This is a genomic window from Herbaspirillum rubrisubalbicans (genome assembly GCF_003719195.1).
In the GTDB taxonomy this organism is placed as follows: domain Bacteria; phylum Pseudomonadota; class Gammaproteobacteria; order Burkholderiales; family Burkholderiaceae_D; genus Herbaspirillum; species Herbaspirillum rubrisubalbicans.
In genome coordinates this window covers 2,129,813-2,186,565 of record NZ_CP024996.1, presented here as the reverse complement: position 1 = coordinate 2,186,565, position 56,753 = coordinate 2,129,813, and the positions used below count along the sequence as shown (strand labels likewise).

General features: G+C 59.5%; 54 protein-coding genes, 8 tRNA genes, 2 pseudogenes and 1 riboswitch (2 of these 65 running past the window's edge). Of the genes and pseudogenes, 11 read left to right on the top strand and 53 right to left on the bottom strand.

All coding sequences use genetic code 11. The annotated features are described in order from the left end of the window. On the top strand, positions 1-1,123 hold the 3' portion of the coding sequence (locus tag RC54_RS09805; protein WP_061788797.1) for a hypothetical protein. It extends 233 nt beyond the left edge of the window; only the last 1,123 of its 1,356 coding nucleotides appear in the window; the start codon falls outside the window, past its left edge; its stop codon occupies positions 1,121-1,123. Positions 1,124-1,171: 48 nt separating this feature from the next. Here RC54_RS09805 and RC54_RS09800 read toward each other — a convergent pair whose 3' ends face one another. From RC54_RS09800 to epsL, 11 genes are all read right to left on the bottom strand, one after another. After that, positions 1,172-3,214: an acyltransferase family protein gene (locus RC54_RS09800; protein ID WP_058895184.1), complete on the bottom strand. Its 2,043-nt coding sequence runs from the start codon at positions 3,212-3,214 to the stop codon at positions 1,172-1,174. Between the two features lie 27 nt (positions 3,215-3,241). After that, the gene (locus RC54_RS09795) at positions 3,242-4,300 is read right to left on the bottom strand and encodes an acyltransferase family protein (RefSeq protein WP_061788796.1); all 1,059 of its coding nucleotides are present in this window, start codon (positions 4,298-4,300) and stop codon (positions 3,242-3,244) included. Continuing rightward, the gene (locus tag RC54_RS09790; protein ID WP_058895182.1) at positions 4,297-5,538 is read right to left on the bottom strand and encodes a glycosyltransferase; all 1,242 of its coding nucleotides are present in this window, start codon (positions 5,536-5,538) and stop codon (positions 4,297-4,299) included. The genes RC54_RS09795 and RC54_RS09790 overlap by 4 nt, the downstream gene beginning before the upstream one ends. A gap of 77 nt (positions 5,539-5,615) precedes the next feature. Continuing rightward, positions 5,616-7,055: an O-antigen ligase family protein gene (locus RC54_RS09785; protein ID WP_237741805.1), complete on the bottom strand. Its 1,440-nt coding sequence runs from the start codon at positions 7,053-7,055 to the stop codon at positions 5,616-5,618. Positions 7,056-7,133: 78 nt separating this feature from the next. Then, positions 7,134-8,777, bottom strand: a complete 1,644-nt coding sequence (gene xrtB, locus RC54_RS09780) for an exosortase B (RefSeq protein ID WP_058895181.1) — start codon at positions 8,775-8,777, stop codon at positions 7,134-7,136. Positions 8,778-8,815: 38 nt separating this feature from the next. After that, a complete protein-coding gene (epsG, locus tag RC54_RS09775) occupies positions 8,816-9,694 on the bottom strand; it encodes a chain length determinant protein tyrosine kinase EpsG (protein WP_058895180.1) in 879 nt (292 codons plus the stop codon). Positions 9,695-9,748: 54 nt separating this feature from the next. Further along, a complete protein-coding gene (epsF, locus tag RC54_RS09770; RefSeq protein ID WP_058895179.1) occupies positions 9,749-11,143 on the bottom strand; it encodes a chain length determinant protein EpsF in 1,395 nt (464 codons plus the stop codon). Between the two features lie 75 nt (positions 11,144-11,218). Continuing rightward, positions 11,219-12,013 carry a polysaccharide export protein EpsE gene (epsE, locus tag RC54_RS09765; protein ID WP_017450885.1) on the bottom strand — a complete coding sequence of 265 codons (795 nt, stop codon included), beginning with the start codon at positions 12,011-12,013 and terminating at the stop codon, positions 11,219-11,221. 70 nt (positions 12,014-12,083) lie between these two features. After that, positions 12,084-13,052, bottom strand: coding sequence for an EpsD family peptidyl-prolyl cis-trans isomerase (locus tag RC54_RS09760; protein ID WP_058895178.1), 969 nt, complete (start codon positions 13,050-13,052; stop codon positions 12,084-12,086). Positions 13,053-13,151: 99 nt separating this feature from the next. Beyond that, complete coding sequence (locus tag RC54_RS09755; RefSeq protein ID WP_061788795.1) at positions 13,152-14,561, bottom strand: undecaprenyl-phosphate glucose phosphotransferase; 1,410 nt, start codon at positions 14,559-14,561, stop codon at positions 13,152-13,154. Between the two features lie 10 nt (positions 14,562-14,571). Continuing rightward, positions 14,572-15,813: an XrtB/PEP-CTERM-associated polysaccharide biosynthesis outer membrane protein EpsL gene (gene epsL / locus RC54_RS09750; protein ID WP_244216465.1), complete on the bottom strand. Its 1,242-nt coding sequence runs from the start codon at positions 15,811-15,813 to the stop codon at positions 14,572-14,574. A 393-nt stretch (positions 15,814-16,206) separates the two neighbouring features. On the opposite strand from epsL, the gene RC54_RS09745 reads away from it, so the two are divergent. Further along, positions 16,207-16,809: a phosphatase PAP2 family protein gene (locus RC54_RS09745; RefSeq protein ID WP_061788793.1), complete on the top strand. Its 603-nt coding sequence runs from the start codon at positions 16,207-16,209 to the stop codon at positions 16,807-16,809. A gap of 90 nt (positions 16,810-16,899) precedes the next feature. On the opposite strand, the gene RC54_RS09740 is transcribed toward RC54_RS09745, so the two are convergent. The 10 genes from RC54_RS09740 to thrS form a co-directional block, all read right to left on the bottom strand. Further along, the gene (locus tag RC54_RS09740; protein WP_174526056.1) at positions 16,900-17,982 is read right to left on the bottom strand and encodes a choice-of-anchor A family protein; all 1,083 of its coding nucleotides are present in this window, start codon (positions 17,980-17,982) and stop codon (positions 16,900-16,902) included. A gap of 226 nt (positions 17,983-18,208) precedes the next feature. Continuing rightward, positions 18,209-18,724, bottom strand: a complete 516-nt coding sequence (locus RC54_RS09735) for a GNAT family N-acetyltransferase (RefSeq protein ID WP_061788792.1) — start codon at positions 18,722-18,724, stop codon at positions 18,209-18,211. Positions 18,725-18,896: 172 nt separating this feature from the next. Further along, entirely contained in the window at positions 18,897-19,298 is a 402-nt protein-coding gene (locus tag RC54_RS09730; RefSeq protein ID WP_058895174.1) for a MerR family transcriptional regulator, read from the bottom strand. 3 nt (positions 19,299-19,301) lie between these two features. After that, positions 19,302-19,715, bottom strand: coding sequence for an integration host factor subunit alpha (locus RC54_RS09725; RefSeq protein ID WP_026051953.1), 414 nt, complete (start codon positions 19,713-19,715; stop codon positions 19,302-19,304). Positions 19,716-19,779: 64 nt separating this feature from the next. After that, positions 19,780-22,206 (bottom strand): phenylalanine--tRNA ligase subunit beta, encoded by a 2,427-nt coding sequence (gene pheT / locus RC54_RS09720; protein ID WP_058895173.1) that lies wholly within the window; start codon positions 22,204-22,206, stop codon positions 19,780-19,782. A 71-nt stretch (positions 22,207-22,277) separates the two neighbouring features. Further along, entirely contained in the window at positions 22,278-23,306 is a 1,029-nt protein-coding gene (pheS, locus tag RC54_RS09715) for a phenylalanine--tRNA ligase subunit alpha (RefSeq protein ID WP_034331543.1), read from the bottom strand. 209 nt (positions 23,307-23,515) lie between these two features. Next, the gene (gene rplT / locus RC54_RS09710) at positions 23,516-23,878 is read right to left on the bottom strand and encodes a 50S ribosomal protein L20 (protein ID WP_006712690.1); all 363 of its coding nucleotides are present in this window, start codon (positions 23,876-23,878) and stop codon (positions 23,516-23,518) included. Positions 23,879-23,903: 25 nt separating this feature from the next. Then, a complete protein-coding gene (rpmI, locus tag RC54_RS09705; protein ID WP_006712688.1) occupies positions 23,904-24,101 on the bottom strand; it encodes a 50S ribosomal protein L35 in 198 nt (65 codons plus the stop codon). 290 nt (positions 24,102-24,391) lie between these two features. Continuing rightward, entirely contained in the window at positions 24,392-24,913 is a 522-nt protein-coding gene (gene infC, locus RC54_RS09700) for a translation initiation factor IF-3 (protein WP_081584533.1), read from the bottom strand. Between the two features lie 73 nt (positions 24,914-24,986). Beyond that, the gene (thrS, locus tag RC54_RS09695) at positions 24,987-26,894 is read right to left on the bottom strand and encodes a threonine--tRNA ligase (protein ID WP_058895172.1); all 1,908 of its coding nucleotides are present in this window, start codon (positions 26,892-26,894) and stop codon (positions 24,987-24,989) included. Positions 26,895-27,358: 464 nt separating this feature from the next. On the opposite strand from thrS, the gene RC54_RS09690 reads away from it, so the two are divergent. Beyond that, positions 27,359-27,544, top strand: a complete 186-nt coding sequence (locus RC54_RS09690; RefSeq protein WP_058895171.1) for a hypothetical protein — start codon at positions 27,359-27,361, stop codon at positions 27,542-27,544. Between the two features lie 85 nt (positions 27,545-27,629). Here RC54_RS09690 and RC54_RS09685 read toward each other — a convergent pair whose 3' ends face one another. From RC54_RS09685 to RC54_RS09660, 6 genes are all read right to left on the bottom strand, one after another. After that, the gene (locus RC54_RS09685) at positions 27,630-28,037 is read right to left on the bottom strand and encodes a response regulator (RefSeq protein WP_058895170.1); all 408 of its coding nucleotides are present in this window, start codon (positions 28,035-28,037) and stop codon (positions 27,630-27,632) included. Between the two features lie 322 nt (positions 28,038-28,359). Further along, positions 28,360-28,436: transfer RNA gene (locus tag RC54_RS09680), tRNA-Val, on the bottom strand. A gap of 104 nt (positions 28,437-28,540) precedes the next feature. Next, a tRNA-Val gene (locus RC54_RS09675) sits at positions 28,541-28,617 on the bottom strand. A 141-nt stretch (positions 28,618-28,758) separates the two neighbouring features. Then, positions 28,759-31,011 carry a RelA/SpoT family protein gene (locus RC54_RS09670; protein ID WP_017450871.1) on the bottom strand — a complete coding sequence of 751 codons (2,253 nt, stop codon included), beginning with the start codon at positions 31,009-31,011 and terminating at the stop codon, positions 28,759-28,761. A gap of 6 nt (positions 31,012-31,017) precedes the next feature. Continuing rightward, positions 31,018-31,368 carry a RidA family protein gene (locus RC54_RS09665; protein ID WP_008328017.1) on the bottom strand — a complete coding sequence of 117 codons (351 nt, stop codon included), beginning with the start codon at positions 31,366-31,368 and terminating at the stop codon, positions 31,018-31,020. An 81-nt stretch (positions 31,369-31,449) separates the two neighbouring features. Beyond that, a complete protein-coding gene (locus RC54_RS09660; RefSeq protein WP_058897533.1) occupies positions 31,450-32,316 on the bottom strand; it encodes an alpha/beta fold hydrolase in 867 nt (288 codons plus the stop codon). A gap of 16 nt (positions 32,317-32,332) precedes the next feature. On the opposite strand from RC54_RS09660, the gene RC54_RS25095 reads away from it, so the two are divergent. The 4 genes from RC54_RS25095 to RC54_RS09645 all read left to right on the top strand — a co-directional run bounded on the left by RC54_RS25095 (position 32,333) and on the right by RC54_RS09645 (position 34,542). Further along, positions 32,333-32,497: a hypothetical protein gene (locus tag RC54_RS25095; protein ID WP_156425821.1), complete on the top strand. Its 165-nt coding sequence runs from the start codon at positions 32,333-32,335 to the stop codon at positions 32,495-32,497. A 39-nt stretch (positions 32,498-32,536) separates the two neighbouring features. Beyond that, positions 32,537-32,629: transfer RNA gene (locus RC54_RS09655), tRNA-Leu, on the top strand. A 472-nt stretch (positions 32,630-33,101) separates the two neighbouring features. Continuing rightward, positions 33,102-33,329 carry a helix-turn-helix domain-containing protein gene (locus tag RC54_RS09650; protein WP_082803064.1) on the top strand — a complete coding sequence of 76 codons (228 nt, stop codon included), beginning with the start codon at positions 33,102-33,104 and terminating at the stop codon, positions 33,327-33,329. Between the two features lie 22 nt (positions 33,330-33,351). After that, positions 33,352-34,542, top strand: a complete 1,191-nt coding sequence (locus tag RC54_RS09645) for a DNA cytosine methyltransferase (protein WP_208652673.1) — start codon at positions 33,352-33,354, stop codon at positions 34,540-34,542. Here the strand turns inward: RC54_RS09645 and RC54_RS25090 are convergent. Further along, entirely contained in the window at positions 34,511-35,536 is a 1,026-nt protein-coding gene (locus RC54_RS25090; RefSeq protein WP_156481262.1) for a hypothetical protein, read from the bottom strand. The two genes, RC54_RS09645 and RC54_RS25090, sit on opposite strands and share 32 nt — an antisense overlap. Before the next feature lie 136 nt (positions 35,537-35,672). Here RC54_RS25090 and RC54_RS09640 point away from each other — a divergent pair, with 136 nt between their 5' ends. Next, positions 35,673-36,071, top strand: a complete 399-nt coding sequence (locus RC54_RS09640) for a type II toxin-antitoxin system HicB family antitoxin (protein WP_061788791.1) — start codon at positions 35,673-35,675, stop codon at positions 36,069-36,071. A gap of 84 nt (positions 36,072-36,155) precedes the next feature. Here RC54_RS09640 and RC54_RS09635 read toward each other — a convergent pair whose 3' ends face one another. Then, a complete protein-coding gene (locus RC54_RS09635) occupies positions 36,156-36,353 on the bottom strand; it encodes a hypothetical protein (RefSeq protein WP_231739056.1) in 198 nt (65 codons plus the stop codon). A 303-nt stretch (positions 36,354-36,656) separates the two neighbouring features. Between RC54_RS09635 and RC54_RS09630 the strand changes: the two genes are divergently transcribed. After that, positions 36,657-37,217 carry a DUF2242 domain-containing protein gene (locus tag RC54_RS09630; RefSeq protein ID WP_017450866.1) on the top strand — a complete coding sequence of 187 codons (561 nt, stop codon included), beginning with the start codon at positions 36,657-36,659 and terminating at the stop codon, positions 37,215-37,217. Between the two features lie 123 nt (positions 37,218-37,340). Here RC54_RS09630 and RC54_RS09625 read toward each other — a convergent pair whose 3' ends face one another. From RC54_RS09625 to RC54_RS09580, 10 genes are all read right to left on the bottom strand, one after another. Beyond that, positions 37,341-37,667 (bottom strand): hypothetical protein, encoded by a 327-nt coding sequence (locus tag RC54_RS09625; protein WP_058895167.1) that lies wholly within the window; start codon positions 37,665-37,667, stop codon positions 37,341-37,343. 181 nt (positions 37,668-37,848) lie between these two features. Then, positions 37,849-38,352, bottom strand: a complete 504-nt coding sequence (locus tag RC54_RS09620; protein ID WP_061788790.1) for a 6,7-dimethyl-8-ribityllumazine synthase — start codon at positions 38,350-38,352, stop codon at positions 37,849-37,851. Between the two features lie 94 nt (positions 38,353-38,446). After that, a riboswitch (FMN riboswitch) is annotated at positions 38,447-38,614 on the bottom strand. Between the two features lie 80 nt (positions 38,615-38,694). Beyond that, a complete protein-coding gene (gene ybaL, locus RC54_RS09615; RefSeq protein WP_061788789.1) occupies positions 38,695-40,335 on the bottom strand; it encodes a YbaL family putative K(+) efflux transporter in 1,641 nt (546 codons plus the stop codon). A gap of 176 nt (positions 40,336-40,511) precedes the next feature. Next, positions 40,512-41,390, bottom strand: coding sequence for a protease HtpX (gene htpX / locus RC54_RS09610; protein ID WP_058895165.1), 879 nt, complete (start codon positions 41,388-41,390; stop codon positions 40,512-40,514). Positions 41,391-41,577: 187 nt separating this feature from the next. After that, a complete protein-coding gene (locus RC54_RS09605) occupies positions 41,578-41,985 on the bottom strand; it encodes a hypothetical protein (protein ID WP_058895164.1) in 408 nt (135 codons plus the stop codon). A gap of 324 nt (positions 41,986-42,309) precedes the next feature. Further along, positions 42,310-43,281: a GGDEF domain-containing protein gene (locus RC54_RS09600; protein WP_058895163.1), complete on the bottom strand. Its 972-nt coding sequence runs from the start codon at positions 43,279-43,281 to the stop codon at positions 42,310-42,312. Further along, the gene (locus RC54_RS09595; protein WP_058895162.1) at positions 43,278-43,901 is read right to left on the bottom strand and encodes a chemotaxis protein CheC; all 624 of its coding nucleotides are present in this window, start codon (positions 43,899-43,901) and stop codon (positions 43,278-43,280) included. Before RC54_RS09595 ends, RC54_RS09600 begins: the two co-directional genes overlap by 4 nt. Continuing rightward, positions 43,898-44,281 (bottom strand): response regulator, encoded by a 384-nt coding sequence (locus RC54_RS09590; protein ID WP_017450858.1) that lies wholly within the window; start codon positions 44,279-44,281, stop codon positions 43,898-43,900. Before RC54_RS09590 ends, RC54_RS09595 begins: the two co-directional genes overlap by 4 nt. A 226-nt stretch (positions 44,282-44,507) precedes the next feature. Beyond that, positions 44,508-44,663: a YbdD/YjiX family protein gene (locus tag RC54_RS09585; protein ID WP_244216487.1), complete on the bottom strand. Its 156-nt coding sequence runs from the start codon at positions 44,661-44,663 to the stop codon at positions 44,508-44,510. Beyond that, positions 44,596-46,554 carry a carbon starvation CstA family protein gene (locus RC54_RS09580; protein ID WP_279635705.1) on the bottom strand — a complete coding sequence of 653 codons (1,959 nt, stop codon included), beginning with the start codon at positions 46,552-46,554 and terminating at the stop codon, positions 44,596-44,598. Before RC54_RS09580 ends, RC54_RS09585 begins: the two co-directional genes overlap by 68 nt. Here RC54_RS09580 and RC54_RS09575 point away from each other — a divergent pair. Then, positions 46,517-47,443, top strand: a pseudogene (locus tag RC54_RS09575) (sensor histidine kinase); the annotation flags it as partial. The gene RC54_RS09580 and the pseudogene RC54_RS09575 sit on opposite strands and share 38 nt — an antisense overlap. Before the next feature lie 113 nt (positions 47,444-47,556). Beyond that, positions 47,557-47,679, top strand: a pseudogene (locus tag RC54_RS25705) (LuxR C-terminal-related transcriptional regulator); the annotation flags it as partial. Positions 47,680-47,682: 3 nt separating this feature from the next. Here RC54_RS25705 and RC54_RS09565 read toward each other — a convergent pair. The 14 genes from RC54_RS09565 to pdxJ all read right to left on the bottom strand — a co-directional run. Next, positions 47,683-48,300, bottom strand: a complete 618-nt coding sequence (locus RC54_RS09565; protein WP_061788788.1) for a histidine phosphatase family protein — start codon at positions 48,298-48,300, stop codon at positions 47,683-47,685. Between the two features lie 4 nt (positions 48,301-48,304). After that, entirely contained in the window at positions 48,305-49,132 is an 828-nt protein-coding gene (locus tag RC54_RS09560; protein WP_061788787.1) for an adenosylcobinamide-GDP ribazoletransferase, read from the bottom strand. After that, positions 49,125-50,159, bottom strand: a complete 1,035-nt coding sequence (gene cobT / locus RC54_RS09555; RefSeq protein ID WP_058895157.1) for a nicotinate-nucleotide--dimethylbenzimidazole phosphoribosyltransferase — start codon at positions 50,157-50,159, stop codon at positions 49,125-49,127. Before cobT ends, RC54_RS09560 begins: the two co-directional genes overlap by 8 nt. Positions 50,160-50,310: 151 nt before the next feature. After that, positions 50,311-51,285 (bottom strand): chemotaxis protein, encoded by a 975-nt coding sequence (locus RC54_RS09550; protein WP_017450850.1) that lies wholly within the window; start codon positions 51,283-51,285, stop codon positions 50,311-50,313. Between the two features lie 261 nt (positions 51,286-51,546). Then, positions 51,547-51,622: transfer RNA gene (locus tag RC54_RS09545), tRNA-Gly, on the bottom strand. A gap of 52 nt (positions 51,623-51,674) precedes the next feature. Then, positions 51,675-51,750, bottom strand: a tRNA-Gly gene (locus RC54_RS09540). 52 nt (positions 51,751-51,802) lie between these two features. Next, positions 51,803-51,878, bottom strand: a tRNA-Gly gene (locus RC54_RS09535). 11 nt (positions 51,879-51,889) lie between these two features. Beyond that, a tRNA-Cys gene (locus RC54_RS09530) sits at positions 51,890-51,963 on the bottom strand. Positions 51,964-52,115: 152 nt separating this feature from the next. Then, positions 52,116-52,191 (bottom strand) — tRNA-Gly (locus RC54_RS09525). A gap of 58 nt (positions 52,192-52,249) precedes the next feature. Beyond that, positions 52,250-52,849, bottom strand: coding sequence for a CDP-diacylglycerol--glycerol-3-phosphate 3-phosphatidyltransferase (pgsA, locus tag RC54_RS09520; protein WP_017450849.1), 600 nt, complete (start codon positions 52,847-52,849; stop codon positions 52,250-52,252). 124 nt (positions 52,850-52,973) lie between these two features. Further along, complete coding sequence (uvrC, locus tag RC54_RS09515; RefSeq protein WP_061788786.1) at positions 52,974-54,839, bottom strand: excinuclease ABC subunit UvrC; 1,866 nt, start codon at positions 54,837-54,839, stop codon at positions 52,974-52,976. Positions 54,840-54,857: 18 nt separating this feature from the next. After that, positions 54,858-55,886, bottom strand: coding sequence for a beta-N-acetylhexosaminidase (gene nagZ, locus RC54_RS09510; protein WP_061788785.1), 1,029 nt, complete (start codon positions 55,884-55,886; stop codon positions 54,858-54,860). Then, entirely contained in the window at positions 55,883-56,275 is a 393-nt protein-coding gene (acpS, locus tag RC54_RS09505) for a holo-ACP synthase (protein ID WP_017450846.1), read from the bottom strand. Before acpS ends, nagZ begins: the two co-directional genes overlap by 4 nt. A gap of 10 nt (positions 56,276-56,285) precedes the next feature. Further along, positions 56,286-56,753 carry the 3' portion of a pyridoxine 5'-phosphate synthase gene (pdxJ, locus tag RC54_RS09500; RefSeq protein ID WP_061788784.1) on the bottom strand. Its footprint extends 306 nt past the window's final position, so the window shows 468 of its 774 coding nt (coding positions 307-774); the start codon falls outside the window, past its right edge; it ends in the stop codon at positions 56,286-56,288.

Here is a 56,753-nt window from a genome sequence, read left to right as displayed (position 1 = left end):
CAAGGGACTGTTCCACACCGACGATGAAAACTACCACGACATCACCATTCCGCACTGGCCCGCAGCAGCACGCGCGGCGCCCGGCACCGATGGACATGCCGATATCGTCGACCCGACCACCGGGATCGTCCACTCGTTCTTCAAGCTCAAGCAAGAAGGCACTCAGTGGACTGCCGCCATGTACGCCTGGACCAAAATCGACGGCCGCGGCTGGCCCGATCCTGGCCATTACTACCAAGGTGCCAGAGCCACCGGCGTGCCCGCAGCAGCAGGCATCATCCGCATCCACGAGGCTGCGCAAAAGCCGCAGTACTACCCACACGCTCTGGCCATGTCCTTGACCTATTCCGGTCTGAGTCCCAAGCCAGCCTACGTCTTCCCTGCCACCTCGGCCGACACCGAAGCGGCCACCCGCAACAAGGGGGGCATACCCGAAGGCAGTCTGGTGATGCTGCCACCCGACTTCGACACCAGCAAGCTCACCAATGCCGAAGTGCGCCGCATCGCCGAGACCTTGAAGCGCTACGGGGCCTATATTGTCGATGCCAACATCGGCACGCCCTTCGTCATCTACGCCGAAATCGGCTCGGACGCCAATCCTTCCCCCAGCGGCTGGAACAACACCGTGGCCAGCGAAATGCAATCGATCCGGGCCGCACTGCGGCGCGTGGTCAGCGCCCAGTCCTGGATCGACGGCAATGGCAAGACCTTCACGCCTAACCAGAACCTGAACCTGCTTTCCATGCGCGGCAACTGGACCCAACAATCCGGTAGCACCCTGGGCAAGTACAGCTCCTGGGACCAGGCCGTGGTCTTCCCGGCCACCAGTTCCATGTCGGAAGTGGTCAATTACAGCAATCGCGGCATGAATGCCGTGACCTGGGCCAAACCGGTCATGGGTGCTTCCTACAAACTGACCGCACGCACCACCAATGGCGGCAAACTGCGCATGAGCGTCTATGACCAACTGGTCGGCAAAGTTGTCTTCGACAGCGGCTACCTGGCCGATGGCGAAAGCAAGACCTTCACCTGGAACGCCAATTCGCCGCGCCTCGTGCTGTACGCTCAAAGCGGCGTAGGCAACAGCTCTGCCGTGGGTGGCCAACTACTCAAGGCTGACTGACGCACCCTGCCGCAACCCTGCAGCCGCCGTCATTGACGGCGGCTTTTTTCATGGCGACGAGCTCGCCGGCAGCAAGCCATCACGCTGCATCGACTGCAGCAGATATTTCGAGGCGGCCAAGCTGATGTGCTGATCATCGTTGTACAGATAAGCGCCATCGATCTTGGCCTGGCACTTGCCTTGTGCGCAGAACAGCGACACCGGATCAAATACGGTGGCCTTGGGATGCAACTGGCGCAACTCATCAACGGCTGCGTCGTAAGCCTTGCGGATACGCTCGTGCTCGGCCTGGGTAAAGGCACATTCACGGGTCGGCGCATCGCCGAAACGACTGACACAGGAATGCGGATCCAGCTTCAGGTAAGGCACGTCGGCCATGAACACCACGCGCTTGCCTTGCGCGATGAAGCTTTCGATCAGGGCGCCATATCCCGACATGAAGGCCTCGCGCTCGCTCAAGGAGGAGCCGTTGACCTTGTATTGGGAAGGCGTATCCAGATTGCCGCGCGGATAAGCCCCGCTGATCACCACCGTCTGGATTGAGGGGAATTTCTGCCCCACGGCGATAGCTTGCTGGGCAATCTCGGTGCAGTTGTTGGACCAGCGTCGCACATTGGCCGGTTCGTAAGGCAGATTGGGATAGACCCGACAGGCGTGGCCAGCCACCATGATGGACGGCAACGCCAGTTGACGACTGAAGATGGCCGAATGCAAGGCCATCACGTGACTGTCGCCCACGAACAGCACCTGAGGCTGCGCCGAATTGGAGAGACAGACTTCCTCGCTGACTTCCGTCAAATGATTTAAGCGCGCACAACTGCCATCGGAATTACGCGAGCCTTCGAAGACGTCGCTACGCGCCAGGTAATCGAGTTTCTGGTTGATGGCCCGTTGCGGGAAGCCGCCGTTACGATAGATCACCATGCCGGCCGCACCGACCACGATATTGAGCGCTACCAGCACCAGGACGATCTTGACGCTACCAGCATGGCGCAACGGGCGCTCGATGAAAAGGAAGGTGCCCCAGGCCAGCAGCACGGCAGCGACCACTGCCAGCAAACGCCACTCCTGCGGTGCAGTCTGCCCGGCGATGATGGTGGCGAAGGCCAGTAACGGCCAGTGCCAGAGATAGAGGGGATAGCTGATCAGGCCGATCCACACCATGGGTTTACTGGCCAGCACCTTGCTGTTGAACCATGCTGCCGGACCGGCAGAGAGCAGCAGGAAAGCGCCAATGCAAGGCAACAGTGCCCACCAGCCAGGGAAACTGCGTGTGCCATTCAATAGTACGAAACCGATAGCCAGCAACAGTACCCCGAGCCATGACTGCAGGTTCTTGAAACGCGCGTTCAGGTCGGCCCGATGCAGGCTGATGTAGCCCAGTGTGCCACCGACCATCAATTCCCAGAAACGCGCGAAGGGCGAGTAGAAGGCCGCCGTCTGATCATTTCCGACCAGGTAGAGGTTGACTGCAAAGGATGCCAGCGCGATCACCGCGATAATGCGCAGAAAACCCCACTTGCGCTTCCAGACCAAGGCCAGCAGCAATGGCCAGAACAGATAGAACTGCTCCTCGATGGCCAGGCTCCACAGATGCAGCAAGGGCTTGGTTTCGGCGGAGTTGTCGAAGTAACCGCTCTCACGCCAGAACAAGATGTTGGAAATGAAGGTAGAACCGCCCAGCAGGTGCTTGCCCAACTGCCGATATTCATCGGCGAAGAGGATGGCGGCGCCAGCTACCGCGCACACTATCATCACCGTCATCAGCGCCGGGAAGATGCGCTTGACGCGACGCACGTAGAAATCGAGGATGCTGAACCTGTCATGCTCCAGGTTGTTGAAGATGATCAGCGAGATCAGGAAACCGGAGATGACGAAGAAGATATCGACACCAATGAAGCCTCCCTTGAACCATTCAGGAAAGGCGTGGAAGATCACCACCGAGGCGACGGCGATGGCGCGTAGTCCATCGATGTCCGGGCGATATTTCGGATGCAGTTGCGGCACGGCGTGCCCAGTAGTGTCCAGGGCAGCCGGCGGCGCCGCTTGCGCGCTGCTATCGAGGGCAGGATTTTTGTGCAGTGTGACCATGTGTGGGCTTTTCGAAGCGGCGACGGGTTAACGGAGTCGTGCTCTGACTACGCGCAGCGGCGTGTCGACGAAGCGATCCACCAGTACGGCAAACAACCATGCAATAGCCAGTGCCACCAGGACATTGAGCGGCACATAGGGCGAGACCCAGTCGACGTTATTGAGCATGACGTAGTGCGCCAGGTAGATCGAATAGGAATAAATGCCGATGCGCCGTACCCAGCCCTGGTTGAGCCAGCGAAACGGCCAGATCTCGGGATTGCAGACCGAGTAGTAGAACAAGGGAATAAGCGCGATCCCCTGCAAGGAATAACGCACGGTCTCACGGAAGACCTCGCTGCGCACCACCAGGGTGGCTAGCAACAGGATCACCCCCGCCAGGATGGCCAACGTGCGCAGCAGCGGTCTTTGCAAGCTGCGCTGCCAGTCGGGCGACAAGGCAGTGGTGGCCAGAATGCAGCCATAGAGCATGGAGTCGATGCGGGTATCGGTAGCGTAGTAAGTGCGCTCGGTGACCACGCCTACGCCCATGACCAGATAGCAGCGCCACGCCAGCAACAGCACGCACGCCAGACCCAGGTACAGAGGAAGACGGCGCAATTGCGCACCACGCAGCATGAGCAAGAGCAAGGCCGGGAAGAAGAAATAGAAATGCTCTTCCACCGCCAGCGACCAAAACACACCCGTGCCCTGCGGCACCGTATGGGCAGCATCAAAGAAGAGCCCATAGTAATTGGCGAAATAAAACAGTTGCGCAAAGAAACCCGTCCAGGTGGCGTAGCCTTTGAATATCCCCAAATGGGTCAGCACATAGGTCAGCACCAGCACCAGCAACAAGGGAGGCGTCAGGCGCAGCAGCCGGCGCAGATAGAAATGCTTGATATTGAGGGTGCCAGTGGCGGCGAACTCGCGCAGCAGCAAGGTGGTGATGAGGTAGCCACTCAGGAAGAAGAAGATCGTCACTCCCAGCCCACCCGGCACCCACTTGCCCAGGCCCGCGTGACTGGTGGCCACGATCAGGATGGCGACAGCGCGCCAGCCATCGAGCGAGGCAATGTCCTGGTGCTTGGTGTGGACCATGCTCATGCCGCAGCTCCCGGCTGGGCCATATCGGCTTGTGCTGGATTGGTGAAGAGCTGGGCCAGCTTGGCTGCCTCTGTATCGATGGAGTGGCGTACCACGGCGCGCGCATGAGCCGCTTCACCCATACGCTGCAGTTGCTCGGGAGAAGCCTGCAGACAAGACTCCATGGCATCGACCAGACGTCTGACATCTCCCGCAGGAAACAGCCAACCATTCTCGCCATCGAGCACCAGCTCGGGGATGCCGGCGATGTAAGTGGTCAAGACAGGACGGCGCAAGGCCATGGCTTCCATGATCACCACTGGCAAGCCTTCTGCAAAACTGGGCAGGACCATGGCGCGCGCCGCCAACAATTCTTCACGCACCTGGACGCTGCTGATCCAGCCGGTGATGCGAATCTGATTCTGCAGCCCGTAATGATGGATGCGCTGCTCGATCTGCAGACGCATTTCACCATCACCGGCCAGCACCAGCTCGAAACGAATGCCTTTCTTGGCCAATGCTGCGGCCGCCTCCACCAGCAGCAACTGCCCTTTCTGTTCGCACAGGCGGCCCACGCACACCAGTCGCGCAGCGGCCTGCGGCTGCACCGGGGCATCCGAATAGAACGCCCGATCCAGGCCGCAGTGGACAATGGCTACCTTGGGCCAAACGCTCTGCTCTACCCAGCGATAAAGCTGACTCTGGCAAAACGACGTGATGGCCACCGTGAATGCGGAGCGGCGAATTTTCTCATCCAGCCCCAATGCCAGCGGCTTGTCGAACTCTTCGGGGCCATGCACCGTGAAACTGTAGGTCGGCCCACCCAGACAATGCGCCAGCATGACGATCTCGGTGGAGTTGGTGCCGAAATGCGCATGAATATGCGTGGCCCCAAAAGCCTTGGTCCACTCCACGACTTGCGCCGCTTCCAACAGGTACACCAGGTGATAGATCAGACCACGCTCGCCACGGCGCGCCATCTTCAGTGCCAGTCCCAGTGCCGAGAAAAAACCCTTGGGATGGGCCATCATCTGGCGCAGCATGGGTGCCAGCAAGCCCCCGATACCGCCCTTGAGGATGTAGCGCGTGCGGTCGCGCTCGGCCCTATCGTCTGCATCGACGACCTCGGCATCCCAACCGCGCAAGGCAATGCGGTCGATGGCAAAACCCTGGGCTTCCACGGCGGCGATTTCACGCCGAATGAAGCTGTGGCTGACCTTGGGATACTGATTGATGAAATAGGCGATCTTTTTTGTCATGGCTGCGTTGATGGCGAATGCACTCCCCAGCCTGGCTGGCCGGAAGAACGAGATGGAGCGATCCCGAAACCGCTGCGTCAGGCCGGCTTCGAGTGAGGGACAGACGCCTGTTCCAGACGCCGATTCTTTTTTCCGGCAGCTTCCAGCCTGCCTTGTTCACTGTTGGCATAGACCGACCAGCCCATGCCCATCACCAGCCAGAAGTACCAGTTGAACGCCAGATAGGCCAGCATGTTGTCCGAGGCCGAGACGACCAGATATTCGATGAGCGTGCAGATGAGAATGATGCCGCCCAGGCGGTCCTGTTTCTGATACCGGATCAAGACACGCATGACCTGGTAGAAGATGGCCAGATAAGCCACCACACCGATGAGGCCGGTGTCGAAGAACCACTGAACGAACACACTATGCGCACCCCAATTCACCCCACCGGCCAGCGGGAAGAAGATGGGCGAATAGAAGGGAAAGGCTTCCACGCCATATCCATACAGATAATGCGAAGGACTCATCCAGTTCAGGCCGGAATGCCACAGATAGGTCCGCCAGGCAAAGGAGTTCAGCTTGGCATAGGTGGTCACGGTGTTACCGCTATCGAGCTGCAGGATACGCTCCTGCACACTGGGTACCAGCAGTGCCAGCGTCCCCAGGATCAGCATGTAGGCCAGGTAGCGCCGCTCGAACTTCACCCCGTACAGCAGGAAGATCAGGAAACACGCGACCCAGGCACTGCGGGTCTGGGTCAGTAACAAGAGCAGGAACAACAGGCCCAGATATCCCCCCAGCGCGAAGCGCTTGAACTGATCCAGCTTGAATTGCGTGCTCTTGATGACATACAGCCCCAGAACGATGACCAGCGTCAGATAGAAGGCAAAAATATTCGGATGCCCAAAGGTCCCTTGCAGACGGAAGCCACTGAGGCCGCCGCGTGCATTGAGGGCAGTGCTGACGAAACCATAGACGGTCGGGATCAGGGAGGAAGCCAGGATCAGCAGGATCATGGAACGGAATTCCTCCGGCGTGCGCACCACGTAAAAGGCGCAGACGAAGACCGCAAAATAAGAACACAGGCCCAGGACGATCTTGAGCGCCGCGCCCTTGTCGGGCGAGACGACCATACCGATCACGGCGATGGCCAGCAGGATGAACCAGGGCACCCAAGCCTTGCGCGGCAAGAGCTGGGGCTTCTCGACGATGAAGAGAAAGGCGATCAGAATGATCAGGGCATTGATGGCACCGCCCAGACCCAACGAAAAGCCACCGCCCGAACCCACCCGGGTGGACTCCAGGACGATATCCCCGGAAGCGCGCAAGAGCAGCACGCACAGCAGCAGCAGGCGTTTATTGAACAGGAACAGGCCACCCAGGATCAGCAACACGGGCACCGCAGCCAGCTTGGCAAGACTGCCATCGAGCATACCGGCCAACACCGGCAGCACCAAGCCGGCCATCGCCGCGATGACGCAGGCGATGAGCACAAACACGATCTGTGAAGATGGCAGGTTGGTTCTTCTCATCATTTTTCCTCGGTCCGTGGGGACCGCAACTTTCAGCGTTCAAACAGTCGCATGAGCGAACGGGAGGTCGCCATCGCCACCTCAGGCCGGCACCAGCAACCCGGGGTGACCAGTCCGCATGGCGTCAGCCAGATCCTTCAGGAATCCTTGCTGCAGGGCGAAGGCATCTGCCTCATTGCTCAGGTCAGGCATGAGACTGGAGGCACGCACCAGGATGCCATCGGAAATCCGGCCGCCCATGCCATCCTTGAATATCTTCCAGCGCGCGGCCAGACCGCCGTTGGGGAAGCCATCACCGATACGCACCCAATAACTTACCGCTTCAAGCCGATTGGAGTGGCTGGCGATAAAACGCGAACCCATGACCGGCGTGTCGCTCGGTCCAACAGACAGGGCCACCCGCTGCTCATCACTGAGCTTGAATCCCTGTGCCACATAGCACACCTCGGGCAAATGAATCTTCACATCCTGGGTCTGCTCCTTGGCATACGCCAGCGCCAGCATCACCATCTGACCACGGCTGTTCACATAGGTCCGTCCCAGCACATCGTCATAAGGCTGTTCGGCATTACGCCCCGTGCCATCGTCCAGACCCACATCCACTTGCAGGAAGGGCGAAGGCACTTCGCGCCAGTCGCCGAATTGGGTCGGCACGATGGAGGAGAACTTGCCATCCTTCAGTACCTGGGGGTCGTGCGGCACCAACATGCCTGCCACTGCTACCGATAAGGCCATGGCCACTGCCATCGGCACTGCCAGCCGGATATTCATGACGAACTTCTCGCGCGCACTCTCGGTGCTGGCCACACGTTTGCGCTGCACGGGCAGCGGCACCGCACGTCCCTGCCAGCCAGCATGGCGCACCGCAATCCAGCGCAGCAGGCCATCCAATGCAATGATCAATCCAAGTGCCACCAGGAACAGCAGCATCCCGGCGAAACCATGCAAGAAGCCCTGCCCTGCCGCATCGCCCATGTAGAAGGTGATCAGCGCCAGTACCATCACACGCACTGTATTGGCAGTGAAGGAAATCGGCACGATCAGGATCGCCAGCAATACATTGCGCAACAAGGACTGATGGCGCACCAGATTCATGTACAGCAAGCCCAGTGCTTCCAGAGTAAAGAGCGAATTGAGACCGGCACAGGCATCGGCCACCAGCAACTGATATGGCCCGATGTAGAGGATCACACCACTGCGCGCAATCGGATAGCCAAGCAGATGCAGCACCTGTTCGGAGGCATAGGACACGCCGATCTTCAGCGGTTGAGTCAGCAGGTCCACCACCGATGCCGGCAAGGGCACCATGAACAGCATGAAGAAGAAGGCAAACCACAGACGACGGCAAGTGCGCACACCGAACTGGAACAGCACGATGGCCATGAGCATCGGAATGAGTGAGCCCGCTTCCAGAAACAGCACCGTCTGCGAACGTCCCAACACGAAGCACAGCAAACCCAGCAACAGGACCACCAAAGCTGCGATTGGTGCCGGCTGACGTTCGACCAGACCTTCTTCGAGCAACTGCCGCACGCGTACGAACAGGTAGCAGCAGGCCACCGCCAGCACGATGGGGCCATGGGCATTACGTTCGGTCCCCCATACCCCGTGGAACAGGTCGATGAAACTGGGGATATACATCACGCCCAGTCCTGCCGCGACGATCAGCCAAGGCACTCCAGAGAAGCGTGGTTGGGGTATCGGGCGGATGGTGTCGGCAGTCATCGGTATGTTTCGTAGGGGCCAGGATGGACCAGTAGTCCTCAGAATTCGTTGACCACACTGCCCACCACAGCCACATGAGCACTAGTGAGTTTGTCGGTCAAGGCGCGCACTGCCGAGATATGCGTGACATGGGTGCGCACCACCACCAGGCTGGCGCCGGTACGGGCCGAGACCATGTTGCCGTCGGCGTACTGTGCACCGGAGGGCGTGTCGACCAGGATCACGTCGAAGTCCTGGACCAGGTCGGCCAGCATCTGGGTGAAGTTGGGACGTCCCAGCAGTTCCTGCGGGTTGGGCGGGGTCGGGCCAGCTGGCAGCACCGACAGGTCAAGCAAAGCGGGCACCCGTTGCAAAGCATCGGCCACGGAGCAACGACCGGCGATCACGCCCGACAGGCCATTGCGATTGTCCAGGCCGAACAGCTCGTGCTGGCATGGATGGCGCATGTCGGCGTCGATCAGCAAGGTACGTTCACCCAACTGCGAGAACACCACCGCCAGGTTGGAAGCGATGAAGCTACGCCCTTCCCCGCTCTCGGGGCTGACGATGGACAGCGACTTGTGCTTGCCGTCCACGTCGAACCAGCGCACCATCAATTGGCTACGCAATGCCCGCAGCGCCTCGACCTGCTTGCTGAAGGGGTTGTAGGCAGCCACCACTTTTTCGCTGACCTTGCTTTCCCCCTTGAGCAGGTAAGGATAGTCGAACTGGCGCGAGAGTGCCTGATCGATGTCCGATTGGGTCAGCAATCCCAACTGGATCGCCGCGTCGCCAAAACGCAGACCGCGCTCGCGCTGCAGACGCAGGATGCGTTCCGCGTTCTCGGGGGAAAGCTTGCCGCTATCAACCAGGATCGCACCGATGGAACGGTTCGGCAGAGATGCGCCTTCAGTAAAGGTCAACGTTGCAGTAGTCATGTTATTCCCGGAGATTGATGTTTTTATTGACGAAGGAGATGGCTCGCCATCCCATCACGCCGGCTTGGAACGGCCGAAACCGAAGCGACGGCGAGCTGCGGCAGGTGGACGGGTAATAGCACCCAGCACCGGCAAGCCCAGTTCTTCGACCAGATCGTGCTCGGAACGCACACGGCGGTTGGTCAACTCCAGACCCAGGGCGGCCATCACCCCCAGGATCGAGCCGACGAACACGGCCAGGATCAGGTTGAGCACAATGCGCGGGCTGGAAGGACCTGGCGGCGGCACGGCTGCCGAGAGCAGCGAGATATCGGACTGATTGGACTGGCCTTCCAGGCTGGTCTGGGCAAAGCGCTGCGAGGTCAGCTCATAGGCGCGCTGGGCGCTTTCGAGTTCACGGCTCAACACAGCCAGTTCATCGCGAGTACGGTTCATTTCCAGAACCTTGCGCTTTTGCGCTTCGAACTCGGCGCGAATCTCTGATTCACGCTTGGCCAGGATGGTGGCATTGCTGCCCACCGAGGCCGAAATCGCGTTGGTCGCCGCCGCCAACTGGGCCTGCAGGCCATCGCGCTCGGCCTTGGCAGCCTGGTAGTCCGGGTGGTTTACACCCAGGCGCTTGGAAGCCTGTTCGAAGCGCGCTTCAGAAGCTGCCAAGTTGGATTTGAGGGTCTGGATCAGCGCATTGGCATTGACGTCGGGCGAGTCGACGGCACCACCACCGGCAGCCTGGCGACGACGCGACTGGGCTTCCGACAAGGCAGCCTGGGCCATCACCAACTGGGTGGACAGATCGTTGAGGCGATTGGTCTCGACATCTGTGCGATTGTCGATGTTGGTGATGCCATGCTCTTCCTGGTACTTGGACAGCTTGACCTGAGCCTGCTCATAAGCATCACGCAGCACCTTGATCTGGTCGTTGAAATAGGAGGAAGCCTTGCGGGTCGGATCGAGCTTGAGCTGCATACTCACATTCTGGTAGGCCGCAGCGAAGGCATTGGCGACCAGGGCGGCGAATTGTGGGTCTTCGGCGCGGAAGGTGATGTCGATGACGCTACTTTCCTTGGAGGCCACGGCATCGAGCTTTTTGAGCAGCAGACCAGCCAGCCAGTTACGGATGTCCAGGTCGCCGTGCTTGTCGGCGTTGTAGGCGTCCTTGACCTCCTGCTGATCGGCCAGCTTCAGGCTATCCACCACGGCCAGCGCCACCGAGGGGCTATTGATGATGGCCACCTGGGTCGGCATGAAACCAGGCAATGCCTGGGGCGATACGACCAGGCCGGTCACCGGATCGGACGCCTTGTAGTTGAGCACCACCGACGAGGTAGCCCTATATTGCTTGGGCAATGCCAAGCTCACCGCCAGTGCCACGATTACGGTCACCGAGAGAATGAGCAAGATGATCTTGCGATGTGCCTGAAGGATCAGAATAAATTGAGAGAGATTCATGGAGTCACGCCTCCTGGTTGGCGTATTTCAATAGCTAAAAGAGAAACCACTGCTGCCTGCTGCGGACCATCCGGGTCAGAACCAGCTTTCCTTGACATAGACGGTGTCATCAGCCTGCAGCAAGTCTTCCTTCTTGACCGGGATTTCCTGCATGTTGCCATCGGCATCGCGGCGCTTGACCACCAGACCACGCTCGGTGCCGCGCTGGGTCAGACCACCGCCCACGGAAAGCGCCTGCAGCACCGTAGTGCCCCGCTCCAGCTTATAGACGCCCGGCCGTTGCACTTCACCGTAGATATAGAAGCGCAACGCGCGCTCCACATACACCACGTCGTTGGCGCCCACTTCAGGCAGCGAAGTGGTGTCGCCACTATGGGTGATGGCATAGATATCGACCAGTTGCTTGGAGACGCCGCCCTTGCCATCGTTGCGGATGATGGTGACGACATCGCCGCCATCCGGCGTGACTCCCCCGGCCAGTGCAATGACGTCAGCCACGTTGCGCCGACCATCGAGCGAATAGCGGCCCGGCTTGGTTACCTGGCCCAGCACCGACACCATCTGGCTCTGTGGAACGGTCACCAGGATGTTGACCTGGGGATTGAGCAGGTAGCCGCCCTTCTTGAGCAGACCGGCAATCTTGCTCTCGGCCTGCGCGGTGGACAGGCCACCGATCTTGACTTCACCCACCAGCGGATAGCTGATCACGCCGGCTTCGCTGATGCGGGTTTCCAGGCTAAGGTCATCACTGCCATAGACCTTGACGCGAATCACGTCGCCCGCACCCAGCAGGATATCATCGGCCTGGGCGAACAAACTCCAACTGGCGAGCATCAGGCCGACCAACAGGAACACCACTTTTCTCATCATTGTCATTACTCCGCAGTACATCAGGTTCTTGATTCAGGCGTGAGACGCCCGGATATTGATCAACACTTGCTTACTTGAAACCGGCCACACCACGCGAAATCGCGTCATTCTTCACCTTCTCGGGATCCTTGCCGGTGGCACCCGCAGCCCCTGCATTCGGATTGGCCTTGGCAGCCTGTGCGTTCATATCCTTGAACGACTTGGCCTGGTCCGAGTATTCAATCTTGGCATCCTTGCGGAGGTTCTCTACCAATTGTTCGGAAGCCTGATTCTGCTTTTGCGTGACCAGGTATTGCACGATCTGAGGCGTGGCCACCGCCAACGATAGCGGCGTACTCTTGACGTCCTGCACCGACGTGAGGATTGCCGTGGGACCTTCGATCACCACGAACAAGGAGCCGCGCTCCATGTTCTTCAAGCTGGCGTTCATCTGCGGCGGCAAGTCGGCCGTGGTCTTGATGACCTGCTGACGCGTGAACTGGACATGGTGTGCATCAAGCCAGGCGGCGACGTCATCGAGGCGCTTGCCAGGCTGATCCATGAGCGCATTGAGTTCAGGCGTCAGGTTCGAGCCGGCGATGATCAGCTGCGCAAATTCATATTGCTTGCGCTGGGCAAACCAGTCCGGATTCTTGCGATACAGATCTTCCACTTCCTGGTCCAGCGGACGCGTGGGCGCCTTGAGCTTGCTGGCCACATAGCTCTGAGCCAGTACCAGGTTGCGGGCGCGCTCCATGTCGGCCAGCACGGCCGGGTCGGCATCAAGCTTGTCCTTCTTGGCGGCATTGACCAGCAATTGCCGTGCCACCAGCCCATCAAGCAATTGCTTGGTCACCTCCGTCCCACCGGTCTTGGCCAGTTCGTTGTTGACCTGGTGGATGGTGATTTCCTGCCCATCGACATTGGCCACCACCTGGCTGGAAGAGGATGCCGACTTCTTCTCGCCGCAGGCGACCAGGCCAATCAAGAGCATGGCCGAGACCAGCGCCTTGACTGTCAGCTTGTTATAGGTTGTTCCTGTTGCCTTGCCGATTTTCATTTGATCAAGCTCTCTATTTTTCTACTATCACTTGCGCCAGCCAATGCGGCCGACTCCTAGACTCCTATTGCCCCCTCCCCCGCGAAGAGGCCCGGCCCATCAGTAAGCGTTGTCCCGCTTGATCACCATGCGCACCGTCTGGAAGATAATCCACAGATCGAACACCAGAGACCAGCGGCGCAGGTACTCCAGGTCGAATTCGATACGGGCTTTCATCTTGTCCAGCGTCTCGGTCTCGCCGCGCAGGCCATTGACCTGAGCCCAACCGGTAATGCCCGGCTTGACCTTGTGACGCAGCATGTAACCCTTGATCTGCTTGCGATAGAGCTCGTTGTGGGCCACCGCGTGTGGTCGCGGGCCGACGATGCTCATGCGACCCTGCAGCACGTTGAAGAACTGCGGCAATTCATCCAACGAACTGGAGCGCAAAAAACCGCCGATCTTGGTCAAACGCATATCGCCCTTGGTAGCCTGGGTGACCTTGCCGCCATCTTCCATGACCGTCATGGAGCGGAATTTGTAGACCACGATCTCTTCGCCATCCAGGCCGTAGCGGCGCTGTTTGAAGATGATGGGACCAGGCGAGGTGAGCTTGACGCAGATGGCGATAACCACCATCACCGGCAACAGCATGAGCAGAATGCCGGAGGCCAGGACCAGGTCGCTCAAGCGCTTGACGATATTGTTGGTGCCGGTAAAAGGCGTTTCGCAGATGGCCATCACAGCCATACCACCCACATAGTCGAAGCGTGCCTGGATCAGGTTGAAGATGTAGATGTCAGGGATGAAGTAGATCGAGGCAGTGGTGTCCTGCAGTTCGTCGATCATCTGCAGCACGCGCGGCTGGGCCGAGATCGGCATACTGATGTAGACCATGTTGATGTTGTTCTGACGCACGTAGGCCGCCACATCGCTCATCTTGCCGTGCAGCGGCGTGTAGGTGCCGGGCGGTTGACGATTCAATTCACGGTCATCGAAAAAACCCATCAGCTTGATCATCAGTGAGGGATACTTTTCCATACGATCGGCCAGTTTCAGCGCGGCTGGATTGACACCGATGATGATGGCCTTGCTCACTTCGCCCTTGGTATGCAGGTCGCGCATGACACGCGATTGCACATGCTGGGAGATGATCAGGCCGATCGGTGTGCTGACCACCCAGAAGAAGATCGCACGCATCGACAGGTTCTGATAGAACTCGCAGATGTAGGCCACCACCACCAATACCGCCGCCACCGCCAGCCAGTCCAACACCGGCGCGAAAGAAGAAGGACCACGGGGATTACGACGCAGGCGGCGCTCATGGAATTCGGTAAAGAAATACGAAGACAGGAAGAACGCCATGATGGCAAGCACCCAATAATCGCCGTTGAAGATGTGATGGCTCAGACGCACCAGCACCCACAGGTAAGCCACGATCAGCGCCGGCTCAACGAAGCGCTTGAATACCATCGTAATGGTATTGGGCTTGACGTTACCTACCGGCAAGCCATCATGCAGGTCGCTCATTTTTGGGGCCTCAGAATTCATAGCGCGAAGTCAGGGAGATGCCGTTGGACAGATAGCCGAAGCTGTTGATGTTGGATTTCAGGTTTTCACGATAGACCGCCAGCATCAGGGACAACGAGGTCGTGGGCGAATAGGTCAAGCTCAGGGTCGCCTTCTCATAATTGTCACGACGCGTGGAGGGCGTCACGCCGGTCACGATGGAAGCACCGTTGTAGTTGCGGTGCTCGTAATCGACCAGACCATCGAAACGCAACTTCGCAGTGGGCTGATAGCTCGCCACCAGGCTGGCACCGGTAGTCAATGCAAAGTTCGCATCGATATCATTCACGCCGCCGATTTCCCGCCACAGGTTGGCCGTGAACCCGGTCTTGGCGGTAGCCGCCCAGTCGCCAATCAGGCGGGCATTCAAGCCACGATAGCCGGAACCAGGCGCAGCAGCATCACGTTCGCGCTGGGTAACGCCGCCCAGGAATTGCAGCTTGGTCTTGTCGCTATAGAGCCAAACGATCTTTGCCTTGTAATCTTCCTGGACAAACGAGTTGTTGACAGTTCCGGTCCCAATGACGGAGTCAAAAGGATAGCGACCAGTCGTCCTACGCACCTGCAGGCCGGCGGTACTTCCGCTGCGCGGGGTGTAATCGACGCCGAATTCGGCAATGTTCTGGGTAAAGTTGTTGGATTGCTGGCTCAGCAGATCGTAGGCCAGACCAAATTTCGACGCCTGCACATGCACCGCCCAATCCGGGTGCAGTTGCCACGCTACATTGAGGTATTTGGTATCCATGGTTCGGATATTTGCCTGCAACACTCGAAAATTCTGGAATGGCGTGAGCGAACGCGAGTACACATAACCGAGATTGCCGGAAACATGCTCTCCCAGTACCCAACCCCAGTCAGCCTTCAGATCTCGCCCGTCGTTGTCGAACTGACTGAAATGATCAAAGGTATTCTTGGTGGCACTCGCATCCAGCAAGATGTGCTGGCGACTCAACGTCTTGTCGATGCGCAAACCACCCTGCTTGCTCTGCACGTTATCCGATAGCCGAGGCGAGCCGAAGGCTGTCTGTGCCGCATCGGGACCGCTCAAACGCAACAGGTTATCGTCATGCAAATACGTGTACTGCACATACGGGACCACCACCTGACCGGGGTCTGCCGCATAAGCGAAAGGGCAAGTCATGGACACCAACAGAGCGCACATGCGCACGCGAGTCCTGCGCTTGCTGTTATTGCGAAACTGCCGTGATTTCACGAATCAGCGCCCTTTCTTTTGTAATTTTACTTTTAAAACAATGGCAATATTTTGCGACTGAATTGCTGCGCTGCAACACAGAAAAAATTAAAAGTAATCATGCATCATTTTTGAAATTTAGGCAAAAATTTATGTAGAAAATTGCCACGCAGAAAACCAGGCGATAAGGATACACACCCCTACAGTCGGGACAATCAGACAATCCAGCAAGGCTTTGTAGGAAAAACGGAAAATTACCATTTCTGCAACAAATGCTCTTCAACTCACCAACTATTTATATCGCGATGCAACAAAAACTGAACGTTTATCCTTAAGCAAGAGTCCCAGCGCTTTCCGCGTACCCCACAAGCCGCTAATATTCCTCGGCAACACCCGCGTCCATCAAAGTCCTTCATGAACTGGCATACAATCACCTTCCTCGGCGACAGCACCATCACCATTCCCGGCGCCTGCATCCTGGCACTCTGGCTGGCCATCAACCGCATGTGGCGACCTATGTTCGCTTGGCTTGGCGCCTTCGGCATGGCAATGCTGATCGTGGTGATCAGCAAGCTCTTGTTTATGGGTTGGGATATCAGCCTACCCATGCTGAACTTCACCGGCTTCAGTGGTCATACGGCCTCCTCCAGCGCGCTCTATCTCTCGCTGGCCCTGCTGCTGACCCAGCAATGCAGCCGCGGCCGCCGGCTGCTGGTACTGGCCTTGACTGCACTGGTAGTGACGGCAGTAGGCACGTCACGTCTGATGATCAAGGTTCACTCGGAGTCCGAGGTCTTGCTCGGACTGCTGGTCGGTGCCGGCGCAGCCTGGGCTTTCGGCTTGTCGTTACGCGAGTCGGCACCGCCCCTGCGCCATCTGTTGCTGCCACTGGGTCTGGCGGCCGCGCTGATGATGACCGGCTTTGACAAGCCCGCCCCGACCCAAAGCTTCCTCCAGGAATTGGCCAAGAACCTGTCAGGGCGCGCCGAAGTCTATATCCGTCACGAACCACTCTGAGCTCGCCACACCGTCCCCTCCTGAAAAAAATGCCGTCCAGCATGTCACTGGACGGCATTTCCACAATGGCTGGCGCTACGATTGACCGTATCAGGCAGCCAGGAAGCCCGGCACCACGATGCGGCGGCGGCGCAAGGTCGCCACGCCCACCACCAGCGCCAGCCCGGCCAGCATCAGCACGTATTCGTCGGGCTCGGGAACCGGCGCCACGGCAGCCAGGTTGCCGGTGAAGGGTTGCAGGTGCAGCTCGCCCTTTTGAGTGAGGCTGTTGACGAACACGCCGCCTTCGATGTTCTGGTTATTGGTCAGGCTGGCATGGGTAGCCAGGATGCTTCCGCCGAACTGGCTGTTGATGGTCAGGCTGTTGGCGTTGTAGAAGTTCCAGAGAATGGACTTGCCCAGTGACTGTGCCTGCCCACCCAGGAAGTTGGCGTCAATAACGGCCGAACTGACGCTGGAATTGATGATGATGGTGCTAGCACCGTTGGCGGCAAAACTGAACTCGCCTGCCGAAAACACCGCGGCGCTAGTAGCGTTGTCCAAGTTAAAAACCGCCACGCCCTTGGCATTGGCCACGGCATTGAAGGTGGCCCTGTTACCGCTGACCGAGACGGCGCTATTGGCCGCCGCTTGCTTCAAGCGATTGGAGACGCTGCCCAGCGTGCTGGCGAAATTGGTGGAGCCGGCTGCATCCTGATTGGTCTGCATCAGTGCCGTCGGCGTGGAGGCACGACCACCATTGAAGTTGCTTCCAGAGCTGCTGCCCGCCACGTAGGCCGGACCATTGAGGTTGCTGTTGGAAACGCTGCCGGCGACGTAGCTGGAGCCATTGTTGATGATGGAATTGGTGAATGAACCACCGATATAGGAGCCCAGGCCATTGACGTGCACGTTGCTGGCGCTGCCCATGACTGTCAGACCGGCATAGTAGGACGCCGGGGTATCCCCCATGTGCTCCACGTAATCGCCACCGGTCAGCGAGCCGCCGATCCAGGCGCGACCATCGACGTGAGAATAAGACGTCGCGTTACCCAACACCACCAGATTGAACTGCTGCAGTGTCTGGGCGTCCGTGAGCGAAGTGGTGGCTGCGTGCGCGACGCCAAACAAACCTAGGGACAACAGTGGTGCCACGGCAAAGGTAGCCAGTACCGATTTTGAACGAATCAACATGAAAACCCTATTCGATGATGTGATTCCCGCATCCGGTTTCCCCACCGGCTTGAGGGTGAATTGTCGCGGTCAGGCGCCGCGTAAATCTGCCTAAAACCTTACAAATTTTTGTCAATTCTAAGGGCTTACATGTTGTTAAATCAATAACAATAATGCAAAAAATGCAAGTGTGCGAAATTTGCCACATTAACAATAATCAAATTTCTCACCATCCGAGAGCAAGCTCTTATTTGACGATCATGGACATGTAACGAGCATCTGTACCGTAGCTCACAAGAGCCCCCTGCCCCAACCACAAAGCCTGCGGATCATCCGCGAAGCCAGCAGCACGCCAATAGTCACCCGAATCATGGACCGCCACCAGCGCTGCACGGGGCAAGTCGGCACTGCGACAGATCTGACGCAACTCACCCACCAGGCTGCGCCCCAATCCCGAGCCTCGCGCTGATGGCAGCAGCGCCACGTCATGCAGGTGCAGACAGTCGGCCTGGGTTTCGAGGCAGTGCAGCAACTGATTCAAGGCCGGTGGAGCCCCATGGCGGGCAGGATGCATAAAGGCGTAGCCGATGACTTGCTCGCCATCGTCCTCGCGGATGGCAATGCGGCAGCCCTGCGGGAACAGACGCAGTCGTTCAGCGAAAACTTCTTCAGCTTCAAAGTAGCCTAGGTGAACCTGAGCGGCGATATCCATCACGCAGGCGAGGTCAGCGGGCGTCATTGGACGCCATTGGTAACGGATCACGGATATTCTCCCCTGCCATCGTCACGATCACTGCGATGGCCGTCCAAACAAACACGCCGCACGGCGGTCGACAATGACCAGCGTGCGGCGCGATCAAACATGGAAATCATGCAGAACCTGGCGGGCGGCTGAAGCGGCAGTAACGCTACCGTCCACGCCCCCGACCTGATACTCAGGCAGTTGCCCCCGGCTTGAGGGTTGCCAGCACGGACAGCAAGTCACTACGCAGTACCTCGATGGCTGCTTCATCCAGGCTGATCGTGGGGCGTTGCGGCTGTTCCGGCTGCTCGGGCTCATTGGTGCCATCGAGCTTGTTGCGCGCACCGCTGATAGTGAAGCCCTGTTCATACAGCAGTTCACGAATGCGACGAATCAGCAGTACTTCGTGATGCTGGTAGTAGCGCCGGTTACCACGACGCTTGACCGGCTTCAACTGCGTGAATTCCTGTTCCCAGTAGCGCAGCACGTGAGGCTTTACCCCACACAGCTCGCTGACCTCACCGATGGTGAAATAGCGCTTGGCCGGGATGGGCGGCAACACGATGGCCGCCGGTTTGTTGACACGATCATTCATAGCTTAGACGGACATTTCAACGGGGCTGCCGCTGGAGAGTTCCACCATTTCCTTCAGTTTCTGGCTGGCGTGGAAAGTCACGACGCGCCGTGCGGTGATCGGGATTTCCTCGCCTGTCTTGGGATTGCGGCCAGGCCGTTGCGGCTTGTCGCGCAGCTGGAAATTACCGAAGCCGGACAGCTTGACGGCCTCGCCACGTTCGAGCGCGTTGCGGATCTCGTCGAAGAAGGTTTCCACCATGTCCTTGGCTTCGCGCTTGTTCAGACCAACCTGCTCGAACAAAAGTTCGGCCAGTTCGGCCTTGGTCAGCGTAGGCAGGTTCTTGTCAGCCTGCGAACGTGCCTGCGATTCGAGCACGGCACGATGCAGGTCAGCGTCCAGCACGGATTGAAATTCGTTCGAATTCACGTTGTTCATGGCGATGAATGACTGGGCCTCAATCGATTCCGGTGTGTAATTATTTTCGCTCTCGGACATCACATCAGGCACGCAATCTGGCACCGAGCTTGACGCTCGCAGCGGCCACCAGTGCATTCACCGCAAGGTCGACCTTGTCATCCTGAAGGGTGTTTTGAGTATCTTGCAAGGTGCAGCGGAACGCAAGGCTTTTTTCGTCTGTCTCAAGCCCCTTCCCTTGATATTCATCAAATAAAACAAGGGCTTGCAAGATGGCGCAGTCCGGGTTGGCCTGCTTCTCAGCAGCCAGCACGTCCAGTACTTGCTGGGCGCCGACCGAGTGCTTGACCACCAGTGCGATGTCACGGCTGACTGCCGGGAACTTGGAGATCTCGGTGTAGGAAGGCAGGTCGCGTTGCTGCAGCGCTTCGGCATCCACTTCGAAGACTACCGGTGCCAGCGGCAGGTCGTACTTTTGCTGCCACTTGGGATGCAGTTCGCCGATCACGCCAACCACCTTCTCACCCAGCAGCACCTGAGCGGTACGGCCGGGATGCAGGGCCGGATGTTCGGCCTTGACGAAACGCAGCGTGCGCGGAGCGAACAGCGCCTCCAGATCGGCCTTCACATCGAAGTAGTCGACATTGCGACTGACCTGCCCCCACTGCTCCTCGGCCACCGGACCATAGGCCAGTGCGGCCACGCGCTTGGGCTGAGCGAAACCGGCCACGGACAGCGGACCATCGACGACCTCGGCATCCTTGTGGAACACCGCCCCCACTTCGAAGACGCGAATGCGCGCAGCCTTGCGATTGACGTTGTAGCGCGCGTTGGCGACCAGCCCGGCGATGAGCGAAGAACGCATCACGCTCATCTGGCTGGCGATCGGGTTCAACAACTTGATGGGATCCACGTTGCCGCCGAAATCGGCTTCCCAAGCGCTTTCCACGAAGCTGAAGTTGACCACTTCCTGATAGTCCTGGTCGGCCAGCAGGCGGCGGATGGCAAACAGGGAACGGGTATTCTCTGGGGCAATGCGCATGGCGTTGGCCGCCACTGGTGGCAAGGCCGGGATGTTTTCAAAGCCGTAGACGCGCGCGACTTCCTCGATCAGGTCTTCCTCGATCTCGATGTCGAAACGGTAGGACGGCGGCGTGACCGAGAACAGGCCCGGCTCATAGTCAAACGACAGGCCCAGACGCTTGAAGATATCGGACACCATCTCATCGGTGATCTCCACACCGATCACCTTGGCCGCACGTGCAGTGCGCAGCGTGACCGGTTCGCGCTTGGGCAGGTTGACGATCTGGTCATCAACCGGGCCTACGCGGGTCTCGGCGGTGCCACAGATTTCCAGCAACAGCGCGGTGATGCGTTCGATGTGATCGACCACGGTAGCGAAATCGACGCCGCGCTCGAAACGATGCGCGGCATCGGTGGAGAAGTTGTAGCGGCGTGCACGGCCCTGGATCGCTTGCGGGAACCAGAAGGCGGCTTCCAGGTAGATGTTGGTGGTCTCCAACGAGACCGCAGTGGCATCGCCACCCATGATGCCGGCCAGCGATTCGATTTCCTTGTCGTCAGAAATCACACCGACCCACTCATCGACTTCCACCGTATTGCCGTTGAGGAGCTTCAAGGATTCACCCTTGCGGCCCCAGCGCACGTCCAGGCCGCCATGGATCTTGTCCAGGTCGAACACATGCGAGGGACGGCCCAGCTCCAGCATCACGTAGTTGGAGATATCCACCAGCGCCGAGATCGAACGTTGGCCGCTGCGCTCCAGGCGGCGCTTCATCCATGGCGGCGTAGCCGCCTTGGCGTTGAGGCCACGGATGACACGACCGGCAAAACGGCCGCACAGGTCGGGCGCGGAAATGCGCACCGGCAGCTTTTCATCCAGGTTGACAGTCGCAGCCTGATACACCGGCGCCTTCAGCGGCGCACCGGTCAGGGCCGAGACTTCACGCGCCACGCCCAGCACCGACAGACAGTCAGCCTTGTTGGGGGTGAGCTTGATGGTGAACTTGAGATCGTTCAACAGCATGTAGTCGCGGAAATTCTGACCCACCGGTGCATCGTCGGGCAGCTCCAGCAGGCCACCGTGATCTTCCGACAGCTTCAGTTCACGGGCCGAGCACAACATGCCCTGCGATTCCACGCCGCGCAGCTTGCCAACCTTGATTTCGAAGGGCTTGCCATCCGGCCCCGGCGGCAGTACCGCGCCCACCATGGCGCAAGGTACCTTCAGGCCGGCACGCACATTGGGTGCGCCGCAGACGATGTTGAGAATGGTGCCGGTATGAACATTGACGCGACATACGTTCAAACGGTCCGCATCCGGGTGCTTGGTCACTTCCAGCACTTCGCCCACCACCACATTGGTGAAGGGAGGCGCCACCGGTTCGACTTCCTCGACTTCCAGGCCGGACATGGTCAGCAGGTGCGACAGTTCATCCGAGGTCATGGTCGGGTTGACCATGGTACGCAGCCATTTTTCAGAGAATTGCATGATTCAGACTTTCAGCTATCGGCTATGAGCCAGAGGCGCGCCGCGACGGCGCGGCGCCCTGCGTGATCGAATTAATTGAATTGCTTCAGGAAGCGCAGGTCGCCTTCGTAGAACAAGCGCAGGTCATTGATCCCGTAACGCAGCATGGTCAGGCGCTCCAGGCCCGAGCCGAACGCGAAGCCAATGTACTGCTCGGGATCCAGACCCATATTGCGCACCACGGTCGGATGCACCTGGCCGGCACCGGAGACTTCCAGCCAGCGGCCCTTGAGCGGACCGCTGCCGAAGGCGATATCGATCTCGGCCGAAGGTTCGGTGAAGGGGAAATAGGAAGGACGGAAGCGCACCTGCAGGTCGTCGGTCTCGAAGAAGGCCTTGACGAAGTTGAGGTAGACGCCTTTCAGGTCGGCGAAGCTGATGTCCTCGGCGATCCACAGACCTTCGACCTGGTGGAACATCGGCGAGTGGGTGGCATCACTGTCGACGCGATAGGTGCGGCCCGGGGCGATGACCTTGATGGGCGGCTTGTTCATGCGGGCGTAGCGCACCTGCATCGGGCTGGTGTGGGTACGCAGCAGCAGGGGCTTGCCCTGGGTGTCGTTGCCTTCGATGTAGAAGGTATCCTGCATCGAACGCGCCGGGTGGTTCTCGGGGCTGTTCAATGCAGTGAAATTGGTCCAGTCGGTCTCGATCTCGGGACCGTCGGCGACGTCGAAACCGATGGAGCGGAAGATTTCCTCAACGCGCTGCCACGAGCGCATCACCGGGTGGATACCACCCACGCCACGGCCGCGGCCCGGCAAGGTGACATCGATGGCTTCGGCATTCAGGCGTGCCTGCATCTGGGCGTTGGCCAAAGCATCGCGGCGGGCGGTGAGCGCGGTTTCGATCTGTTCCTTGGCGACGTTGATGATCGCCCCCTGTACCTTGCGCTCTTCCGGCGCCAGCTTGCCCAGCCCCTTCATCTGCTCGGTGATCTGACCGGTCTTGCCGAGGTACTTGGCCTTGGCGTTTTCCAGTGCGGCGGCGTCGGGCGCGGCGGCGAAATCAGCCTGCGCCTGCGTGACCAGTTGGCCCAGGAGTTGGTCTAGGGGATTCATGCGGTAAATCTCGCTCCAATCGAAAATCCGACGACGAAGTCGAAAAGGAAAAAATCCACGAAACCGTGGATAAAAAATCCACGAACCCGTGGATCAAAAACATACGGGGCATCGGTGTATCACCTCTGCCCCGCAGGATTTTGCAGCGCCGGCTGCTGGTCTGACTTGCGTCCGATGTTGCGGCCGGCTACCGCAAACACGCTGTCGATTTAGGCGGCAGCGATGTTGGCCTTCACCTGGTTGACGATGGCAGCGAAAGCAGCCTTGTCGGTGACAGCCATATCGGCCAGGACCTTACGATCCAGTTCGATCGCAGCCTTCTTCAGGCCGTTCATGAACACGCTGTAGGTCACGCCATGCGAACGCGCAGCGGCGTTGATACGGGCGATCCACAGTGCGCGGAACACGCGCTTCTTGTTACGACGGTCACGGTACGCGTACTGACCAGCGCGCATGACTGCTTGCTTGGCGATACGGTAGACGTTTTTACGACGGCCGCGGTAACCCTTGGCGAGTGCGAGGACTTTCTTGTGGCGGGCACGTGCTGTTACCCCACGTTTGACTCTAGGCATAGTAGCTCCTTAGTGTATGGTGAGGTTAAGCGAACGGCAGCATTGCGCGAACGGAATTGAGGTTCGTCTCATGGACGCCCTCGGTACCGCGCAGTTGACGCTTGTTCTTGGTGGTCTTCTTGGTCAGGATGTGACGCTTGAAGGCTTGACCGCGCTTGACGGTACCGCCCGGGCGGACGCGAAAACGCTTCTTCGCGCTGCTCTTCGATTTCATCTTAGGCATAGCAACTCTGTCCTTTCGGACAGCTCCATTTTTTGATGATTGCAGGTGGCAGCACACTCGCTGCTCTTGGATGCCTGCTCTCACTTATTTGACAGCGGGAGAACCCGCTGCTTTTGCCCGATGCAGTGGCCTGCACCCGACAAATCCTTTGTCGGCCTTGACTGCCGCGACTTGCATCGCTTGCGCGGCATGGACGACACCGGGGAGATGTCGTCCTGATACGGCTAACTGCAGAACCTCATTCAACACGGCTTAAACGATATCCAAATCATATAAACCGTTTAAACGATTTACTTCTTTTTCTTCGGCGCCAGCACCATGATCATCTGGCGACCTTCCATCTTGGGAAACTGCTCGACCTGGCCATACGGTTCCAGGTCAGCCTTCAGACGCTCCAACATGCGCATCCCGATTTCCTGGTGAGCCATCTCACGACCGCGGAAACGCAGCGTGATCTTGGTCTTGTCACCCTCTTCCAGGAACTTGGTGAGATTGCGCAGCTTGATGTTGTAATCGCCATCATCGGTACCCGGGCGGAACTTGACTTCCTTGACCTGGATGACCTTCTGCTTGAGCTTGGCCTCGTGCGCCTTCTTCTGCTCCTGGTACTTGAACTTGCCGTAGTCCATCAGGCGGCAGACCGGAGGTTGCGCGGTAGGCGCAATTTCGACCAGATCCACTTCAGCCTCTTCGGAAAGACGAAGGGCTTCAGCCAGGCTGACGATACCTAAAGGCTCGTTGTCGACACCCGAAAGGCGCACTTCCGGCGCAGTGATCTCGCGGTTGAGGCGATGCGACTTGTCAGTAGCTATTGCAGTTTCCTTTTAAAATCCAATAAATTAAGCCGTGCTCTTGCGCTGGGAGGAAGCCCTAGGCTTCCCCGTCTCAGGCTTTGGCAGCCACCTCATCCTTGAGGCGTTCCACCAAGGTGTCGATGGACATGACGCCCAAATCGACATTGCCCCGCGCACGCACGGCCACAGTGTTGGCATCCCGTTCTTTATCGCCGACAACCAAGATATAGGGCGGCTTCTGAATGGAATGCTGCCGTATTTTATAGGTAATCTTCTCGTTGCGCAAATCAGTCTCGACCCTAAACCCTTGTTTTTTCAGCGTTTGTGCAACGTTCTGCACATAATCGGCCTGCGCATCGGAAATATTCAGGATGACAACTTGCGTTGGCGCCAGCCACAAGGGCATCGCACCGGCGTGGTTTTCGATCAGGATGGCGATGAAGCGCTCCAGCGAACCGACGATAGCCCGGTGCAACATCACGGGCACCTTGCGGTTGTTGTCTTCAGTGACATACTCCGCCCCCAGGCGCGCCGGCATCGAGAAGTCCACCTGCATGGTGCCGCACTGCCAGGAGCGGCCGATGGAATCCTTGAGGTGATATTCGATCTTGGGGCCATAGAAGGCGCCCTCACCCGGCAACTCTTCCCACTCCGAACCGGAGGCGCGGATGGCTTCACGCAGGGCATTCTCGGCCTTGTCCCAGACTTCCTCGGCGCCGATGCGCTTTTCTGGACGCAGAGCCAACTTCACCGCCACTTCCTTGAAGCCGAAGCAGTCATAGACCTCACGCACCACGCGGTTGAAGGCCGCCACTTCCTCCTGGATCTGGTCTTCGGTACAGAAGATGTGACCATCATCCTGAGTAAAGCCGCGCACCCGCATCATGCCGTGCAGCGCGCCCGACGGTTCGTTGCGGTGGCACTGACCGAATTCGCCGTAGCGCAGCGGCAGGTCGCGGTAGCTGTGCAGGCCGGAATTGAAGATCTGGATGTGGCCCGGGCAGTTCATCGGCTTCAAGGCATAGGCGCGATTTTCCGACTCGGTGGTGAACATGTTTTCACGATAGTTTTCCCAGTGACCGGTCTTTTCCCACAGGGAACGATCCAGAATCTGCGGCGCCTTCACTTCCTGGTAGCCATTATCCTGGTAGACACGGCGCATGTATTGCTCCACCTGTTGCCAGATGGTCCAACCCTTGGGATGCCAGAAGATCAGACCCGGCGCCTCGTCCTGGAAATGGAACAGGTCCAGCGCGCGGCCCAGCTTGCGGTGGTCGCGCTTTTCTGCCTCTTCCAGCATATGCAGGTAAGCCTCCTGGTCTTCCTTCTTGGCCCAGGCGGTGCCGTAGACACGCTGCAGCATCTCGTTGTTGGAGTCGCCGCGCCAGTAAGCGCCGGCCAGCTTCATCAGCTTGAAGACCTTCAGCTTGCCGGTGGACGGCACGTGCGGGCCGCGGCACAGGTCGGTGAAGCTGCCTTCGGTGTAGAGCGAGACGTCCTCGTTCTGCGGAATGGAGGCAATGATCTCGGCCTTGTAGTCTTCGCCGATGGACTTGAAGTAAGCCACGGCCTCGTCGCGCGGCAGCACCTTGCGGGTGACCGGCTCATCCTTCTTGGCCAGCTCGGCCATCTTCTTTTCGATGGCTTGCAGGTCTTCCGGGGTGAAGGGGCGCTTGTACGAAAAGTCGTAGTAGAAGCCATTGTCGATGACCGGACCGATGGTGACCTGAGCATCCGGGAACAGCTCCTTGACCGCATAAGCCAGCAAGTGGGCGGTGGAGTGACGGATCACTTCCAGACCATCGGCGTCCTTGTCGGTAATGATGGCCAGGTCCGCATCCTTGTCGATCAGATAGGAAGTATCGACCAGCTTGCCATCGACGCGACCCGCCAGGGCCGCCTTGGCCAAGCCGGTGCCGATGTTGGCGGCGACCTGCGCCACCGTGACCGGGTTATCGAACTGGCGCTGCGAACCATCGGGAAGACGAACTGAAACCATTTTGCACTCCATGTCGGCAGCCTTGCTGCCTTGCCTGTTGAGGGTATATCAAAAAAGAAGGACGAAAAAAAAACGCGGACCAGCCGCGCTTTTTCAAAGGACGAAAAAGAACCCGACTAGCGTCGCGTGAAAACCTCGGTGGTAGTTCGCGGTGTCATAACCGGTTTGCCTTTCTCGCTCTTACAGATGGACGGATTGAATAGATGTGGCTCGCGCAACGCCGCCCTGATGAAAACAGACCAAACATGCGCGCCGTAGCCCGACATTATAGCAAACTTTGCGCAATCGCCGGCACCCGACCCACACGCACTGCAAAGCCTTGTCAGGCTGGCAGCAGCCGCTGCCAGCACACAACGATAGTCAGCAATTCTCATCAGTGGAACAGGTAAAAAACTGTCTTTACCTGTAGCTTGGCGCACCAGCCGAATTGGCGCGTGCTAGCATCTAAAACAGAGGAGGCCATCATGCCGAACGACACAAGCTGCACCGAGCATCACACCATCATCAACAACCGGGAATACACGCTACAGAGCCGAACCATGGAACAGGAAGACGGCCAACGCCACGAAGAGTACCGCGTCCTGCTCAATGGCCTGGAAATCAAATCATGGACGCGCGGCGATGTGATGCGCTACTTCGGCCTGCCCTGACCCCTCCCCTTCCGCGCACAAAGCGCGCAGAAACGAGAACGGCATCCGCAGATGCCGTTCGACAAGTCCCACCAAATCCTGAACATCACACCTTGGCCATGTTCGCGCGGCGCGCCAGGATCTTCTCGATCTTCTCTTTCAAGGTGACCGCATTGAAGGGCTTGACGATATAACCATCGGCGCCCGCTTGCGCGGCCACGACGATGTTTTCCTTCTTGGCCTCGGCCGTGATCATCAGCACCGGCAGATGCGCCAGCGAGGGCGTGGAGCGAATCTTCTTCAACAGGGCCAGACCATCCATGACCGGCATATTCCAGTCGGTCAACACAAAGGAGATCGGCACGGCACCAGCCTCCAGGATCTTCATGGCCGTAGAACCGTCATCGGCCTCCACCATCTTGGTGTATTCGAGTTCCTTGAGCAGGCCGCTGACAATACGACGCATCGTCGAAAAGTCGTCAACCACGAGGAAATACTGATCATCTGCCGCCATAGGAAAAATCGCTCAACCGTGAAATGGAAGTTGGACGGGCGTACCCGCAAAAAATTCGTCGCAAGTGTAAAGCATTTTGAGATGCCCTCGCGAAACATTTGCCCCATGCGCTGTCTTAAAACTCTATTTTCCTGACCAACATTGACCGAAAACAAAGGAGTAGCCGCCGCAGCAAGGCTGCCGCAGGGGTCGTCAACAGGGAAAGAGGAGGAAGGAAGAATCGCGCCAAAAAACAAAAAAGGAAGCCGCCAATGCGCTTCCTTTTGAATTTTTCTTCACTTTCTTCACCCAACCCGCCTATCCACCCAGGGAACAGAAGAATTGGTAGGCACGATTGGACTCGAACCAACGACCCCTACCATGTCAAGGTAGTGCTCTAACCAGCTGAGCTACGCGCCTATTGAAGAATGCAGATACCTTAAAACAAAAAAGGAAGCCGAGAACGCGCCTCCTTTTCATCACTTCGCTCCAACTCGACCATCCCGCACGGGAACCGGAAGAATTGGTAGGCACGATTGGACTCGAACCAACGACCCCTACCATGTCAAGGTAGTGCTCTAACCAGCTGAGCTACGCGCCTAACGAAGAAGCGAGAGTATAGGAGGCTTTTCAAAATTTGCCAAGGGGTAAATGATGAAAATGATGAAAAAGTAAAAATATTTACCGCATTTCACCAAGAAACCAGCCCCCTACCCTCCCGCTTATTGCTACGCATTGCCACTTATTGCCGCTTGGCCTCGATCACCCCCTTCACTTCGCGGATCACCGTCAAGGCCTTCTGCAACTGCTCGGTCGAACCGATCTCAGCGGTGAAAGCCATGCGCGCATGACCCTTCACGCTTTGCGTACTCACCCCGATCACATTGATCTTGTCGCGCAGGAAGATATCGGAGATATCGCGCAGCAAACCCTGGCGATCGCTGGCCAGCACGAAGATATCGACCGGATAGACGGTATCGCGCGCCGGTGCGCCCCAGGTGGTCTGAATCACCCGTTCGGGCGCGTGCGAGCTCATCTCGGCGAAGTTCTTGCAGTTCACGCGATGGATGGAAACGCCCTTGCCGCGCGTGACGAAGCCGGCGATCACATCCGGCGGCGCCGGCTTGCAGCAGCGCGCCAGTTGCGTCAGCAAGCCATCGGTGCCAACCACCAGCACGCCCGACTTGGCACCCTGCACGATGCTGGAGGCCCGGCTCTTGCGGGTGATCAGCGCTTCATCATCGATCTCGGGCTTCTTTTCCTGCCCTTCATGCAGGGCCTGTTCGACATGACGCAGGCTGAACTCTTCCTTGGCCAGCGACAGGCACAGATCATCCACCTTGGCAAAGCCCAGCTTCTGCGCCAGTTCTTCCAGGTTGACGGCGGTCTTGCCCTCGCGCTGCAAGGTCTTTTCCAGCAAGCCACGCCCCACCGACAGGGTTTCCTGCTGCTCGATGGCATTGAACCAGGCGCGGATCTTGGAGCGGGTACGCGAACTGGCTGCATAGTCAGGGCTCAACCAGTCGCGCGACGGCCCCACCCCAGGGCCGCTCTTGGCGGTGATGATCTCCACCGTCTGGCCATTCTTGAGCGTGGTATTCAACGGCACCATCACCCCATCCACACGCGCGCCACGGCAGCGGTGACCGACATCGCTGTGCAGGTGATAGGCAAAGTCGATGGGCGTGGCGCCGCTGGGCAATTCGATTACGCGCGCCTGGGGCGTGAGCACATAGATGCGTTCGTCCAGGGTGGCCGACTTGAGCTTTTGTACCCAGTCGCGCCGCACTTCTTCCTGGTCCACCACGGCGTCGGTGACTTCATTCTTCCAGGCCAGCAACTGGCGCAGCCAGGCGATCTTTTCGTCATATTTCTGCGCCGAGAAATTCGAGCCGCCGCTCTCCTTGTAGCGCCAGTGCGCCGCCACGCCGTATTCGGCGAAGTGATGCATCTCGTGCGTACGGATCTGCACTTCCAGCGCCCGGCCATCCTCGGCCATCACCACCGTGTGCAGCGACTGATAGCCGTTCTGCTTGGGGCGCGAGATATAGTCGTCGAACTCTTCTGGAATCGGCGTCCAGATGTTGTGCACGATGCCCAGCACCGCGTAACAGGTCTTCACATCATCGACGATGACACGGAAGGCGCGCACATCATAGAGCTCGGAAAAATCGATGGACTTGCCGCGCATCTTGTTCCAGATGCTGTAGATATGCTTGGGTCGCCCGCTGACCTCGGCGCGGATCTCCTGGGCCGCCATCTCGGCGCGCAGGCGTGCAATCGCATTGGCCACGAAGGCTTCGCGTTCCAGGCGCTTTTCTTCCAGCATCTTGGCGATGCGCTTGTAGGTCACCGGCTCCAGGAAGCGGAACGACAGATCTTCCAGCTCCCATTTCAGTTGCCAGATCCCCAGCCGGTTGGCCAGTGGTGCATAGAGCTCGAAGGTCTGGCGCGCATATTGCGCGCTGGCCTCGTTCTCCTGCTTGGTCTCGGCGAAGTAGCGCAGCGTGGCCACGCGCGAGGCCAGGCGCACCAGCACCGCGCGCATGTCGGTGGCCATGGCCAGCAGCATCTTGCGCAGGGTTTCCACCTGGGCGGCGGCCTGCTGGGCGGCGTTCTTGCCGCGCAGCACTTCCTGGTTCTGCGGCTGGAAACTGAGGCTGTGAAAGCGCATCAACTGGCGCACATTGCCCACCAGATCGGCGATCTCCTTGCCGAAGCGCTCTTCGAGCTTTTCGTCCAGCTCGGGATAGAGCATTTGGACCTCGAAGGCCAGCCCGGCGATGCGAGTGTCGGCATCCACGTTCAGGGCAGTCAGAACGGTGGCCACCGAGACCGCGAATTGCAGCGCATTCTGCCCGGACAGGATCTGCCTGTCGGCATACAGCGGTTCGAGTTCGGCCAGTGCCTGCTCGACCCGTGCTGCATCGTCAGGGCCGAGACCGGCAGTGATGGCCGCCAAGCCTTCGCCCTGGGTACTTGCTACCGAAACCATAAATACTTACTTCTGGGCCGCGACGATGATGATTTCCACCAGCAGTTCAGGACGGGCCAGCTTGGCTTCGACGGTGGCGCGCGGCGGCGCGTTGCCGGGCGCCACCCACTCATCCCAGACGGCATTCATGCCAGCAAAATCCTTCACATCGGACAGGAAGATCTGGCACGACAGGATCTTGGTCTTGTCGCTGCCGGCCTCGGCCAGCAAGCGGTCGATATGACCCAGCACTTCGCGGGTCTGGCCTTCGATATTCTGGGTGGCGTCTTCGGCGATCTGGCCGGCCAGGTAGACGGTACCGTTATGGATAGCGACTTCGGAGAGGCGCTTGCCGACGTGCAAACGTTGTACGGACATGACATTTCCTTCGAGGTAAAACCCGGCGACACAACCCGCCGGTGATGACAAAAATCTTCGAATTCAGGGCACAGGCAATGCTCAACCCAACAGGAACTGGCGCGCCACCTCGATCTGCGGCGCGTGCATGAAAGTGGGCGCATGACCCACGTCAGGCAGCTCCACCAGCTTGGCCTTGGGCCCGCGGCGGGTCATTTCCTGTGCCACTTCCGGCAGCAGCAGGTCGGACTGGGCGCCGCGCACCAGCAGCGTCGGGCAGCGGATGGCATCGTAGGCCGCCCACAGCATCTGCTCGGCCGCACTGGCCGCTTCCGGCGTGGTCAGCTTGAACGGCACGGCCAGGCCCAGGTCGTAATGGCGCACCCACTTGCCTTCTTCATTCTGGCGCAGCACGTCCTTGGCCAGCTTGTGCCATTCCTCATCGCTGTGATGACCGAAGCTGGCGGAAATGGTGCGAATGTACTGCGCCGCTTCCTCGAAGGTATCGAAGCGCACGTCCTGGCCGATGTACTCACCGATGCGCGCCAGCGCGGCACCGTTGATGGAAGGGCCGATATCGTTCAACACCAGGCGCCGGATCGGATTGCCCGGCAGCGAGGCCAGCCCCATGCCGATCAGACCGCCCATGGAGGTACCGAACCAGTCGACGATCTCGGCATCGGCGCGCGCCAGCAGGGTTACCATATCGGCCACGTATTGCGGCACGGTGTAGAACTGCGGATTGGCCAGACGCCCGGAGCGCCCGCGCCCGACCACGTCCGGGCAGATCACCCGATAGGTATCGCACAGCTCGCGCGCCATGCGGTCGAAATCGTCGGAGACCCGCGTGACGCCATGCACGCACACCAGCACATTGGGATTGCGGGCATCGCCCCACTCCTTGTAGGCCATGGTATGCAGCCCGGCGGGCGAGATGCACTGCACTGTCTTGACTACGGCTTCAGTCATGGTCACGGCTTTCCAGATGAAAGAAGTCGTCATTCTACTATCTCAAGAGAGCTTGTCGGCCGGAAATGGCGCTCTGACAAGAGCGAAAACCCGCTGGAGCGGGCAGGCAAAAGGCGGGCAAGAGAAATCCGATGTTTTCCTCAGGAAAAAACGACTGACGACGCATCAGTGGCTGCTATAATGCCTGCCTTTTCCGGCGGGCATCGCCGGCATCCCTCATGCCTGAGTGGTGAAATTGGTAGACACAGCGGACTTAAAATCCGCCGCTTACCCGGAAGGGGGCGTGCCGGTTCGACCCCGGCCTCAGGCACCACAGCGACAGCAAAACAGTGGCTTAGTGGACACCCTAACCTTCTGCACTTATTTGGTGGCGCACCGGTTGCAGCTGGAATGCGCCCCAAGCCCCCGGCAGGCTGCAGTACCGGATCCGTAGTACTGCCGCTAAATGCCATGCTCCCCCAAAAATCAAAGGGCATAACAGAGCCGCGGGATATCAAACTGTGACTACTTTTGGTACGTGCCCGTCTGCATATGTCTACGACATGTCCACTAGGACATCGCCTAGTGATCAGGTTTTACTTGATGTGCCCAGCCGCTTGGTTTGGATAAGTCCATTACATCCGCACCTTTATACTGGATAAAATTACAGTATCATTTCTTATCACTCACTGGAAACTACCAAGTAAGGTTACCCAAAAGTCGAGAAAGGCAACTATGTTTGCTCTACGCGATTGCTACTTATAGTCTGTCGATATAAAGTCATCTTGCGGGATAAGTTGCCGGGCATGAATAGCCTTTCAAATCCTGAATCAGCCTTAGGCGAAATTATCCGCCGAGAACGGGCGGCAAGATCTATGTCACAAGAACAACTAGCGTTTGAGTCCGACCTTCATAGAACCTATATCGGATCAGTTGAGCGAGGTGAAAGAAATATTTCGCTGAGAAATATCGTTGCAATTGCAAAAGCATTGCACGTCAGCGCGTCGTACTTGTTAGCAGAAGCAAAACTGTAATAGGAAAGATAGGGAGTAATCTTTGAAACGATTTGACGGCTTGGGAATGCAGTCATGTGGATATCTGGATAATTCACGCGACACGATTGCCGAAACAGCGAAAAACATTGGCTACAAAGCTATTGAATCCTTTTGCGGTCCAGGAGGAATGAGTCTAGGGCTGAGCTGGGCAGGTTTCGATGTCGCAGTCTCATTTGATGTTGATGCTCCATCAGTAGCCACCCACAACAGAAACCTCCCCGGCCATTGTTTTGTTGGGGATGCGAGAAAAGTCACAGGCAAAGAGCTAATGCACCTTGCCGGAGTAAAGCCCGGTGAACTCGCGTTGTTCGCTGGTGGGCCACCTTGCCAAGGATTTTCAAAACAGCGCAGAGGTGGACATTTAGGCGATGAACGGAACGACCTCGTTCTGGATTACATTCGCCTCGTTGAAGAAATTAAACCAAGGTTTTTGTTGTTTGAGAACGTAGCCATATTTGGTCAACTTCGAGGCAAACGCTATTTAGCTGAGATGCAGGAACGCCTGTCGAACTATCATTTGGTTCCCCATTTTTACAATGCTGCTGACTATGGGTTGCCGCAAACCCGAGAACGATTCATCGTAGTAGGCGAACGCCGAGATCAAGAGGGAGACTTTTCAATACCGCTTCGAACAGTAGCAAAGTGGCGCACCGTTGGAGAAGTCCTCAGCGACTTACCTGAGCCGCCACTTGACTATTCTGTACACCCACTTTTTGCAAATCATCAACGAGCAAAAGTAACTGCAATCAACATTGAGCGCTTCAGCCACGTTCCTCAAGGAGGGGGGTGGCGCAATATCCCTGAGCATTTAAGACTACCTTGCCATCAAGGCGTAGATCCTTCTTCTGGTGGCTGGCCCGATGTATATGGTCGCCTACGTTTTGACGGTCAGTGCCCAACAATCACGGGTGGCTTCGACAGCTTCACCAGAGGCAGATATGGGCATCCGACTCAAGATAGGCCAATTACGCCGCGAGAAGCTGCAAGAATGCAGGGTTTTCCCGACTCCTTTGTTTTTGAAGGAAACCGTGGAGACGTCCGCTCTCAAATTGGAAATGTAGTTCCACCGCCTCTCGCAGAAGCGGTTGGAATTGAGGTTTTGCGTGCTTTACTCATCTCGGACGGTTACCTAAGCCCTGATATGAAGATACACACAACGGCTAGACAGACGGAGCTCGATTTAGTTGAGTAACGATCGCCGCCAAGCCAGAGGTTAATAACGCCCCAAGGGATTGGACTGGAACGACCTCACGCCTACCAAGGGTCATGTAGCGCTCCGGCGGATCTAGGTAATAGATACCGCCGATTCTTGCTAAATGCCTTTGGAAAAGTGCAATAGTTCCTGGCACACATATTTCGTTTACTCTGCGATCCTTATCCGATCTTTGCGTTTCGCTTACGCACATTAGCAAAGAGATATATCTCCCTGCGCCAAACACACTATCTAATATTCGTTGATGTGCGAAAGGCTGGACAATACGCTCCCTGGTAGTGATTTTTGCTGGAATAACGATCCCTTTTCCATCGAAATCAAAAACAATATCTGTCGCCACTTGCGATATGTCGGACCGTTTTCCCTCTTCCGCCTCTTCCTCCGCACCTACTCCTTCGTCACTAAGCACAGCATCAATTTCATTATCCAAAGATAGTTCTTCTTCTGTCACCTCCAGGCTCTGCGCGATATCGCTTACCGCTGCAACGGATTGAGCTACTTCCGTTGGGAGCGGAATGTGTTTTGTTCGCCGTGTAGCGTCGGGCAGTATTAGTCCAATCAGTGTTCCAAGTACTACTTCAAAATAAGTGCCCGGTGTTTTCCGACTTTTTGGTTTCCAAATATCGATACAGACGCAAAATGACACAACGGCGTTGTAAACCGTTTTAGTTACCTGCTCCTCTGGCAGAGTGAAGCACTTCTCTTCTCGGTTCGCAGATTGAAGTAGTTGATCCCAAAGGGATGAAAACTCATCTTCAGTGATTATTTGATTGGTTAGAAATGGACGAGACTTATTCCTCCCGACGTAAAATATCGTGTATCTCTTGCCCAATGGACCGCCCCACTCCATCTTCCTAGCGGTTCTCATATGTCGAATACATGCAAGGACAATCGCCTTTATGTCATCGCGCGGATCCTGATATGCATCATATTTTTTCTTAGCCCTTTTGAAATGCTCCAGCAGTTCTTCCACTAGTGTTCCTTGAGTGATATAACCCCGGGGATTGAAATGCCGTGCTTTACTTTTCACCACAGACTTTAAGTAGCATTTTTACAAACACTACCAAGCTATTTCGCATAAAGCGCACTGACGTAGTACCAAATAAGTCATGCTCTATGCCATCTACGTCCACAAGGACGCCCACAGTGCCTATGGCGCCACCTTCCCCGATTTCCCCGGCTGCTTTGCCGGAGCGGACGAACTGCAACTCCTGCCCGCAGCCGCGCAGGAAGCAGTGGAGGCGCATTTTCACGGGGAGGCCGAGCCCATCCCTAGCCCGAGCGCCCCTGAAGACTGGGCCGACGATGAACACTTCCAGGGTGGTTATTGGATGCTGGTGGAAATCGATCTGTCGCGCGTCAACGCCAAGGCGGTACGGCTCAACGTCAGTCTGCCGCAGGGCCTGGTGACGCGCATCGATGCCGTGGCACAGGCACGACGCATGTCGCGCTCGGCCTTCCTGGCCCTGGCGGCCGAGCACGAAATGCAGGCCGGGAGCCGTCGATAGCAAATAGGTGGGACTCGAAACGGGGGGAGTGAGCAGTCACCAGGTCACTCGCCCGGTGCTACAAAGACAAAGGCAAGACCAGACTCAACGCTTGAGCAACTCCAGCGCATCCTCGGCCACACTACGCAGATTGGTGATGGTGGCATTGAGATCAGCCAGTTCGGCTGCAGTGGGCGGCTGATCCATGCCGTTCTTGACCAGCGAAGCCTTGATGATCGTCGCGGCCATCTGCCACGCAGCCCGGTTGTGCGCGTCAACCAGTTCCTTCTGGATACGCTCCAATTCCGCTTTCTGATTTTTGTCCATTATCGTTAACGAGGCCGTATGCGAATTTGCTCAGCTTGCTGCGCAGATTCATGATCGTCCCGATGGAAGACCACTCCCTAGAAGCGCCTAACAATACTTTCAGTCAAGCAATTCCACAAGTGATTTTATCTTCCCTCGACTGACTTGCAAGCTTCTTCACTTCCGCTCTTGGCAGATGGTAAGGCTTCTGTTACCGATCTTTACCAACTGTGCAAACCCTGATGCGGGTGAATCCTTTACAATTCACGCCACCGTTTTCTGTCGCTGGAGATCCGCCGCATGTCGCGCTCGCGTTTTTCTGTTCCGTTCTACCTCGCCGCCGCTGTTTGTCTGGGCCTGTCCGCCTGCTCCACCGGCAAACCCGCTTTCTATCACCAGGAAGAATTCAGCGATACCAGCGCCTTCTCACGTAGCTTCCCCGGCAGCGAAAAAGCGGTCTGCGAAGCGGCGCGGCGCGCCTTGCTGGGCCAGGGCTATGTCATCAGCAAATCGACCGACAATACCCTGGATGGCAACAAGAGCTTCCAGCCGGCCAGCGACAAGCACATGGAAATCGCCTTCCACGTAGTCTGCGCCTCCAACGGCAATGGCAAGAGCTCGACCATGTTCGCCAGTGCCACCCAGGATGGCTACGGCATCAAGAAGAGCAACAGCTCGGCCAGCCTGGGCGTGAGCGTGCTGGGCTCGGTCTCGATGCCCTTTGCCGCCAGCGATGATTCGATGGTGCGCGTCTCCAGCGAAACCATACGCTCGCCCGATTTCTATGACCGCTTCTTCGGCGCCGCCGAGCGCTACCTGCTGGTCGATGTCGATGATGACACGGCACCGGCCAAGAAATAAGCGGAGAGGCAGAGTTCAGAAGTCAGAACTCTGACATATAGACCTCAGAGCTCTGAACTGAGATACAACAATGGCGGCCGCAGCCGCCATTTTTTTCATCCCGACAAGACAACATCAACCGGTTCAACGTCCCCAGTAATAGCCTGGCGGCGGTGGCGGCGGACGATGCCAGTGGCGGTGGTGGCCGCGATAATAGTAATCACGCTCCACGTACACCGGGGCCGGATTGACGTAGTAGACCGGAGCCGGACGCACATACACCGGCGGCGGAGGCGGCGGCGCATAGATCGGGGCCGGTTGCACATAGACGGGCGGGGGCGCCACGTAAGCACCCGGCACGCCGATGTTCACACCGATGGAGACATGCCCGGCCATGGCCGGTGCTGCCCACAGGCCGGCGCAGGCGGCGAAGACGGTCATGCCGGCAATCATGGGAATGGACTTGTTCACGATAGCTCCTCGTTGTTCTGACGTATTTCTGCAATGCGTAGCGTGACTATATGCCCAGCAAGCTGACAACTCTAGGCAAAAGCCGTAAGGGTTGTAAGCAAATGCTTCACCAATGTTAATCAAAATGTGAAGAAAATTACCCGTCGGCACCAGCCTCGCCCCGGCCCGCCTCACTCCTGCTTCAGGCCGCGTTCAGGCTGCGAGCTGCGCGCACCTCCGCCAGCTTGGCCACGGTGCTGGCGCAAGCCTGTGCCGCCTCACGTCCCTTGACCAGGAAATGCGCGTGGAAGTAGTCGTGATGTTCGCTATGGGCATGGAAGTGATGCGGCGTCAGCACGGCCGAGAAGACCGGCACTTCGGTCTCCAGCTGCACTTGCATGAGCGCCGAGATGACCGATTGCGCCACGAAGTCATGGCGATAGATGCCGCCATCGACCACCAGGCCGCTGGCGACGACGCCGGCATACTTGCCGGTCTTGGCCAGCACCTTGGCGTGCAGGGGGATTTCGAAGGCGCCCGGCAGCTCGAAGAAATCGATGCTGGACGCGGGCCAGCCCAGCTTGGCCATTTCTTCGGTGAAACCGATACGGCACTGGTCGACGATATCCTTGTGCCAGCTGGCCTGGACGAAGGCGATACGTTGCGCGTGGTGGGAAGGAACGGCAGACAGATGCGTTTGCGACATGGTTCAGGACTCCTGTTCGATGAATAAACAGGGCGTGGGAATGCACGGCCGTGCGCGCACTGCCACAGCAGCAGCAGGTGCGCGACACCGGACATCCCGTTCTCTTTCATCCGGACTATGACCGTCGGCCCTGGAATCACACCAGGTCTGCTGACCCCGATCTGCACACTGGCAGGCCGGGCGCTCGCGGGCTACAGACGACGTCGGGCGACGCCGTTTGATTACCGCCGGTGGGGAGTTACACCCCGCCCCGAGAACTTGTTGCCGCGCAGCGAAGCCCTGCTCCGCTGCGACAGCAGCCGCGACTGTAGCACGGCAAGAAAAATGCTGCAGGCCGCCAGCTCAGTTGGCCTGCTCCACCATCTCCAACATGCCGCGGGCAATCTCGCGCTCGCCCATGATGACGCGCTGGGCGCCATGCTTTTCCAAGTGCTCGATCTCGGCATCGGAATGGGCGCGGGCCACCACCTTCAGGCCGGCATTGAGTTCCAGGGCATTTTCGATCACCTGCCCGGCCTCGAACACTTCAGGGATCGCCACCAGCAGCCAGCGCGCCCGCTCCACCGCTGCCGCCTTCAGCAATTCGCTCTGGGCGGCATTGCCATAGAGCGCCGGCACCCCATCCTGGCGCAAGGCATCCAGGTTCTCGCGTTGCGCCTCGATCACCACGAAGGGCTTGCCCTGAGCGCGCAACTGTTCGCCGATGCCGCGCCCGACACGGCCATAGCCGACCAGCACCACGTGATCCTGCAGCGCGACCGTGGGCGGCACGTCGCTCACATCGGCCGGCTTGGGCTGGCGTGCTTCATAACGGTCCAACAGCGAGAACAGCAGCGGATTGAGGAGGATGGACAGGATCGCCCCGCCCAGGATCAGGTCGCGCGCCATCGGCGAGAGCAGGTCCAGCGACAGGCCGAGTGTAGCCAGGATGAAGGAAAATTCCCCGATCTGGGCCAGGCTGGCCGAAATCGTCAGCGCAGTGCTATTGGGGTGACCAAATGCGCGCACGATCAACCACGCTGCCAGCGACTTGCCGACCACGATGATCAAGACGGTCGCCAGCACCAGCAACGGTTCACGCAAGACGATGGAAGGATCGAACAGCATCCCCACCGAGACGAAGAACAGCACCGAGAACGCGTCGCGCAGGGGCAGCGATTCCTCGGCGGCGCGGTGGCTCAACTCGGATTCGGAGAGGATCATGCCGGCAAAGAAGGCGCCCAGCGCGAACGAGACCCCGAACACATAGGCCGAGCCCAGTGCAAAGCCCAGCGCGATGGCCAGCACCGCCAGGCGGAACAGTTCGCGCGAGCCGGTATCGGCAATGCGCTCCAGGATCCAGGGAATGACGCGGCGCCCGACGATCAACATCACGGCCACGAAGGCCACCACCTTGCCCAGCGTCAGGCCCAGGGTCAGCAGCACGGCACTGCCGCTCAAGGCTTCGCCCTTGCCGCCGAGGATGCCCGAGAGCGCCGGGATCAACACCAGCGCCAGCACCATGGCGATGTCCTCGACGATGAGCCAGCCCACGGCGATGCGGCCGCGCTGGGTTTCCACCAGGCGACGCTCCTGCAGTGCCTTGAGCAACACCACGGTGCTGGCCACGGACAGCGCCAGGCCGAACAGGAAGCCCTCGCCGAACGGCCAGCCCAGCATCCAGCCCAGGCCCATGCCGAGCAAGGTGGCAATGGCGATCTGGGCGACTGCGCCGGGAATGGCGATGTTCTTGACCGATAGCAAGTCCTTGAGCGAAAAGTGCAGACCGACGCCGAACATCAGCAGGATCACCCCGATCTCGGCCAGTTCCTGGGCCAGGTCGGCATCGCCCACGAAGCCGGGTGTAAAGGGACCGATGGCAATGCCAGCGACCAGGTAGCCGATCAAGGGCGGCATTTTGAGACGATGGGCCAGGGTACCGAAGATGAAGGCCAGTACCAGGCCGGCGACAATGGTGGCGATCAAGGGGGTGTGATGAGGCATCAGTCAGGCGTCCTTTCTGGAGTGGATGAATTGAGTGGAGATGACTGGAAACGACCTCGATGCGGCCCGCACAGACTAACACGGGGCCGCACTTGGTCAGCCGGAACGACAGCAACGACCTCCGCAGGCGGTGCTTGGCGTGACACCGCCTGCGGACGGATCATCAGGTCAGCGCATCAACGCGCCGACTGCAACGCGGCGATGCGCGACTCCAGCGGCGGATGGCTGGAGAACAGGCCCAGCCAGGACTGGCGCCCGGAGATACCGGAAGCTTGCAGATTCTGCGGCAAGCCATCCGCTTGCAGGCCACCCAGGCGACGCAGGGCATTGATCATGGGCGTCCTGGAACCCATCAGCGAGGCCGCGCCGGCATCGGCGCGATATTCACGCTGGCGCGAGAAGTACATGACGATGATGCTAGCCAGGATGCCGAAGACGATTTCGCAGACGAACACGGTCGCCATGTAGGCGATGCCGGGGCCGGAATTCTCTTCGTTGTTACGACGCAGGAAGGAATCCACGAAGTAGCCGACGATGCGCGCAAAGAACATCACGAAGGTATTGACCACACCCTGGATCAGGGTCAGCGTGACCATGTCGCCATTGGCGATGTGGGCCACTTCGTGGGCCAGCACGGCCTCCACTTCGTCCTTGGTCATGCTCTGCAACAGACCGGTGGACACCGCCACCAGCGAATTGTTCTTGCTGGCGCCGGTAGCAAAGGCGTTGGGCTCGCCGTCATAGACCGCCACTTCCGGCATGGGCAACTGGGCGCGTGCGGCCAGGGTCTGCACGGTCTGCAGCAGCCACAGTTCGGTGGAATTCTGCGGTTGCTCGATCACCCGCGCGCCGGTGGACCACTTGGCGATGGTCTTGGACATGAACAGCGAGATGAAGGAACCACCAAAGCCCATCAGGCCACAGAACACCAGCAACATGCCCAGGTTCAGGCCATTGGCGGTAAGGTAGCGGTTCACGCCGAGCAGGCTGGCGGTGAAGCTCAAGACCAGCATCACGGCCAGGTTGGTAACGAGGAACAGAACAATGCGTTTCATGGTTTTTCCTGTAGAAGGATCCGAAGTCCGTGCGGACCAGCCAGCACGGCGGACAAGACATAGGTCAGAGCAATCAGGGAAAGGAAGCGGCCAGTGCCCCAACCTCAGATATCAGACATCTGTGATCTGAGTTCAGAGATCAGAGATCAGAGCGCGCAGCAAGGCAACCACCCGCCGCGCGGGCCGCTCAAGCCAATGGCGGAGGACGCAACTGGTCGCGCAGGTAAGACGACCAGTTCAAGCTTGCCGTCAAGGCGTGGGGAAACGGATACCAGTGCAGTCCGAGCGTGGCGATGGCAGTGGGCAAGCCAGGCTCTTCCAGCTCGCCCTGGGCGCTGGGCTGGTCGTCGTCCTGGTTCGTGCCCGGCATGTCGCTGCCGGCCTGTAGGGCGTCATGCGCCTGGGCGTGCAGCCCCTGTTCTGCCGCGGCAAGGGCGTGGCAGGCTGACTGCGCCGGCTGAGCCAGCTCGGCCTGCCAGGCTGAGTGGACTTCCAAGCCCTGCTGCAATTGCTCGCGCAGCCGTGACTCGCCCGTGGCTGCCAGCAATTGCAGCGGGATCAGGAAAGTCAACAGCAGAAGCAGCAGTCGGCGCATCAAATCCTGTCGGCGTGAAAAAACAAACGGAAAAATGAAATCAGTGAGACAAACCCGACCATGTCAGCATTTTGTCAGTAGCTTCGGCCCGGCATTATACGCAAAATCGGTGCCACGCCACGCCCACTGCTGCTCCCCGGAAAGCAGACCGTGCGGCAAGTTATCCACAAAAGCTGTGAACAAGCCTGTTGATAAACGCTCTGACCGTTTCTGACATGCTTGCTCAGCAAGGGTTTCCAATAAATTGCCCTTGTTTTGGACAAAACTGACAAAATTTCCTTCATGCATTGTGATTTGGCAATGAAGGATAAAGTGAGCAAACCCTCAATCGATGGCCACCACCTTGTTGCGTCCGCCCAGCTTGGCGCGGTACAGGGCGGCGTCGGCTGCGGCCATGAGCAAGCGGCCATCCTCATCCTCTTGCACGACACGGGTGCACACGCCCACGCTGATGGTGACGCGATGCTCGACCAAAGATTTGGCGTGCGGCTCATCGAGTTGGTAGACCGCCTGGCGCAGGGCCTGGCCGAGCTCGGCCGCCTGCTCGTGCGTAAGGTCTTGCATGAGCAGGATGAATTCCTCCCCGCCATAGCGCGCCAACAGGTCACCCGGCTGGCGCAACTGGCCACGTAGGGCCGCAGCCACGCCCTTGAGCACATGGTCGCCGGCGCCGTGGCCGTAATGGTCGTTGTACTGCTTGAAGAAATCCACGTCGATCATGAACAGCGACAGCGTCCCAGCCTGCTCGCGTGCACGCTGCAAGGCTTGCGCATAGTGTTCATCGAAATGGCGTCGGTTATGGATGCCGGTCAAGCCATCGGTGCCGGCCTGGCGCTTGAGCGCTTCGGAATGCGAGCGCAGCATCTTTTCGCGGCGCACCGAGTTGCTGGCATCGCTGATCTGGATCAGGCACAGGCGCTCGCCATCGTGGTTGTCGATGGGCGTGAGCACCACCGACTGCACCATGCGCGCAGCCGCCATATCGCTGCCCGCCACCGGCTCCAGGTACAGCGGCAGCGGCGAGCGGTGCAAGGCGCTGGAGAGCACGGCCGGCAAGCCGTAGCCGAGGGTGTTGTCGAGCGCACGCAGCAGTGCCGGCGAGAGCGGCTCGGCAAACAGGCTGGTCAGGCGCGCCTGGAGTGCCTGCTGCGCCGGCACCCCGCTATAGCGGGCCACCCAGGCGTTCCAGAGCAGCACGGTCCAGTCCATGTCCAGCATGATGAGACCACCGTTGAGATGGTCATAGACATCCTCTGCGCGAAAACGCAGCCCTCCCCCACTGCCGATACCCGTCATGCCAGTCCGATCTTGCCCAAGTAGCGCCGCACATGTTCCACCAGCGCGTGCAGCGAGCCGGAACTGAGCAGGAAGATCAAGTGGCCATCGGTCTGGTGTTTCTCGATGACCAGATCGATATGCAAGACCAGCACGTAGCTGTCGCCGCTCTGGCGGGTGGCCAGGCGCGAGGATATATCCTCGGGCGTGGACACCAGGTACTGCGGCAGGGAGCTGTTGAGGGTGATTTCCAGCATATCGGCCATGGCCGACAGGCAGGCGTTGAGGATGATGTTGCCCAGTTCGCACATGGCTTCGCGCTCGAACTCGGCCAGTTCTTCCAGGCTCATGGTCGAGCCCATCATGTCGCGCACGATGGCCAGCGCCCGCTCTTCGGTAAACAGCAGCACCGCCTCGGCCTCGAAGGGTCCGCCGAAATTCTGGCTCACGGTGGCAAAGCGACCGGGTGCGCGCGGCAGCACTTGTTCGTTGATGGCGTCGGTGCGCAGCACTTCCACCGAGGGTACGGTCAGGCGTACTTCATCGCCCACGATTTCAGACAGGCTTTGCGCCGCACGCCCGGCGCCGACGTTGAAGATCTCGGTCAGGGCATCGCGCTCGATGTCATTGAAGATGCTCACCACTCGCCCCGAAAATGGCGCAGAGCCTGGGCGATCGATTTTTCGGTGACTGGCTTGGCGACGAACACGGCACCCAGTTGCTGGGCGCGGGTCTGCACGGCTTCCTGGACGTTGGCCGAGAAGATGGCGATACGCACCGCAGGATGCGACTGCAGGATCTGTGCGGCGGCATCGGTGCCCAGCATACCGGGCATGTTGATATCCATCGTGCAGAAGTCCGGCGCGCCTTGCTGCACCTGCCGGATCGCCTCCTCGCCATTGGCCGCTTCACTGACTTGCCAATCTGGATGCACCGCCAGTACGTGGGCCTTGATGACCATGCGCGAGACCTTGCTGTCATCGACGATGAGGAGGGTCTTGCCGGGTTCCTTGCTTGACATCTTTTATCACCTTGACCATCAAAAAACTGAAAAATGCTGACATCTTGTCGCATATTCCAAGATGATAAATTAAAAATAATTTATATCGTATGCGTAATTCCTTATGTGAACTAATCCGCATCATTGAAAGCGCAAAAAAACGCAAAAACCGGCCCGCGCAACGACGCGGACCGGCCGGTTTTCCAGAATTTGCGCAGAAGCCATTGCACACAAGAAACTTCATGCTTCAACAGCAGCGCCCCACCCGCCCCTTGCCGCCATAGCGGGCTTCCTGACGTTCGCGGAAGAATTCTTCATACGTCATCACAGGCAGCTCAGGGTGGGCCTGTTTCATATGGGCCACGTAGGTATCGTATTCGGGCATCCCGACCATCAGGTTCAGGGTGCGCCCGACCTAGCGCCGCCAGGCCAGCGTCGATGTAGTCATTGAAGATCACCTGACGCATCTGTTCGATCGACTTGGCCGGGGCCAGCAGCTTGCCCTCATCCAGCGCCGCCTGGTACTTGCGGGCATGGGCCAGGAAGCCCACGCGCGCATTGGCATCGAACACCTTTTGCCAACCGGCGCTCAGGGTGCAGATCAAGAGCCAGGTGGTCGGTACCACCGTGACCCAGGCAAAGCGGTCACGCTTCATCTTGAACAGCACGCAGGTGGCCAGGATCAGGGCGATACCGGCCAGCATCTGGTTGGAGATGCCAAACAGCGGCCACAAGGTATTGATGCCGCCCAGCGGATCGACCACGCCCTGGTACAGGAAGTAACCCCAGCCGGCTACGCACAAGTCGGTCGCCGTCAGGCTGGCGGCCCAGGAGTAGGTGCGCTTCATCGGCGGGATAAAGGCGCCCAGCAGGTCTTGCAGCATGAAGCGACCCGCACGGGTACCGGCATCCACGGCGGTGAGGATGAAGAGCGCCTCGAACAGGATCGCGAAGTGATACCAGAAGGCCATCATCGCCTCGCCGGTCACGCCGGAGAGGATCTGCGCCATGCCCACGGCCAGCGTGGGGGCGCCACCGGCACGCGAGATGATGGTGTGTTCGCCCACGGCCTGGGCGGTGTGGGTGAGCATCTCCGGGGTGATATGGAAGCCCCATTGCGAGATCACCTGCGCCACGTTCTCGGGCGTGGTGCCGATCAGCGCGGCCGGGCTGTTCATGGCGAAGTAGATGCCGGGTTCGATGCAGGAGGCCGCGATCAGGGCCATGATGGCCACGAAGGATTCCATGAGCATGGCACCATAGCCGATGAAGCGCGCGTGCTGTTCGTTTTCCAGCAGCTTGGGCGTGGTGCCCGAGGAAATGAGGGCATGGAAACCCGAGACCGCACCGCAGGCAATGGTGATGAACAGGAACGGGAACAGCGAGCCCGACCACACCGGACCGCTGCCGTCGATGAAGCGGGTCACGGCGTGCATCTTCAGATGCGGGGCAATGAAGATGATGCCCAACGCCAGGGCGGCGATGGTGCCGATCTTGAGGAAGGTCGACAGGTAGTCACGCGGGGCCAGCAGCAGCCACACCGGTAGCACCGAGGCGACGAAGCCATAGCCGATCAGCATCCAGGTCAGTTGCTTGCCGTTGAAGCTGAACAATTGGCCCAGCACCGCGTGTTCCTGCACATACTGGCCACCGACGATGGCCAGCATCAGCAGCACGAAACCGATCCACGACACTTCACCGATGCGGCCCGGACGCAGGTAGCGCGAATAGACGCCCATGAAGAGCGCAATGGGAATGGTCGCGGCCACCGTGAAGGTCCCCCAGGGCGACTCCGCCAGGGCCTTGACCACGATCAGCGCCAGCACCGCCAGGATGATGACCATGATCATGAAGGCGCCGAAGAGCGCAATCACGCCCGGCACCTGGCCCAGTTCGGACTTGATCAGGTCGCCCAGCGAGCGGCCGTCGCGGCGGGTAGAGATGAACAGCACCATGAAGTCCTGCACCGCACCGGCAAACACCACCCCGGCCAGGATCCACAACATGCCCGGCAGGTAGCCCATCTGCGCGGCCAGCACCGGGCCTACCAGCGGACCGGCACCGGCGATGGCGGCGAAGTGGTGGCCGAAGAGCACGTATTTGTTGGTCGGGACGTAGTCCAGGCCATCATTGAATTTGTAGGCCGGCGTCATGCGCTGACCATCCAGGCCCAGCACGCGCTGGGCGATGAACTTGCTGTAGAAGCGATAGGCGATCAGGTAGACGTAGACCGACGCTACCACCAGCCACACGGCATTAATCGATTCGCCGCGCTGGGGCTGGGTGATCGGCACCGGGATCTACCTGGATGACGTGGAGGCGGCGCTGGCCCAGGTGGACCACCAGAATTCCGGCTACCTGCACCAGACCATGCTGCTGATTGCGGCCATCGCCCTGGCCAGTGCACTGGCCGTGGGCCTGGCCGGCTTGCTGCTGAACCTGAGCGAGCATCGGGTCGCCGATGCCAAACTGCGCCAGTTGGCCCAGCGCGTGGTGCACTCGCAGGAAGAAGAACGGGCGCGTCTGTCACGTGATCTGCACGATGGCATCAGCCAGTGGCTGGTCTCCATCAAGCTGCAGATCGAAGCCGCGCTGGAACGCCTGCGCGGCACGCCCGAACAGGCTGCGCAAGCGCGGTCGGGCTTCGAGAAAACCGCCACCCAGATCAATGGCGTGCTGGCCGAAGTGCGCCGCATCTCGCACGATCTGCGCCCGGCCCTGTTGGACGACCTCGGCCTGGCAGCGGCCTTGGAGCATCTGTGCAGCGAATGGCGTGACAGTGCCGGCAGCGGTGCCGGTAACACGGCTGCGGCCACGCAGATCGTCTTCGAAAGCGAGGGCAAGCTCGGTGACGGTACGCCCCTGCCCGAGGTGGTCAACACGGTGCTCTTTCGGGTAGCGCAAGAAGCGCTCACCAACATCGCCCGTCATGCCGGCGCCAGCCAGATCCGTATGCGCCTCTATGGCGGCTCCACCCTGCTGATGCTGCAGGTCCAGGACAATGGCTGCGGCTTCGACCTCGGCCGGGTCGACGATCACTCGCGCAACGGCATCGGCCTGCGCAACATGCGTGAGCGCATGGAAGCGGTGGGCGGCGAACTGGCCATCGATTCCTCGGCCGCCGGCACCCGCATCAGCGCCATCATTGCCCGTTCCTCCCTCTTGCAGCCACCTCATGTCTGACGCCCTCCCCCTGCCCGAGCCGACCCGCATCATGCTCATCGACGATCATCCCCTGGTACGCGACGGCCTGCGCGCGCGACTGGAAACCGTGCCCGGCCTGCAAGTGGTGGCCGAGGCTGGCGTTGAGCGTGCGCACGGTGGAAACCCATCGCCTCAACATCAAGCGCAAGCTCAACATCGATGGCCAGGCGGAATTGATCAAGTTTGCAGTGGAATCGCGCGGTGCGGGCACTTGATGCTTAACGCTGCTGGGCCATGGAGAGGTCCAGCGGCAGCACCTGGGCGTAGGGAATCTCCTGGCGCTGGGCGACGGCGCGCAAGGCGATGTCGTCAAATATCTGAGGAGTAGAGGCAGGCGCGCTCCCCTGCGCTGCGCGCCATGCCGCACAAGCCTGCAACATGCGGATCGAGCCGGCATGACAGATCACGATGGCGCCGGGCGCCGGCTGGGCGAGCAGGCTGGCAAACGCCTGCCACATGCGCTGCGCCACCGCCAGCAGGGTCTCGCCGCCACCCGGCGCATGGTGCAGCAGGTCGGCATTCCAAGCTTCGACCTCGGCCCAAGGGATGTCATCCCAGGGGCGCAATTCCCAGTTGCCGAAATCCATTTCCTGCAAGCGCGGTTCCAGCGCGGGCGCCGGCCACGACAATTGCTCGACCAGGGCCTGGGCCAGATCGGCGCAGCGCCGCAGCGGGCTGCTGACCATCGCCAGGCCGGGCGGCAAAGCTTGCAGTGCGGGCAGCAATTGCGTTACGCACTGCGCCAGCATGGCGGGCGCCACGGCGATGTCGCTGCGGCCATAGCAGGTGTGCTTGTCCAGCAGCGGCTGCGGATGGCGGATCAGGTAGAGCTGCATGGATTCAATGAGGCCACCAGCCCGGCAGCGTCGCCAGCGCCCCCAGGTAGAAAGCGGCCTCGCTCAATTGCTGGACCGCGCCCAGGCCGTCGCCGGTATAACCACCCAACCGTCGCTGCAAACGCCGCGCCAGCCAGACCGTGGCCAGCACGGCCAGCACGATACCGGCGACGATGCGCTGCCAGGCCATCATCCCCAGCGCAATCACACCGATCACCGGCAGCGCGGCACAGACCAGGGCCAGCAGAAATTCGCCATGCCCCATGTGCTGCGCCAGCGGCTTGGCCTTGCCCTCTTGGCGCACGTAGTCCATGCGCCAGATCAGGCAGGTGGCCAGCCAGCGCGACAAGGGATGGGCCATGCCCAGTGCCGCCAGCACCTGCAGGGGCAGCAGCGCATTGAGCGCAGCCACCTTGATGGCCAGCAGCAGCATGATGCCCAGCACGCCATAGCTGCCCAGACGCGAATCGCGCATGATCTCCAAGGCCCGCTCGCGGCTGACCGCCCCACCCAGGCCATCACAGACATCGGCAAAGCCATCTTCGTGGAAGGCACCGGTGAGCCAGATGCCCACTGCGGTCGAGAGCAGCACGGCCAGCGTGTGCGGCCAGAACTGCACGGCCAGCAGGTAGACCAGGGCGCAGACCCAGGCCACGATCCAGCCCACCAGCGGAAAGTAACGCGTGCAGCGCTGCAGCCAGTCGTTCTGGAAGCCGACCCAGCGCGGGATCGGCAGTCGTGTGAAGAATTGCACCGCGATAAAGAACAAACGCAGCTGGTACAGCACTCCCTGGCGGGATGGCGCGGGGCGAGTGAAGTTTTCTTCAACCATGCTGCTTGCTGACGCTGGCCGAAGAAAAGGTGGCCATGCGTTCCAGGAAATTCACCGCCGAGCGCAGCAGCGGCAGCGCCAGTGCCGCCCCGGTGCCCTCGCCCAGGCGCAGGTCGAGCTGCATCAGCGGATGGGCGCCCAGATATTGCAACATGCGGCGATGACCCGCCTCATCGGAGCAATGCGAAAACACGCAGTACTCCAGCACGGCCGGCTGCAAGGCCTGGGCCACCAGCAGCGCCGAGGTGACGATGAAGCCATCGATCAACAGCACCATGCGCCGCTGGGCCGCGCGCAGCATGGCGCCGGTCATGAAGGCGATCTCCAAGCCGCCCAGGGCGGCCAGTCGCTCCAGTGGCGTGTGTGCCTGCGCATGTAGGTGCAAAGCGCGGGTAATGGCATCGGCCTTGCGCGCCATGCCCTGGGCATCCAGGCCCGCTCCGGCGCCCACGCAATCGGCCACGGCGCTGCCGGTGAAGGCGGCCATCAAGGCGGCCGCGGCAGTGGTGTTGCCGATGCCCATTTCGCCAAAGCCCAGCACGTCCACTTCCAGCGCATCGACGAAATGGATACCGGCCTGCAGCGCAGCTTCGCACTGCGCCATGGTCATGGCCGGACCCTGGCAGAAATTGGCGGTGCCCGGCGCGATCTTGCGGTCGACCAGGCCGGCACGCTGGCCGAAGTCGTGATTGACGCCGGCATCGACGATGTAGAGCGCACATTGATTCTGGCGCGCGAAGACATTGATGGCGGCGCCCCCGGCCAGGAAATTCTCGACCATCTGCCAGGTCACGCTCTGCGGGTAGGCCGATACGCCCTCGGCAGTCACCCCATGGTCGCCGGCGCAGACCACGATGGCCGGCTGGCGCAGGCTGGGGTGCTCGCTGCCCTGGATCAGGCCGATCTGGCGCGCCAGACGCTCCAGTGCACCGAGGCTGCCCAGGGGCTTGGTCTTGTCATTGATGCGTGCGTCCAGGCGCGCCGCCAGGTCGGCGTCATGAGGGGAAACGAGGGTGGGAATCTGCATGGAATCGGGCTTTGCACCGCAGCGCGCGGCAGGATCAAGGGAGCCACAGTATACGAGATCGCAGGAGGAACAGAAGATGGCAAGGGCAAAAACAAAGGGAGTCCGCAGACTCCCTTTGGCTCCTTTGGGCTGATGACGTGGGTGCCAGCGATCAGGCCTTGGCCATGTTCTTGTCCAGCACGCCATAGATGGTCGCGGCCAGTTCATTGGCTTCGAACTTGGCCACATAGGCGTCACCGCCCACCCCGCGCACATGGTCCTCGTTGGCCGAGCCGGAGAGCGAAGAGTGGATGATCACCGGGATGTTCTTCAGGAAGTCTTCGCGCTTGATGTTGCGGGTCAGCGTGAAGCCATCCATCTCCGGCATTTCCAGGTCGGTCAGCACGAAGGAAATCTTCTCGGAAATGGGCTTGCCTTCGGCGCGTGCTTCGGCCGCCAGTTTCTGGATCTTTTCCCAGGCTTCCTTGCCGGTGACATGCATCTCGAAGGGAATCTCCATGGCCCGCAAGCCTTGCTCGATGAGCGAGCGGGCCACCTTGGAATCGTCGGCCGCAATGGCCACCGCACCAGGGCGCATTCCATGGCCGGCGCTCTTTTCCAGGTTTTCCATCTTCATGTTGCGGTCGCTGGGCATGATCTCATGCAGGATCTGCTCCACGTCCAACACCTGGGCCAGGCGGCTGGTGTCCTTGTCATGGTCAAGGCGCGCGATGCTGGTGACGAAGGCGCCACCGCTGCTGGTCTCGGCCGACAAGACCTGGCTCCATTCCAGGCGCACGATCTCATCGACCGATTCCACCGCAAAGGCCTGGGTACTGCGAGCGTATTCGGTCACCAACAGGATGTTCAAGCCGGTCTTGGGGACACAGCCCACCACCGCCGGCAGGTCGATCACCGAAATGATCTGGCCGCGGATGTTGACCATGCCCAACATGGGCGAGTGCGTGCCGGCGGCCTTGGTGACCGGCGGCATCGGTACGATTTCACGAATCTTGAAGACATTGATCCCAAACAGCTCGGAGCGCTCGCCATGTGGATCCGCCCCCAGGCGGAACAGCAGCAGCTCGAATTTGTTGGATGCGGTGAGATTGGTTCTTTCGTCAATCTCTTTCTGGAAACTATCCATGGCCCCTCCCCCGGATTGAATAAATGTGACAGGCGAAGGCCTGCTTCAGCAATGTAGTGGGGAAACATGGCGGTGGCAATAATGCAATCGCAGATAGTCGACTTTTTTGACTATTTGCAAGACAAACCGCGCAGAAATACCACGTCAGGGGAATGACAGGATGTGTCCCGGAGAAACCGGTGCCGGCGATTCCAGCACTTGATCACCGGAAGATGGGAGCACAAATGAAAAAAGGAAGCCCGAAGGCTTCCTTTTTCAACTTGGAGCGGGAGAAGAGTCTCGAACTCTCGACCTATACCTTGGCAAGGTATCGCTCTACCAACTGAGCTACTCCCGCATGGGAACTGACATCTACTGCAACAGGAAGCCGAAGCCGCCTGCCTTGAAACTGGAGCGGGAGAAGAGTCTCGAACTCTCGACCTATACCTTGGCAAGGTATCGCTCTACCAACTGAGCTACTCCCGCATGGGAACTTACTTTTACTGCAACAGGAAGCCGAAGCTGCCTGCCTTGAATCTGGAGCGGGAGAAGAGTCTCGAACTCTCGACCTATACCTTGGCAAGGTATCGCTCTACCAACTGAGCTACTCCCGCATGGAGCGTTCTGGAGGCGGGGGTCGGGATCGAACCGGCGTAGACGGCTTTGCAGGCCGCTGCATAACCACTTTGCTACCCCGCCTTGGGGACACGCATACTACCTAAAACACGTGTTGTTTGCAAACATCTTTTTTGACTTTTTTCGACTTGCGCCGTAGTCAAACTTTCAATGCTCGCTCACCTATCACAATAAAAAAAGGAAGCTTTATTAGGCTTCCTTTTTTCCAAGTAACCTGGAGCGGGAGAAGAGTCTCGAACTCTCGACCTATACCTTGGCAAGGTATCGCTCTACCAACTGAGCTACTCCCGCATCGAAAACAGAACGCTATTATAAGGCAGCGTTGGTATTTGTCAACTATCGATCTTAATTATTTAATTATTTTTTTCCTGTTCTCGGCATCGGCATCCTTGATCATGGGCATCGCCTTCTGCAGGTAGTACAGCATCGACCACACCGTCAGCACCGCTGCCACCAGCAACAGCAGATGGCCCCACAGGCGCGTATCGATCACCCCGAACAGGCTGTCGTAGTACAGCAGCATGGGGATGGCGATCATCTGCGCGGTGGTCTTGATCTTGCCCAGCGAACTGACCGCCACCGACTTGGAAGCGCCGATCTGGGCCATCCATTCGCGCAGCGCCGAGATGGCGATTTCGCGGCCGATGATGATGAAGGCGATCACCGGATGCACGCGCCCCAGGTGGATGAGCACCAGCAAGGCGCCGGTGACCATGAGCTTGTCGGCTACCGGATCGAGGAAGGCGCCGAAGGCGGAGGTCTGGTTCCAGCGGCGTGCCAGGAAGCCGTCGAACCAGTCGGTGGCCGCGGCCACGATGAAGATGGCGGTGGCAGCAATGCCCTGCTCGTAACGGTTCAGCCCGATCTCGGGCAGATAGTAGACACCGACAACCAGGGGAATGAGCGCTACCCGCAACCAGGTCAGCAAAATCGGAATATTGAAAGGCATACGTCTTGGAGGGGTTGGAGCGGCGTACACGAAAAAAAATTTACCGAATAGTAGCAGAGTCATCCCCTGCTGCGCCCGCCTTTACGTTGGCCGATGCCAATCGGCACAGCCATATGCCGACCATTCAGTGCAATTGGCGATAGATTTCCTCGGCCAGTTGGCGCGAGATGCCTTCCACCGAGGCCAGCTCATCGACACTGGCATCGGCCACCCCACGCAGGCCGCCAAAGCGCACCAGCAGGCGCTGGCGGCGCTTGGCACCGATGCCTTCGATCTCTTCCAGGCGCGAGCTCTGGCGTGCCTTGGCGCGCTTGGCACGCATTCCGGTGATGGCAAAGCGGTGCGCTTCGTCGCGGATCTGGGCGATGAGCATCAATGCCGCCGATTCCTTGCCCAGTTCCTTGGGCGCGCGGCCATCGGCAAACACCAGGGTTTCCAGGCCGACCTTGCGCCCTTCGCCCTTGGCCACGCCGACGATGAGGCTGATGTCCAGGCCCAGTTCGGTGAGCACCTGGCGCGCCATCTCGACCTGGCCACGGCCACCGTCGATGAGCACAATGTCGGGCATCACGCCCTCGCCATTGGCGACCTTTTCATAGCGGCGCGTGAGCACCTGGCGCATGGCGGCGTAATCATCGCCGGCGGTGATGTCGTTGATGTTGTAGCGGCGATATTCGCCGTTCTGCATGGCGTGGTGATGGAACACCACGCAGGACGCTTGCGTGGCCTCACCTTGCGTATGGCTGATGTCAAAACATTCGGCGCGCAGTTCGTCGAGGTCTTCGCGTTCCAACTCCAGCACCTCGGCCAATGCCCGCGTGCGCGCCTGTTGCGAGCCTTGTTCGGAGAGCAGCCGCGCCAGCGCGATCTCGGCACCTTTGGCGGCCATCTCCAGCCACTGGCGACGCTGGCCCTGGGGCTGGAAGGTCAGCGCGATGCGATGACCACACTGCTCCATCAAGGCCAGCATCAGCGCTGGATCGTCGAATTCGGTACCGACGATGAGCGAGCCGGGGATGAACTTGTCGATGTAGTGCTGGGCCAGGAACGCCTTGAGTACCTCGACTTCGATGCTGTCCTCGGCGGTATCCATCGCATCATCCACATGCGTGGGAAAGTAGGCGCGATCACCCAGGTGACGGCCACCGCGCACCATCGCCAAGTTCACGCAGGCACGACCGCCCTGCACTACCACGGCGATGATGTCGATATCGGCGTCGCTCACCGTTTCCATGCTCTGCTGGTGCAGCACGCTGGAGAGCGAGCCGATCTGGTCGCGCACGGCGGCGGCCTGCTCGAACTTGAGATCGGCGGCGAAGGCGTGCATCTTCTGCTCCAGCGCTTGCATCACTTCACTCTGGCGACCGCGCAGGAATTTGGCAGCGTTCTCCACGTCGATGGCGTAATCCTCGCTACTGACCAGGTTCACGCAGGGACCACTACAACGATGGATCTGGTGCAGCAGGCAAGGCCGGGTGCGATTGGCGAAAACGGTATCTTCGCAGGTACGCAGCCGGAACACCTTCTGCAGGATCTGGATCGATTCCTTGACCGCGCCGGCATTGGGGAAAGGCCCGAAATACTGGTTGCGCTTGTCCACTGCGCCGCGATAGTAGGCCATGCGCGGGAAGGCGTGGCCGGTCAGCTTCAGGTAGGGGTAGGACTTGTCGTCGCGAAAGAGGATATTGAAACGCGGACGCAGCGTCTTGATGAGGTTGTTTTCCAGCAGCAGGGCTTCGGCTTCGCTGCGAGTGACCGTGGTTTCCAGGCGCGCGATACGTTCCACCATCATGGCGATGCGCGGGCTGGTCAGGGTCTTCTGAAAATAGCTGGAGACGCGCTTTTTCAGATCGCGCGCCTTGCCCACGTAGAGCACGTTGTCGTCAGCGTCGAAGTAACGATAGACGCCCGGCAGGTGCGGCAGCCGGGCGACCGTCTCCAGCACGACCTCGCGCGGGTCGGGGAGCGGGGAAGCAGGAAGTTCGGACATGAGAAAAAAGCCAAAAACCTATAGCGACTGCACCAGCGCGCGCGCGGCCAGATAGCGCGGATCGGCTTGCAGCGCATCCCATCCCAGGGCCTCGCCACAGGGCAGCAAGGTGGCGCGGCGCGCAGCAGAAGCCGCATCGGTGCCGCCCTGCAAACCTGCCAGGATGGCATCGGCCTTGTCGGGCGAATTGCAGATCAGGGCCACGTCGCAGCCGGCGTCCAGCGCCGCCTGTGCCGCCTGCAGCGGACCACCGGCGACGCTGGCGCCATGCATACTGAGGTCATCGCTGAAGATCACGCCCTGGAAGCCGAAGCGCTCGCGCAGCATGGACAACCAGACCTTGGAAAAACCAGCCGGCTGCGCATCCACCTTGGGATAGATGACATGCGCCGGCATCACGGCGGCCAGGCTCATGCCCAGCCAGTCGTAGGGGGTGGCGTCCTCGCCGAGGATGGCCTCCAGCGCGCGCTCATCGACCGGAATGGCCACGTGCGAATCAGCGGTGACGAAGCCGTGGCCGGGGAAGTGCTTGCCGCAATTGGCCATGCCGGCCAGTGCCAGGCCATGATTGAGGCTCTTGGCCAGCAGCGTCACCACGCGTGCATCGCGATGGAAGGCACGGTCGCCGATGACGGTGGAGACGCCGTAATCCAGGTCCAGCACGGGGGTAAACGACAGGTCGATGCCACAGGCGCGCAACTCGGCAGCCAGCACGAAACCGGTAGCGGTGGCCAGCTTGGTGGCCTGCAGTACATCACGCTCCCACAACTGGCCCAGCAAGCCCATGGCGGGCAGACGCGTAAAACCATCGCTGCGGAAGCGCTGTACGCGGCCACCTTCGTGATCGACGGCGATCAGGATGCCGGGGCGGACCTGGCGGATGGCAGCAGTCAGTGCCACCAGTTGCGCACGGCTTTCATAATTGCGGGCAAACAGGATCACACCGCCCGTCAGCGGGTGCTGGATGCGGGCGATATCGGCGGCATCCAGATGGGTGCCGACCACGTCCAGCATCACCGGACCGAGTGGCTTGACGGTTTGATTCATGACTTCTCCACGATGACAAAGGCGACGGCGTATTCCACTTCGTCGGTGATGGAAACCTGGGCGCTCAAGCCCTGCTCTTGCATCCATTGTTGCAAGGCGCCGCTACAGACCACCACCGGCTTGCCGCTGGGCGCGTTCAAAACCTGCATGGCGCGCCAGGTCATGGGCATCCGCATCCCCAGACCGATGGCCTTGGAAAAGGCTTCCTTGGCCGCGAAGCGGGTCGCCAGGAAACGGATGCCGCGCGCCTCGACCTTGGCTTTGCGGCGCAGGTATTTTTCCATCTCCTGCGGCCCCAGGATCTTGCCGGCGAAGCGGTCGCCATGGCGTTGCAGGGTGGCCTGTAGGCGCGAGATCTGGAGGATGTCGGTACCGATGCCGTAGATCATGCAGCTCGCCTCAGGCCGGGCTCTTGAGCGCGTCCAGGCGCGCCTTGACCATGATGGCCTTCATTTCCGAGACCGCATTGCGCCAGCCGGCGAAGACTGCGTGAGCGACCACGGCGTGGCCGATGTTGAGTTCGGCGATCTGGGGGATGGCGGCAATGGCCTGGACGTTGGTGTAATGCAGACCGTGGCCGGCGTTGACCTTCAGGCCCAGCTTCACGCCTTCCTGGACGGCGGCGCGGATGCGTTCCAGCTCTTCTTGCTGTTCTTGTGCGCTGGTGGCGTCGGCATAACGGCCGGTATGAAGTTCTATGACAGGAGCCCCCGATTCTGCGGCGGCCTGGATCTGCTCGATATCGGCATCAATGAACAAAGAGACGCGAATGCGCTCCTGCTGCAGCTGGGCAATGGCAGCCTGTACATCAGAGAAATGGCCCCGCACGTCCAGACCGCCTTCGGTGGTGACTTCGGTGCGCTTTTC

Bases quoted from the DNA above. Each gene is read 5' to 3' on its own strand.
- RC54_RS09600 (WP_058895163.1), bottom strand. From the start codon at position 43,281: ATGACGGGTATCGGCAGTGGGGGAGGGCTGCGTTTTCGCGCAGAGGAT.
- pgsA (WP_017450849.1), bottom strand. From the start codon at position 52,849: ATGCCTTTCAATATTCCGATTTTGCTGACCTGGTTGCGGGTAGCGCTC.
- RC54_RS09745 (WP_061788793.1), top strand. From the start codon at position 16,207: ATGAACTGGCATACAATCACCTTCCTCGGCGACAGCACCATCACCATT.
- xrtB (WP_058895181.1), bottom strand. From the start codon at position 8,777: ATGACTGCCGACACCATCCGCCCGATACCCCAACCACGCTTCTCTGGA.
- epsG (WP_058895180.1), bottom strand. From the start codon at position 9,694: ATGACTACTGCAACGTTGACCTTTACTGAAGGCGCATCTCTGCCGAAC.
- RC54_RS09605 (WP_058895164.1), bottom strand. From the start codon at position 41,985: ATGCGCCGACTGCTGCTTCTGCTGTTGACTTTCCTGATCCCGCTGCAA.
- uvrC (WP_061788786.1), bottom strand. From the start codon at position 54,839: ATGTCCGAACTTCCTGCTTCCCCGCTCCCCGACCCGCGCGAGGTCGTG.
- RC54_RS09785 (WP_237741805.1), bottom strand. From the start codon at position 7,055: ATGATGAGAAGAACCAACCTGCCATCTTCACAGATCGTGTTTGTGCTC.
- RC54_RS09790 (WP_058895182.1), bottom strand. From the start codon at position 5,538: ATGACAAAAAAGATCGCCTATTTCATCAATCAGTATCCCAAGGTCAGC.
- cobT (WP_058895157.1), bottom strand. From the start codon at position 50,159: ATGCAGATTCCCACCCTCGTTTCCCCTCATGACGCCGACCTGGCGGCG.
- RC54_RS09690 (WP_058895171.1), top strand. From the start codon at position 27,359: ATGCCGAACGACACAAGCTGCACCGAGCATCACACCATCATCAACAAC.
- RC54_RS09670 (WP_017450871.1), bottom strand. From the start codon at position 31,011: ATGGTTTCGGTAGCAAGTACCCAGGGCGAAGGCTTGGCGGCCATCACT.
- acpS (WP_017450846.1), bottom strand. From the start codon at position 56,275: ATGATCTACGGCATCGGTACCGACATCCTCCAGATCTCGCGCCTACAG.
- RC54_RS09650 (WP_082803064.1), top strand. From the start codon at position 33,102: ATGAATAGCCTTTCAAATCCTGAATCAGCCTTAGGCGAAATTATCCGC.
- RC54_RS09590 (WP_017450858.1), bottom strand. From the start codon at position 44,281: ATGTCAAGCAAGGAACCCGGCAAGACCCTCCTCATCGTCGATGACAGC.
- rplT (WP_006712690.1), bottom strand. From the start codon at position 23,878: ATGCCTAGAGTCAAACGTGGGGTAACAGCACGTGCCCGCCACAAGAAA.
- pheT (WP_058895173.1), bottom strand. From the start codon at position 22,206: ATGCAATTCTCTGAAAAATGGCTGCGTACCATGGTCAACCCGACCATG.
- ybaL (WP_061788789.1), bottom strand. From the start codon at position 40,335: ATGCCTCATCACACCCCCTTGATCGCCACCATTGTCGCCGGCCTGGTA.
- epsE (WP_017450885.1), bottom strand. From the start codon at position 12,013: ATGATGAGAAAAGTGGTGTTCCTGTTGGTCGGCCTGATGCTCGCCAGT.
- RC54_RS09665 (WP_008328017.1), bottom strand. From the start codon at position 31,368: ATGTCCGTACAACGTTTGCACGTCGGCAAGCGCCTCTCCGAAGTCGCT.
- RC54_RS09685 (WP_058895170.1), bottom strand. From the start codon at position 28,037: ATGGCGGCAGATGATCAGTATTTCCTCGTGGTTGACGACTTTTCGACG.
- RC54_RS09730 (WP_058895174.1), bottom strand. From the start codon at position 19,298: ATGAATGATCGTGTCAACAAACCGGCGGCCATCGTGTTGCCGCCCATC.
- RC54_RS09795 (WP_061788796.1), bottom strand. From the start codon at position 4,300: ATGAGCATGGTCCACACCAAGCACCAGGACATTGCCTCGCTCGATGGC.
- RC54_RS09760 (WP_058895178.1), bottom strand. From the start codon at position 13,052: ATGAAAATCGGCAAGGCAACAGGAACAACCTATAACAAGCTGACAGTC.
- RC54_RS09550 (WP_017450850.1), bottom strand. From the start codon at position 51,285: ATGGATAGTTTCCAGAAAGAGATTGACGAAAGAACCAATCTCACCGCA.
- RC54_RS09640 (WP_061788791.1), top strand. From the start codon at position 35,673: ATGCTCTATGCCATCTACGTCCACAAGGACGCCCACAGTGCCTATGGC.
- htpX (WP_058895165.1), bottom strand. From the start codon at position 41,390: ATGAAACGCATTGTTCTGTTCCTCGTTACCAACCTGGCCGTGATGCTG.
- RC54_RS09630 (WP_017450866.1), top strand. From the start codon at position 36,657: ATGTCGCGCTCGCGTTTTTCTGTTCCGTTCTACCTCGCCGCCGCTGTT.
- nagZ (WP_061788785.1), bottom strand. From the start codon at position 55,886: ATGAATCAAACCGTCAAGCCACTCGGTCCGGTGATGCTGGACGTGGTC.
- RC54_RS09620 (WP_061788790.1), bottom strand. From the start codon at position 38,352: ATGTCGCAAACGCATCTGTCTGCCGTTCCTTCCCACCACGCGCAACGT.
- RC54_RS09740 (WP_174526056.1), bottom strand. From the start codon at position 17,982: ATGTTGATTCGTTCAAAATCGGTACTGGCTACCTTTGCCGTGGCACCA.
- RC54_RS09725 (WP_026051953.1), bottom strand. From the start codon at position 19,715: ATGAACAACGTGAATTCGAACGAATTTCAATCCGTGCTGGACGCTGAC.
- RC54_RS09565 (WP_061788788.1), bottom strand. From the start codon at position 48,300: ATGCAGCTCTACCTGATCCGCCATCCGCAGCCGCTGCTGGACAAGCAC.
- RC54_RS09560 (WP_061788787.1), bottom strand. From the start codon at position 49,132: ATGGTTGAAGAAAACTTCACTCGCCCCGCGCCATCCCGCCAGGGAGTG.
- RC54_RS25095 (WP_156425821.1), top strand. From the start codon at position 32,333: ATGAAAGAAGTCGTCATTCTACTATCTCAAGAGAGCTTGTCGGCCGGA.
- RC54_RS09800 (WP_058895184.1), bottom strand. From the start codon at position 3,214: ATGGTCACACTGCACAAAAATCCTGCCCTCGATAGCAGCGCGCAAGCG.
- RC54_RS09755 (WP_061788795.1), bottom strand. From the start codon at position 14,561: ATGAGCGACCTGCATGATGGCTTGCCGGTAGGTAACGTCAAGCCCAAT.
- thrS (WP_058895172.1), bottom strand. From the start codon at position 26,894: ATGGTTTCAGTTCGTCTTCCCGATGGTTCGCAGCGCCAGTTCGATAAC.
- pheS (WP_034331543.1), bottom strand. From the start codon at position 23,306: ATGAATCCCCTAGACCAACTCCTGGGCCAACTGGTCACGCAGGCGCAG.
- RC54_RS09660 (WP_058897533.1), bottom strand. From the start codon at position 32,316: ATGACTGAAGCCGTAGTCAAGACAGTGCAGTGCATCTCGCCCGCCGGG.
- epsF (WP_058895179.1), bottom strand. From the start codon at position 11,143: ATGAATCTCTCTCAATTTATTCTGATCCTTCAGGCACATCGCAAGATC.
- rpmI (WP_006712688.1), bottom strand. From the start codon at position 24,101: ATGCCTAAGATGAAATCGAAGAGCAGCGCGAAGAAGCGTTTTCGCGTC.